The 56,277-nt window shown below is 70.6% G+C and carries 53 protein-coding genes and 5 tRNA genes (2 of these 58 only partly in view); 33 read left to right on the top strand and 25 right to left on the bottom strand.

Annotated features, from left to right (window positions below; translation table 11 throughout):
- The 4 genes from ureA to ACOKM3_RS14900 form a co-directional block, all read left to right on the top strand.
- Window positions 1-687, top strand: partial view of an urease subunit gamma gene (gene ureA / locus ACOKM3_RS14915; protein WP_426900688.1) — the 3' portion only. 9 nt of this gene lie to the left of the window's left edge; only the last 687 of its 696 coding nucleotides appear in the window; its start codon lies off the left edge, out of view; its stop codon occupies window positions 685-687.
- Window positions 684-2,396, top strand: a complete 1,713-nt coding sequence (locus ACOKM3_RS14910) for an urease subunit alpha (RefSeq protein ID WP_426900686.1) — start codon at window positions 684-686, stop codon at window positions 2,394-2,396. Before ureA ends, ACOKM3_RS14910 begins: the two co-directional genes overlap by 4 nt.
- A 12-nt stretch (window positions 2,397-2,408) precedes the next feature.
- On the top strand, window positions 2,409-3,434 hold the full coding sequence (locus tag ACOKM3_RS14905) for an agmatine deiminase family protein (protein ID WP_426900684.1): 1,026 nt from the start codon (window positions 2,409-2,411) through the stop codon (window positions 3,432-3,434).
- A 66-nt stretch (window positions 3,435-3,500) separates the two neighbouring features.
- Complete coding sequence (locus tag ACOKM3_RS14900; protein WP_426906791.1) at window positions 3,501-4,037, top strand: TetR/AcrR family transcriptional regulator; 537 nt, start codon at window positions 3,501-3,503, stop codon at window positions 4,035-4,037.
- Here the strand turns inward: ACOKM3_RS14900 and ACOKM3_RS14895 are convergent.
- From ACOKM3_RS14895 to ACOKM3_RS14885, 3 genes are read right to left on the bottom strand one after another with little or no spacing between them, the layout of a single operon-like run.
- Complete coding sequence (locus ACOKM3_RS14895; RefSeq protein ID WP_426900682.1) at window positions 4,034-4,891, bottom strand: 5-oxoprolinase subunit C family protein; 858 nt, start codon at window positions 4,889-4,891, stop codon at window positions 4,034-4,036. The two genes, ACOKM3_RS14900 and ACOKM3_RS14895, sit on opposite strands and share 4 nt — an antisense overlap.
- Window positions 4,888-5,613 (bottom strand): 5-oxoprolinase subunit B family protein, encoded by a 726-nt coding sequence (locus ACOKM3_RS14890; protein WP_426900680.1) that lies wholly within the window; start codon window positions 5,611-5,613, stop codon window positions 4,888-4,890. The genes ACOKM3_RS14895 and ACOKM3_RS14890 overlap by 4 nt, the downstream gene beginning before the upstream one ends.
- Window positions 5,610-6,374 carry a LamB/YcsF family protein gene (locus ACOKM3_RS14885; RefSeq protein WP_426900678.1) on the bottom strand — a complete coding sequence of 255 codons (765 nt, stop codon included), beginning with the start codon at window positions 6,372-6,374 and terminating at the stop codon, window positions 5,610-5,612. The genes ACOKM3_RS14890 and ACOKM3_RS14885 overlap by 4 nt, the downstream gene beginning before the upstream one ends.
- A gap of 170 nt (window positions 6,375-6,544) precedes the next feature.
- On the opposite strand from ACOKM3_RS14885, the gene ACOKM3_RS14880 reads away from it, so the two are divergent.
- The 7 genes from ACOKM3_RS14880 to ACOKM3_RS14850 all read left to right on the top strand — a co-directional run bounded on the left by ACOKM3_RS14880 (window position 6,545) and on the right by ACOKM3_RS14850 (window position 14,690).
- Window positions 6,545-7,264 carry a DUF969 domain-containing protein gene (locus ACOKM3_RS14880; RefSeq protein ID WP_426900677.1) on the top strand — a complete coding sequence of 240 codons (720 nt, stop codon included), beginning with the start codon at window positions 6,545-6,547 and terminating at the stop codon, window positions 7,262-7,264.
- Complete coding sequence (locus tag ACOKM3_RS14875) at window positions 7,261-8,220, top strand: DUF979 domain-containing protein (RefSeq protein WP_426900675.1); 960 nt, start codon at window positions 7,261-7,263, stop codon at window positions 8,218-8,220. Before ACOKM3_RS14880 ends, ACOKM3_RS14875 begins: the two co-directional genes overlap by 4 nt.
- 11 nt (window positions 8,221-8,231) lie before the next feature.
- Window positions 8,232-8,876 carry a pyroglutamyl-peptidase I gene (gene pcp, locus ACOKM3_RS14870; protein ID WP_426900673.1) on the top strand — a complete coding sequence of 215 codons (645 nt, stop codon included), beginning with the start codon at window positions 8,232-8,234 and terminating at the stop codon, window positions 8,874-8,876.
- A 143-nt stretch (window positions 8,877-9,019) separates the two neighbouring features.
- Window positions 9,020-9,991 (top strand): DUF2891 domain-containing protein, encoded by a 972-nt coding sequence (locus ACOKM3_RS14865; RefSeq protein WP_426900671.1) that lies wholly within the window; start codon window positions 9,020-9,022, stop codon window positions 9,989-9,991.
- Between the two features lie 80 nt (window positions 9,992-10,071).
- On the top strand, window positions 10,072-11,394 hold the full coding sequence (locus tag ACOKM3_RS14860; protein ID WP_426900669.1) for an MFS transporter: 1,323 nt from the start codon (window positions 10,072-10,074) through the stop codon (window positions 11,392-11,394).
- Between the two features lie 293 nt (window positions 11,395-11,687).
- Window positions 11,688-13,319 (top strand): citramalate synthase, encoded by a 1,632-nt coding sequence (gene cimA, locus ACOKM3_RS14855; protein ID WP_426900667.1) that lies wholly within the window; start codon window positions 11,688-11,690, stop codon window positions 13,317-13,319.
- A 39-nt stretch (window positions 13,320-13,358) separates the two neighbouring features.
- Window positions 13,359-14,690, top strand: a complete 1,332-nt coding sequence (locus ACOKM3_RS14850) for a hypothetical protein (RefSeq protein WP_426900665.1) — start codon at window positions 13,359-13,361, stop codon at window positions 14,688-14,690.
- On the opposite strand, the gene qcrB is transcribed toward ACOKM3_RS14850, so the two are convergent.
- From qcrB to ACOKM3_RS14835, 3 genes are all read right to left on the bottom strand, one after another.
- Window positions 14,687-16,336 carry a cytochrome bc1 complex cytochrome b subunit gene (gene qcrB / locus ACOKM3_RS14845; RefSeq protein ID WP_426900663.1) on the bottom strand — a complete coding sequence of 550 codons (1,650 nt, stop codon included), beginning with the start codon at window positions 16,334-16,336 and terminating at the stop codon, window positions 14,687-14,689. The genes ACOKM3_RS14850 and qcrB overlap by 4 nt on opposite strands.
- Before the next feature lie 72 nt (window positions 16,337-16,408).
- Complete coding sequence (locus tag ACOKM3_RS14840) at window positions 16,409-17,803, bottom strand: oxidoreductase (protein WP_426900661.1); 1,395 nt, start codon at window positions 17,801-17,803, stop codon at window positions 16,409-16,411.
- A gap of 177 nt (window positions 17,804-17,980) precedes the next feature.
- The gene (locus tag ACOKM3_RS14835; protein WP_426900659.1) at window positions 17,981-18,598 is read right to left on the bottom strand and encodes a YceI family protein; all 618 of its coding nucleotides are present in this window, start codon (window positions 18,596-18,598) and stop codon (window positions 17,981-17,983) included.
- A gap of 390 nt (window positions 18,599-18,988) precedes the next feature.
- Between ACOKM3_RS14835 and ACOKM3_RS14830 the strand changes: the two genes are divergently transcribed.
- Both ACOKM3_RS14830 and ACOKM3_RS14825 read left to right on the top strand, forming a co-directional pair.
- Window positions 18,989-20,584, top strand: a complete 1,596-nt coding sequence (locus ACOKM3_RS14830; RefSeq protein ID WP_426900657.1) for an acyl-CoA carboxylase subunit beta — start codon at window positions 18,989-18,991, stop codon at window positions 20,582-20,584.
- Between the two features lie 28 nt (window positions 20,585-20,612).
- Window positions 20,613-20,804 carry an acyl-CoA carboxylase subunit epsilon gene (locus ACOKM3_RS14825; RefSeq protein ID WP_426900655.1) on the top strand — a complete coding sequence of 64 codons (192 nt, stop codon included), beginning with the start codon at window positions 20,613-20,615 and terminating at the stop codon, window positions 20,802-20,804.
- A gap of 111 nt (window positions 20,805-20,915) precedes the next feature.
- Here the strand turns inward: ACOKM3_RS14825 and ACOKM3_RS14820 are convergent, their stop codons facing one another.
- The 8 genes from ACOKM3_RS14820 to ACOKM3_RS14785 all read right to left on the bottom strand — a co-directional run bounded on the left by ACOKM3_RS14820 (window position 20,916) and on the right by ACOKM3_RS14785 (window position 31,864).
- Entirely contained in the window at window positions 20,916-21,506 is a 591-nt protein-coding gene (locus ACOKM3_RS14820; protein WP_266714479.1) for a GTP-binding protein, read from the bottom strand.
- Complete coding sequence (locus tag ACOKM3_RS14815) at window positions 21,487-22,083, bottom strand: DUF742 domain-containing protein (protein ID WP_371591031.1); 597 nt, start codon at window positions 22,081-22,083, stop codon at window positions 21,487-21,489. Before ACOKM3_RS14815 ends, ACOKM3_RS14820 begins: the two co-directional genes overlap by 20 nt.
- A 94-nt stretch (window positions 22,084-22,177) precedes the next feature.
- Window positions 22,178-22,591 (bottom strand): roadblock/LC7 domain-containing protein, encoded by a 414-nt coding sequence (locus ACOKM3_RS14810; protein WP_266714481.1) that lies wholly within the window; start codon window positions 22,589-22,591, stop codon window positions 22,178-22,180.
- A 10-nt stretch (window positions 22,592-22,601) separates the two neighbouring features.
- Window positions 22,602-25,859: a nitrate- and nitrite sensing domain-containing protein gene (locus ACOKM3_RS14805; protein WP_426900653.1), complete on the bottom strand. Its 3,258-nt coding sequence runs from the start codon at window positions 25,857-25,859 to the stop codon at window positions 22,602-22,604.
- A gap of 381 nt (window positions 25,860-26,240) precedes the next feature.
- Window positions 26,241-26,828, bottom strand: a complete 588-nt coding sequence (locus ACOKM3_RS14800) for a GTP-binding protein (RefSeq protein WP_266714485.1) — start codon at window positions 26,826-26,828, stop codon at window positions 26,241-26,243.
- Window positions 26,809-27,219, bottom strand: a complete 411-nt coding sequence (locus ACOKM3_RS14795) for a DUF742 domain-containing protein (RefSeq protein ID WP_328632288.1) — start codon at window positions 27,217-27,219, stop codon at window positions 26,809-26,811. Before ACOKM3_RS14795 ends, ACOKM3_RS14800 begins: the two co-directional genes overlap by 20 nt.
- A gap of 172 nt (window positions 27,220-27,391) precedes the next feature.
- Window positions 27,392-27,805 (bottom strand): roadblock/LC7 domain-containing protein, encoded by a 414-nt coding sequence (locus tag ACOKM3_RS14790; protein WP_306318913.1) that lies wholly within the window; start codon window positions 27,803-27,805, stop codon window positions 27,392-27,394.
- Window positions 27,806-27,814: 9 nt separating this feature from the next.
- Window positions 27,815-31,864: a sensor histidine kinase gene (locus ACOKM3_RS14785; RefSeq protein WP_426900651.1), complete on the bottom strand. Its 4,050-nt coding sequence runs from the start codon at window positions 31,862-31,864 to the stop codon at window positions 27,815-27,817.
- A 573-nt stretch (window positions 31,865-32,437) separates the two neighbouring features.
- Between ACOKM3_RS14785 and ACOKM3_RS14780 the strand changes: the two genes are divergently transcribed.
- From ACOKM3_RS14780 to ACOKM3_RS14740, 9 genes are all read left to right on the top strand, one after another.
- Window positions 32,438-32,626, top strand: a complete 189-nt coding sequence (locus ACOKM3_RS14780) for a hypothetical protein (RefSeq protein WP_426900649.1) — start codon at window positions 32,438-32,440, stop codon at window positions 32,624-32,626.
- A gap of 94 nt (window positions 32,627-32,720) precedes the next feature.
- A complete protein-coding gene (locus tag ACOKM3_RS14775; RefSeq protein ID WP_426900648.1) occupies window positions 32,721-33,506 on the top strand; it encodes a fumarylacetoacetate hydrolase family protein in 786 nt (261 codons plus the stop codon).
- Entirely contained in the window at window positions 33,490-34,989 is a 1,500-nt protein-coding gene (gene gltX, locus ACOKM3_RS14770) for a glutamate--tRNA ligase (RefSeq protein ID WP_426900646.1), read from the top strand. Before ACOKM3_RS14775 ends, gltX begins: the two co-directional genes overlap by 17 nt.
- A gap of 87 nt (window positions 34,990-35,076) precedes the next feature.
- Window positions 35,077-35,829, top strand: a complete 753-nt coding sequence (locus ACOKM3_RS14765) for an HAD family hydrolase (protein WP_426900644.1) — start codon at window positions 35,077-35,079, stop codon at window positions 35,827-35,829.
- An 89-nt stretch (window positions 35,830-35,918) separates the two neighbouring features.
- A tRNA-Gln gene (locus tag ACOKM3_RS14760) sits at window positions 35,919-35,990 on the top strand.
- A gap of 42 nt (window positions 35,991-36,032) precedes the next feature.
- A tRNA-Glu gene (locus ACOKM3_RS14755) sits at window positions 36,033-36,105 on the top strand.
- 62 nt (window positions 36,106-36,167) lie between these two features.
- Window positions 36,168-36,240, top strand: a tRNA-Glu gene (locus ACOKM3_RS14750).
- A gap of 38 nt (window positions 36,241-36,278) precedes the next feature.
- A tRNA-Gln gene (locus tag ACOKM3_RS14745) sits at window positions 36,279-36,350 on the top strand.
- A gap of 21 nt (window positions 36,351-36,371) precedes the next feature.
- A tRNA-Glu gene (locus ACOKM3_RS14740) sits at window positions 36,372-36,444 on the top strand.
- Window positions 36,445-36,636: 192 nt separating this feature from the next.
- On the opposite strand, the gene ndgR is transcribed toward ACOKM3_RS14740, so the two are convergent.
- Entirely contained in the window at window positions 36,637-37,353 is a 717-nt protein-coding gene (gene ndgR / locus ACOKM3_RS14735; RefSeq protein WP_266714499.1) for an IclR family transcriptional regulator NdgR, read from the bottom strand.
- Between the two features lie 189 nt (window positions 37,354-37,542).
- Between ndgR and leuC the strand changes: the two genes are divergently transcribed.
- The 4 genes from leuC to ACOKM3_RS14715 all read left to right on the top strand — a co-directional run bounded on the left by leuC (window position 37,543) and on the right by ACOKM3_RS14715 (window position 40,940).
- Entirely contained in the window at window positions 37,543-38,967 is a 1,425-nt protein-coding gene (gene leuC / locus ACOKM3_RS14730; protein ID WP_426900642.1) for a 3-isopropylmalate dehydratase large subunit, read from the top strand.
- 5 nt (window positions 38,968-38,972) lie between these two features.
- Window positions 38,973-39,566, top strand: a complete 594-nt coding sequence (gene leuD, locus ACOKM3_RS14725; protein ID WP_426900640.1) for a 3-isopropylmalate dehydratase small subunit — start codon at window positions 38,973-38,975, stop codon at window positions 39,564-39,566.
- A 319-nt stretch (window positions 39,567-39,885) separates the two neighbouring features.
- Window positions 39,886-40,125, top strand: a complete 240-nt coding sequence (locus ACOKM3_RS14720; RefSeq protein ID WP_266714505.1) for an SCO5555 family protein — start codon at window positions 39,886-39,888, stop codon at window positions 40,123-40,125.
- Between the two features lie 131 nt (window positions 40,126-40,256).
- Window positions 40,257-40,940: an HU family DNA-binding protein gene (locus ACOKM3_RS14715; protein WP_425829104.1), complete on the top strand. Its 684-nt coding sequence runs from the start codon at window positions 40,257-40,259 to the stop codon at window positions 40,938-40,940.
- Between the two features lie 108 nt (window positions 40,941-41,048).
- Here ACOKM3_RS14715 and ACOKM3_RS14710 read toward each other — a convergent pair whose 3' ends face one another.
- Both ACOKM3_RS14710 and cofC read right to left on the bottom strand, forming a co-directional pair.
- The gene (locus tag ACOKM3_RS14710; protein ID WP_327671735.1) at window positions 41,049-41,261 is read right to left on the bottom strand and encodes a hypothetical protein; all 213 of its coding nucleotides are present in this window, start codon (window positions 41,259-41,261) and stop codon (window positions 41,049-41,051) included.
- Between the two features lie 13 nt (window positions 41,262-41,274).
- On the bottom strand, window positions 41,275-41,910 hold the full coding sequence (gene cofC / locus ACOKM3_RS14705; RefSeq protein WP_426900637.1) for a 2-phospho-L-lactate guanylyltransferase: 636 nt from the start codon (window positions 41,908-41,910) through the stop codon (window positions 41,275-41,277).
- A 121-nt stretch (window positions 41,911-42,031) separates the two neighbouring features.
- Between cofC and ACOKM3_RS14700 the strand changes: the two genes are divergently transcribed.
- The 3 genes from ACOKM3_RS14700 (at window position 42,032) to ACOKM3_RS14690 (ending at window position 45,086) form a co-directional block, all read left to right on the top strand.
- Window positions 42,032-42,823: a lysophospholipid acyltransferase family protein gene (locus ACOKM3_RS14700; RefSeq protein ID WP_426900635.1), complete on the top strand. Its 792-nt coding sequence runs from the start codon at window positions 42,032-42,034 to the stop codon at window positions 42,821-42,823.
- Complete coding sequence (locus tag ACOKM3_RS14695; RefSeq protein WP_327661425.1) at window positions 42,820-43,830, top strand: NAD(P)H-dependent glycerol-3-phosphate dehydrogenase; 1,011 nt, start codon at window positions 42,820-42,822, stop codon at window positions 43,828-43,830. The genes ACOKM3_RS14700 and ACOKM3_RS14695 overlap by 4 nt, the downstream gene beginning before the upstream one ends.
- Before the next feature lie 92 nt (window positions 43,831-43,922).
- Entirely contained in the window at window positions 43,923-45,086 is a 1,164-nt protein-coding gene (locus ACOKM3_RS14690; protein ID WP_426900633.1) for a D-alanine--D-alanine ligase family protein, read from the top strand.
- Window positions 45,087-45,121: 35 nt separating this feature from the next.
- Here ACOKM3_RS14690 and ACOKM3_RS14685 read toward each other — a convergent pair whose 3' ends face one another.
- Both ACOKM3_RS14685 and ACOKM3_RS14680 read right to left on the bottom strand, forming a co-directional pair.
- Complete coding sequence (locus ACOKM3_RS14685; RefSeq protein ID WP_426900631.1) at window positions 45,122-45,631, bottom strand: DUF3515 domain-containing protein; 510 nt, start codon at window positions 45,629-45,631, stop codon at window positions 45,122-45,124.
- 20 nt (window positions 45,632-45,651) lie between these two features.
- Complete coding sequence (locus tag ACOKM3_RS14680) at window positions 45,652-45,885, bottom strand: Lrp/AsnC family transcriptional regulator (RefSeq protein ID WP_016642988.1); 234 nt, start codon at window positions 45,883-45,885, stop codon at window positions 45,652-45,654.
- 242 nt (window positions 45,886-46,127) lie between these two features.
- Here ACOKM3_RS14680 and ACOKM3_RS14675 point away from each other — a divergent pair, with 242 nt between their 5' ends.
- Window positions 46,128-47,096 (top strand): thiamine-phosphate kinase, encoded by a 969-nt coding sequence (locus ACOKM3_RS14675; protein WP_426900629.1) that lies wholly within the window; start codon window positions 46,128-46,130, stop codon window positions 47,094-47,096.
- 129 nt (window positions 47,097-47,225) lie between these two features.
- On the opposite strand, the gene rpmB is transcribed toward ACOKM3_RS14675, so the two are convergent.
- Entirely contained in the window at window positions 47,226-47,411 is a 186-nt protein-coding gene (gene rpmB, locus ACOKM3_RS14670) for a 50S ribosomal protein L28 (RefSeq protein ID WP_266714523.1), read from the bottom strand.
- Window positions 47,412-47,667: 256 nt separating this feature from the next.
- On the opposite strand from rpmB, the gene ACOKM3_RS14665 reads away from it, so the two are divergent.
- Entirely contained in the window at window positions 47,668-49,380 is a 1,713-nt protein-coding gene (locus ACOKM3_RS14665; RefSeq protein ID WP_426900627.1) for a DAK2 domain-containing protein, read from the top strand.
- Between the two features lie 34 nt (window positions 49,381-49,414).
- On the opposite strand, the gene ACOKM3_RS14660 is transcribed toward ACOKM3_RS14665, so the two are convergent.
- Window positions 49,415-50,224 carry an IclR family transcriptional regulator gene (locus tag ACOKM3_RS14660; protein WP_426900625.1) on the bottom strand — a complete coding sequence of 270 codons (810 nt, stop codon included), beginning with the start codon at window positions 50,222-50,224 and terminating at the stop codon, window positions 49,415-49,417.
- A gap of 122 nt (window positions 50,225-50,346) precedes the next feature.
- Between ACOKM3_RS14660 and ACOKM3_RS14655 the strand changes: the two genes are divergently transcribed.
- Window positions 50,347-51,645: a glucarate dehydratase family protein gene (locus tag ACOKM3_RS14655; protein WP_426900623.1), complete on the top strand. Its 1,299-nt coding sequence runs from the start codon at window positions 50,347-50,349 to the stop codon at window positions 51,643-51,645.
- Window positions 51,642-52,640, top strand: a complete 999-nt coding sequence (locus tag ACOKM3_RS14650; protein ID WP_426900621.1) for a 2-hydroxyacid dehydrogenase — start codon at window positions 51,642-51,644, stop codon at window positions 52,638-52,640. The genes ACOKM3_RS14655 and ACOKM3_RS14650 overlap by 4 nt, the downstream gene beginning before the upstream one ends.
- A 3-nt stretch (window positions 52,641-52,643) precedes the next feature.
- On the opposite strand, the gene ACOKM3_RS14645 is transcribed toward ACOKM3_RS14650, so the two are convergent.
- The 4 genes in view from ACOKM3_RS14645 to ACOKM3_RS14630 are tightly spaced (each overlapping or abutting the next) and all read right to left on the bottom strand, a layout consistent with a single transcriptional unit that may run on beyond the window.
- On the bottom strand, window positions 52,644-53,360 hold the full coding sequence (locus tag ACOKM3_RS14645) for a sulfite exporter TauE/SafE family protein (protein ID WP_426900619.1): 717 nt from the start codon (window positions 53,358-53,360) through the stop codon (window positions 52,644-52,646).
- Window positions 53,357-54,373 carry an ABC transporter ATP-binding protein gene (locus ACOKM3_RS14640; protein ID WP_426900617.1) on the bottom strand — a complete coding sequence of 339 codons (1,017 nt, stop codon included), beginning with the start codon at window positions 54,371-54,373 and terminating at the stop codon, window positions 53,357-53,359. Before ACOKM3_RS14640 ends, ACOKM3_RS14645 begins: the two co-directional genes overlap by 4 nt.
- On the bottom strand, window positions 54,370-55,359 hold the full coding sequence (locus ACOKM3_RS14635) for an ABC transporter ATP-binding protein (RefSeq protein ID WP_426900615.1): 990 nt from the start codon (window positions 55,357-55,359) through the stop codon (window positions 54,370-54,372). Before ACOKM3_RS14635 ends, ACOKM3_RS14640 begins: the two co-directional genes overlap by 4 nt.
- On the bottom strand, window positions 55,356-56,277 hold the 3' portion of the coding sequence (locus ACOKM3_RS14630; RefSeq protein ID WP_426900613.1) for an ABC transporter permease. It continues 107 nt past the right edge of the window; the window shows 922 of its 1,029 coding nt (coding positions 108-1,029); the start codon falls outside the window, past its right edge — the gene reads right to left on this strand; it ends in the stop codon at window positions 55,356-55,358. Before ACOKM3_RS14630 ends, ACOKM3_RS14635 begins: the two co-directional genes overlap by 4 nt.

Here is a 56,277-nt window from a genome sequence, read left to right as displayed (position 1 = left end):
ACCCCCACGGAACGCGACCGGCTGCTGCTGTTCGGCGCCGCCGAGCTCGCCCGGGCCCGCAAGGCCCGCGGCCTGCGGCTCAACGTGCCGGAGGCGACCGCCCTGATCGCGGACACCGTCTGCGAGGCGGCCCGCGACGGGAAGCGGCTCGCCGAGGCGATCGAGGCGGCGCGCTCCGCGCTCGGGCCCGAGGACGTACTGCCGGGCGTCGCCGACGTGGTGACCGAGGTGCACGTGGAGGCGGTCTTCGACGACGGTTCGCGGCTCGCGGTCGTGAGTGACCCGATCGGCGGGGGCGAGGGGGACGCGGCGCCCGGCGCGCTGCTGCCCGGGCCCGAGCACGAGGACCCGCGGCCCGAGCTGACGCTCACCGTCACCAACACGGCGACCGTGCCCGTCTCCGTCACCTCCCACTTCCACTTCTTCGAGGCCAACCCGCGCCTGGACTTCGTACGGGACAAGGCCTACGGCATGCGGCTCGCGGTGCCCGCCGGGTCGTCGGTGCGGTTCGGGCCGGGGGAGACGCAGGACGTCGGGCTGCTGCCGATCGGCGGGGCCCGGATCGCCATCGGTTTCGCGGGCCTCGTCGACGGCCCGCTGGACGCGCCCGGCGCCCGCGAGGAGGCGCTGCGCCGCGCCGCCGCCTGCGGATATCTGGGCGTACCCACTGAGGAGGACAAGCGATGAGCCGCCCCGGAGGCCACCCCGCCGAAGCCCGCCGACTGACCCCGTACGAGTACGCGGGGACGCACGGCCCGCGCGCCGGTGACCGCGTCCGGCTCGGGGACTCGGGGCTGACCATCAAGGTCGAGTCCGACTCCCAGAGTTACGGGGACGAGTTCCTCGCCGGGTTCGGCAAGACCGCCCGCGACGGCCTGCACCTGAAGGCCGCCGCCGTCCGCGACACCTGCGACATCGTGATCAGCAACGTCGTGGTGATCGACGCCGCGCTCGGGATCAGGAAGGTCTCGATCGGGATCCGCGAGGGCCGGATCTCCGCCGTCGGGCGAGCGGGCAACCCGGACACGATGGACGGCGTCGACGTCGTGGTCGGCACGGGCACGACGATCGTGTCCGGCGAGGGCATGATCGCCACGGCCGGCGCCGTCGACACCCACGTGCACCTGCTGTCGCCGCGCATCATGGAGGCCTCGCTCGCCTCCGGCGTCACCACGATCATCGGCCAGGAGTTCGGCCCGGTCTGGGGCGTCGGCGTCAACTCCCCGTGGGCGCTCAAGCACGCGTTCTCCGCCTTCGACGCGTGGCCGGTCAACATCGGCTTCCTGGGCCGGGGTTCGTCCTCCGACGGCGCGCCTTTGGTGGAGGCCCTCGCCGAGGGCGGCGCCTGCGGGTTCAAGGTGCACGAGGACATGGGCGCGCACACCCGCGCCCTGGACACCGCGCTGCGCGTCGCCGAGGAGCACGACGTCCAAGTCGCCCTGCACAGCGACGGGTTGAACGAGTGCTTGTCGGTCGAGGACACCCTGAAGGTGCTCGAAGGCCGGACCATCCACGCCTTCCACATCGAGGGCTGCGGCGGCGGCCACGTGCCAAATGTATTGAAAATGGCGGGAGTTCCGAACGTCATCGGCTCCTCCACCAACCCCACCCTTCCCTTCGGCCGGGACGCCGTCGCCGAGCACTACGGCATGATCGTCTCCGTCCACGACCTGAAGACGGACCTGCCCGGCGACGCCGCGATGGCCCGCGACCGGATCCGCGCCGGGACGATGGGCGCCGAGGACGTGCTGCACGACCTGGGCGCGATCGGCATCACGTCGTCGGACGCGCAGGGCATGGGGCGCGCGGGCGAGACCGTGCGCCGGACGTTCGCGATGGCCGGGAAGATGAAGGGCGAGCTCGGCGACCCGGGCGTCGGCCACGACAACGAGCGCGTCCTGCGCTACATGGCGAAGCTGACCATCAACCCCGCCATCGCGCACGGCCTCTCGCACGAGATCGGCTCCCTCGAGCCCGGCAAGATGGCCGACATCGTGCTGTGGCGCCCCGAGTACTTCGGCGCGAAGCCGCAGCTCGTCCTGAAGTCCGGCTTCCCCGCGTACGGGGTGGTGGGCGACCCCAACGCCGCCACCGACACCTGCGAACCCCTCGTCCTCGGCCCGCAGTTCGGCGCGTACGGGGCGACGGCCGCCGAGCTGTCGGTCGCCTTCGTCGCGCAGGCCGCCGTCGACGACGGCCACGACACGATGCCCACCCGCAGGCGCCGCGTCGCCGTGCGCGGCACGCGCGGCATCGGCCCGGCCGATCTGCGCCTCAACTCCCGTACGGGAGCCGTCGATGTGGACCAGCGCACGGGCCTGGTCACCCTCGACGGCGACCCGCTCCGCTCCGAACCGGCCGAGTCCGTCTCCCTCAACCGCCTCTACTTCCTTTAAGGGATCAAGCCCATGACGTATGTGATGCCGCCCGAGTGGGCCCCGCACGAGCGCACGTGGATGGCGTGGCCGGGCCCCAACCCGACCTTCTCCGACGAGACCGAACTGGCCGGGGCGCGGGCCGCGTGGGCGAAGGTCGCCAACACGGTGCGCCGGCACGAGCCGCTGACCATGGTCGCCGGCACGGGCCAGGCGGAGTCCGCGAGGGCCCTCCTCGACCCGTCGATCGAACTGGTGGAACGGGAGCTGGACGACGCGTGGATGCGCGACATCGGCCCCACGTTCGTGAAGTCCCGCGAGAACGGTGAACTGGCCGCCGTGGACTGGACGTTCAACGGCTGGGGCGCGCAGAGCTGGGCCCGCTGGGAGCACGACTCGAAGATCGCGCGCCACGTCGGCGACCTCGCGGGCGTGCCCGTGCACTCGACGTCGCTCGTCAACGAGGGCGGCGGCATCCACGTCGACGGCGAGGGCACGGTCCTCCTGACGGAGACCGTGCAGCTCGACAAGGGCCGCAACCCGGACCGCTCCAAGGAGGACGTCGAGGCCGAGATCCACGCCCGGATCGGCACGTCCAAGGCGATCTGGCTGCCGCGCGGACTCACCGCGGACTACGGCGAGTTCGGCACGCGTGGACATGTCGACATCGTGGCGTCCTTCGCGGCGCCCGGCGTCGTCCTCGTCCACTCGCAGCGGGACCCGGCGCACCCGGACTTCGAGGTCAGCCGGGAGATCGTCGGCGTACTGTCCGGGCAGAGCGACGCGCAGGGCAGGCCCCTGGAGATCGTCGAGGTCCCGGCGCCGACCGTGCTGGAGGAGGACGGGGACTGGGTCGACTACTCGTATATCAACCACTACCTCTGCAATGACGGCGTGGTGCTGTGCGGCTTCGACGACCCGAACGACGAGGAGGCCGCGGCGATCTTCCGCAGGCTCTTCCCGTCCCGGACGGTCACCCTCGTCGACGCCCGCACGATCTTCGCGGCGGGCGGCGGCATCCACTGCATCACCCAGCAGCAGCCGCGCGCGGGAGCCTGACCGGTGACCGGGACACAGCGCAGGCGCACCCCGGCGCCGCCGCGCGAGGACGTGCTCGCCGCGACCATGGCGATGATCGCCGAACACGGCCTGGAGCGGCTGACCCTGGCCGCGCTCGGCCGCGAGGTCGGCATGAGCAGCGGGCACCTCGCGTACCACTTCGGCAGCAAGGACGAGCTGCTGCTGCGCACGCTGGAGTGGAGCGAGGGGCGCCTCGGCGCGCGGCGCCGGGAGTTGCTCGTCGCCGGCAGCAGTGCGCGGGAACGGCTCGACGCGTACGTCGATCTGTACGTCCCGGACGCGCCGCGCGACCCGCACTGGACGCTGTGGCTGGAGGTGTTCAACCGCTCGCGGAACGCCGACGACGACGCGCGCGCCCGCCAGGCCGCCATCGAGGGGGCCTGGCACCGCGACCTCGTGGCGCTGCTCGCGGAGGGCATCTCACGCGGAGAGTTCGGGGCGCTCGACCCGGACCGCTTCGCCACTCGCCTGCGGGCGCTGCTCGACGGCTTCTCCATCGCGGTGGCGATCGGCCTGCGCGGGGACCGGGAACCGGTCATGGACCACGTACGGGAATTCCTGGACGAAGGCCTCCGGCCCTAGCTGGTGAATCGCAGCGGCGTCCCCGGAGCGGCCTGGGCCGCCGCCGCGAGCGCGGGCTCCTCCACGACGGCGATCACCGGGTAGCCGCCGGTCGTCGGATGGTCGTGGAGGAACACCACGGGCCGCCCGTCCGGCGGCACCTGCACCGCGCCGAGCACCATGCCCTCGCTGGGCAGCTCACCGTCCAACTCCCGCTCCAGGGAAGGTCCTTCGGTACGCAGCCCGATCCGGTTGCTGTTGCCCGAGACGGTGTACGTGGCGGTGACGAACGTGCGCCGCGCAGCCTCGGTGAACCAGTCCGCGCGCGGCCCGAACCGCACCGGCAGCACGAGCTCGGCCGGGGGAGCGGGCCACGGCGCCGCCACCGGCAGCACGGGCCGCGCGGCGGGCGCCTCACCGACGGGCAGCACGTCCCCCGCACGGAGCGGCGCGGGCCCGAGCCCCGACAGCAGATCGGTGGCCCGGCTCCCGAGCACGGCCTCGACGGCGACCCCTCCGGCAACGGCGACGTACGACCGCACACCGCCACTGACGGCCCCCACGTCGAGGACCGCCCCTGCGGGTACGTACACGGGGACACCCCAGGCCGCGGGCGCACCATCGACGGTGACCGGGCAGGGTGCCCCACCGACGACAACCGTGACGCCACGGTCGGGCCGCAACGCACACCCGGTGAGCGTGGTCTCCAGGACGGCGGCGTCCTCGGGATTGCCGACCAGCCGGTTGCCGAGCCGCAGCGCACTTTCGTCCAGCGCACCCGACCGGGGGACGCCGAGGTGGGCATGCCCCCCTCGCCCGAGATCCTGCACGGTGGTGAGCGCCCCGGCCCGCGTGACGGTGAGCTTCCTGGTCATCGCCCGGACCTTTCCGATGCGGGGCGGGTGAGGCCCGGCAAATCAAGCCCCGCCGGCGTTTGAGGCGCGGGGTCCGGGGCGGAGCCCCGAGGCGTCGACCCCGTCGGAGCGAAACGAACCCGGGTCCCAGGAGCCAACAGCGCCGCCGGCTCCCGCAACGGATCCCACAACCCCGAAGGGTCCGGCATCGTTCCGATCAACTGCCACCCACCCGGCGTGGCCCGCGGATACACGGCCGAGTACCCCCCGGCCACCGCAACCGCCCCCGCAGGGACCCGCGTACGCGGGGTCGCCCGCCTCGGCACATGCAACTCCTCCGGCAACCCGGTCAGATACCCGAACCCGGGCGCGAACCCGCAGAACGCGACGCGGTACGTGTACGAGGCGTGCCGCGCGGCGGCGTCCTCCTCGGACATCCCCCACAGCCCCGCGACCTCCGCCAGATCCGGCCCGTCGTACACGACAGGGATCGTCACGACGTCCCCGTCCGTCACGGCGCCCAACGGCACGTCCCACTCGCCCAGTTGGCGCGCGAGCGCATCCCGCTCCGCCACCCCGTCGAGCAGCACCGTCCGCGCCCCCGGCACGATCTCCCGCACCGGCGGCAGCACCCCCGCACCCCGCCGGCGCAGCACCTCCGCGTGGAACGCCCCCGCCTGCTCGGCGTCGGCGAACTCCACCAGCAGCGCATGCCGCCCGGCGGTCCGTACGCGCAGGCTCACGTGAACGCCCCGACCTCGACCCCGGCGCCCTCGAGCGCCACCCGCACCCGCGCCGCGATCGCCGCCGCACCCGGGGTGTCACCGTGCACGCACAACGACCGTGCGGCGACGGCGACATGGGACCCGTCGACCGCCTCGACCCCGCCGTCCACCGCGAACGCGACGGACCGGCGCACCACGGCGTCCGCGTCCTCGACGACGGCATTCGGCTCGCGGCGCGGCACGAGCGTGCCCTCCGGGGTGTAGGCCCGATCGGCAAACGCCTCCCGCACCGCAGTGAGCCCCAACTCATCGGCAGCACAAAGCAATTGAGACCCCGGCAGCCCGAGCACCGGCAGCCCACCACCGGCGAGCCGCACCCCTTCGACGACCGCACGGGCCTGCTCCCCGTCACGCACGGTCCGGTTGTAGAGCGCCCCGTGCGGCTTCACGTACGAGACCTCGGCCCCGGCCGCCTCCGCGAACACCCTGAGCGCCCCGATCTGGTACGCCACTTCGGCCGCCAGCTCGTCCGGCGGCACGTCCATCGCGCGCCGCCCGAACCCGGCGAGGTCCCGGTACGAGACCTGCGCCCCGATCCGTACACCGCGCGCGGCGGCCAGATCGCAGACCCGGCGCATCACGGAGGGATCGCCGGCGTGGAAGCCGCAGGCGACGTTGGCACTGGTCACCACGGAGAGCAGGGCCTCGTCGTCGGTGAGGGTCCACCGTCCGAAGCCTTCGCCGAGGTCGGCATTGAGGTCGATGACGTCCTGGATCACACACTCAACGTAGAGGATTGTTGAACGATCCGACAAGGGTAAAGATTCCGCGCCCGGAGAACCCTGCCCCAAGTCCGAATTCCGGAACCTCTTGTTAGATCGTTGAACGATCCCCTAAGGTCCGTGCATCCCTCATCCATAAGTGCGTCCCTCATCGAAAAGGTCGCCGCATGATCGTTCTGCTCGGCGTGCTCGTGGTGATCCTCGGATTCGTCACGCGCCGCAATCCCGTCCTCGTGGTCGGCGTCGCCGGCATCGTCACCGGACTGCTCGGCAAGATGAACCCGCTGGAGATCCTCGCCGCCTTCGGCACCTCCTTCGCCGACAGCCGCTCCGTCACCGTCTTCGCCATCGTGCTGCCGGTGATCGGCCTCCTGGAGCGCTACGGCCTGCGCGAGCAGGCCCGCACCCTGATCGGGAAACTCGGCAAGCTCAGCGCCGGCCGCTTCCTCACCGCGTACCTCCTGGTCCGCCAGGTCACCGCCGCCTTCGGCCTCAACAACCTCGGCGGCCCCGCCCAGGCCGTCCGCCCGCTCGTCGCGCCGATGGCCGAGGCCGCGGCGGAACGCAGGTCCGGGGCCGTACTGCCGGAAAAGCTGCGCGAGAAGGTCCGCTCCTATTCGGCGTCCGCCGACACCGTCGGCGTCTTCTTCGGTGAGGACTGCTTCATCGCGATCGGCTCGATCCTGCTGATCACCGGCTTCGTGAACTCGACGTACCACGAGCACCTCGAGCCCACCCAGCTCGCGCTGTGGGCCATCCCGCTGGCCGTCTGCGCCTTCGTCATCCACGGTGCCCGGCTGCTCCTCCTCGACAAGCAGCTGGAGCGCGAGATGGCGCTCGCCGCCGCCGAACACGAGATCCCGCTGCCGAAGGAGCCCTCGAAGTGATCAAGGTCGAATGGCTCTACTGGCTGATCGGTCTCGTCTTCGTCGTCATGGCGGCGCAGATGGCGATGGACCGCAGCAACCCCAAGCGCTGGACCTCGGCCGCCTTCTGGGGCCTGCTCGGACTGACCTTCCCCTACGGCACCGGGGTCGCGGGCGGCTCGAAGGCGCTGCCCGCCGAACCCCTCGGCGTCGCGGTCCTCGCGCTGATCGCGCTGGCCGGGTTCAACTTCATCGGCAAGGGCGAACCCGTCACCACCACGCAGGAGCAGCGCGAGAAGTCGGCGGCCCGCCTCGGCAACAAGCTCTTCATCCCGGCGCTCACCATCCCGCTGGTCGCCATCGTCTGCGCCTCCTTCCTCGACGAATCGGGCCTCTTCGAGACCGGCCAGGCCACCCTCCTCGGGCTCGGCGTCGGCTGCCTCGTGGCGCTCGTCGTCGGGATGCTGGTCACCGGCGAGCGCAAGGTGTCGACGCCGATCCACTCCGGCCGCTCGATGCTGGAGGCGATGGGCTCGGCGCTGCTGCTGCCGCAGCTCCTCTCCGTCCTCGGCTCGATCTTCGCGGTCGCCGGCGTCGGCACCCAGGTCGGGAAGATCACCAACGCCGTGCTGCCGGACGACTCCAAGTACCTGGCCGTGATCGCGTACTGCGTCGGCATGTTCCTGTTCACCGTGATCATGGGCAACGCGTTCGCCGCGTTTCCCGTCATGACGGCGGCGATCGGCTGGCCGGTGCTCATCCAGCAGATGGGCGGCAACGAGGCGGCCGTCCTCGCGATCGGCATGCTCGCGGGCTTCAGCGGCACGCTCGTCACGCCCATGGCCGCCAACTTCAACATCGTCCCGGCGACACTCCTCGAACTTAAGGACCAGTACGGGCCGATCAAGGCCCAACTGCCGACGGGCTTCGCGCTCCTCGGCTGCAACATCGTGATCATGTCGCTCTTCGCGTTCTAGGAGGTCGAGCGATGGCTCGGATACTGCTCACCGGATTCGAACCGTTCGGCGGGGAAGCCGTGAACCCGTCGTGGCAGGCGGCGGAGCTGGTGGCCGCCACGCCACCGGACGGCCTCGCCGTCACGGCGGTTCAACTCCCGTGCGTCTTCGGCGATGCGCTGACGGCGCTGCGGGCCGCGGTCACCGATACGCGGCCGGACCTCGTCGTCTCCCTCGGCCAGGCGGGCGGCCGCCCCGGCGTCACCGTGGAACGCGTCGCCATCAACGTCGACGACGCCCGCATCCCCGACAACGCCGGGGCCCAGCCGATCGACGTACCGGTGGTGCCGGGCGGTCCCGCGGCCTACTTCTCCACGCTCCCGGTGAAGGCGTGCGTCGCGTCGATGCGGGAGGCGGGCGTCCCGGCGGCCCTGTCCAACACGGCCGGAACGTTCGTCTGCAACCACGTGGCATACGGCCTCGCCCACCTCCTCGCCACCGAACTCCCGCACATCCGGGGCGGCTTCATCCACGTCCCGTGGTCCCCGGCCCAGGTCACGGACGGCGCGTCCCCGTCCCTCCCGGTCGAAACGGTGGCCACGGGCATCCGGTCGATGCTGCTGACCGCAGCGACAACCCACGACGACCTGCACGTCACAGAGGGCGCAACCCACTGATCTTTTGGGGGCGCGGGGAACGGCGCAATCTTTTAGGGGCGCGGGGAACTGCGCAAACGCAACCAAAAGCAGCACCGCACCCGGCAACGACCACGCACGCCCACGGACACCCGCCCGCACCCCGCCCGACCGAAGGACACACCATGCTCACCCGGGAAGAAACCGCCCAACTGGCGGCAGCCAACGTCACACGCGAATACCCCAACTTCACGGCCCACCTCACCACCTCCCCGGCCGACAACCCCCGCCCGTCCGACCTCCACCCCGCCTTCTACGGCGCCTACGACTGGCACAGCTCCGTCCACATGCACTGGCTACTCCTCCGCACCCGGCCGGAGGCCCACGCCCACGCCCACGCCGACGTACTGGACCGCCACCTCACCCGCGAGAACCTCGCGAAGGAAGCCGAATACCTCCTCGCCCGCCCGAGCTTCGAGCGCCCCTACGGCTGGGCCTGGCTCGTCGCGCTCGCGGCCGAGTGCCACGGCACCCGCTGGTCCGACGCCTTCGCCCCCGCCGTGGACGCGGTCGACCGCCTCCTGACGGACTGGCTCCCGAAGGCCACGTATCCCGTACGCCACGGCAACCACCCCAACAGCGCCTTCGCCCTCGGCCTGATCCTCGACACGGGGGAGCGGGCCGGGCTGCCGACCCGCACGCTCGACGCCGTACGCGACCGCCTGCGCACCTGGTTCGCCGACGACCACGACGCGCCCGCCCACTGGGAGCCGTCCGGCCAGGACTTCCTGTCGCCGGCCCTGACGGAGGCCGACGCGATGCGCCGCGTGTTCGGCAACGCCGACGACTTCGCCACCTGGCTGGACCGCTTCCTCCCGGCCCTCGCCACCGGCGCCCCTTGCGCGCTGCTCGACGTACCCGTCGTCTCCGACCACAGCGACCCGCAGATCGGCCACCTCCTCGGACTCGCGCTCTCCCGCGCCGCCGCCCTGCGCACGATCGCGAACGCCCTGCCCCCGGGACTCGTATGCGACCGCCTCACGAAGGCCGCGCAGGAACACCTCGACGCCGGCCTCCCGGCCGTCGAGAGCGGCGACTTCACGACCGACCACTGGCTCGCGACGTTCGCCGAACTGGCCCGCGAAGCCCATGCGTGAACACTATGAACGCAAGTAAGCGCGATCGTTGTCAGGTACACCCTTGCCCTGAGCAGCAGCTTTCGCGCATCGTGCCGATCATGGGACGAGAACAATGGAAGAAGGTCCTGGTCGGATCGGCCGGGAACATGGTCGAGTGGTTCGACTGGTTCGTGTACGCGAGCTTCGCGACGTACTTCGCGGGATCCTTCTTCCCGAGCGGCAACCCGACCGCCCAGCTGATGAACACCGCCGGCATCTTCGCCGTCGGCTTCTTCATGCGCCCCGTGGGCGGCTGGCTGCTCGGCCGGGTCGGTGACCGCAAGGGCCGCAAGGCCGCGCTGACCCTCACGGTCACCCTGATGTCCGCGTCGGCGGTCCTCATCGCCGTCGCGCCGACGTACGGCGTGGCCGGCTACGGCGGCGCCGTGGTCCTGCTGATCGCCCGCCTGCTCCAGGGCCTCTCGGTCGGCGGCGAGTACGCGGCCAGCGCCACGTACCTCACCGAGGCGTCGTCGCCGGAGAAGCGCGGCTTCGCCTCCAGCTTCCAGTACGTGTCGATGACGGCGGGCCAGATCGTCGGCCTCGGCCTGCAGATCCTGCTCCAGCGCACGATGTCCGACGAGGCCCTGCACAGCTGGGGCTGGCGCATCCCGTTCATCATCGGCGCCCTCGGCGCGGCGATCATCTTCTACCTGCGCCGCAACATGCTGGAGACCGACGTCTACGAGGAGTCGGCCGACGCCGACGCCACCGTGGGCGGCGACGACAAGGGCACCATCAAGGCGCTGTGGGCGCACAAGCGCGAGGCGTTCCTGGTCATCGCGCTGACCATGGGCGGCACCGTCGCGTACTACACGTACACGACGTACCTGACCAAGTACCTGTCGAACTCCGCCGGGTTGAGCAAGGAGACGGCCACCCTCGTCTCGTTCTGCGCGCTCGTCGTCTTCGCCTGCCTCCAGCCGGTCGCGGGCGCGCTCTCCGACCGGATCGGCCGCCGCCCGCTCCTGATCACCTTCGCGATCGGCTCGACCTTCCTGACGGTCCCGATCATGACGCTGCTCCAGCACGCGGGTTCGTTCTGGCCGGCCCTCGGCCTCTCGCTGCTCGCCCTCGTCATCGTCACGGGCTACACGTCCATCAACGCCTGCGTGAAGGCCGAACTGTTCCCGACGGGCATCCGCGCCCTCGGCGTCGCCCTCCCGTACGCCATCGCCAACGCCCTGTTCGGCGGCACCGCCGAATACGTCGCGCTCTGGTTCAAGAACGCCGGCATCGAGTCCGGCTACTACTGGTACGTCGCCGGATGCGCGGCCGTCTCGCTGATCGTCTACCTGTCGATGCGCGAGACCCGCGACATCGACCTGAACCGGGTCAAGACGGAGGAAGCCGCCACGACCACGGCAAAGCAGGTCGCCTGACCGCATCGTGAGACCACGGCCCGGCCCACGGCCGGGCTGTGGCAAACTCGGGCCGTGCTCTCGTTCGCCACGATTATTGGCAGCAGGCGCGCCGGTCCGCAGTGACCATCTCGTACGACCCGGTACGGATGGACACCGTCGTCCTCGACCCGCGCGCAGACCTCTCGCACCCGCGAGAGGTTTTTCTGTTTCTGGCCCACCCGTAGCCAGGCGGAGAGCGCGAGGGATCATAGATGGACGGTGGAGCCGGTCATTCCGGTAGACCGAGAATCCCCATCAGGAGCCAGATCAGCATGAGCAGCAGCCTCAGTGAACGTCCCAGTGCACAGCCCACTGAACTCGACGATTCCTTCCACGTCTTCGACACCACGCTGCGCGACGGCGCGCAGCGCGAGGGCATCAACCTCACCGTCGCGGACAAGCTGACCATTGCCCGGCACCTGGACGACTTCGGCGTGGGCTTCATCGAGGGCGGCTGGCCCGGCGCCAACCCCCGTGACACCGAGTTCTTCGCCCGCGCGCAGGAAGAGATCGACTTCAAGCACGCGCAGCTCGTCGCCTTCGGCGCCACCCGCAGGGCGAACGCCAAGGCGAGCGAGGACCCGCAGGTGCGGGCTCTTCTGGAGTCCGGCGCCCCGGTGGTCTGCCTGGTCGCCAAGTCGCACGACCGGCACGTCGAACTGGCCCTGCGCACGACCCTCGAAGAGAACCTGGAGATGGTCCGCGACACGGTCTCGTACCTGGTCGCGCAGGGGCGCAGGGTCTTCGTCGACTGCGAGCACTTCTTCGACGGCTACCGGGCCAACGCCGAGTACGCGAAGTCCGTCGTCCGGGCCGCGCACGAGGCCGGCGCCTCCGTCGTCGTCCTGTGCGACACCAACGGCGGCTTCCTGCCCGCCCAGGTCCAGGCGGTCGTCTCCACCGTCCTCGCCGACACCGGCGCCCGGCTCGGCATCCACGCCCAGGACGACACGGGCTGCGCCGTCGCCAACACCCTCGCCGCGGTGGACGCGGGCGCGACCCACGTCCAGTGCACGGCGAACGGCTATGGCGAGCGCGTCGGCAACTCCAACCTCTTCCCGGTCGTCGCGGCCCTGGAGCTCAAGTACGGCAAGAAGGTCCTCCCCGAGGGCGCGCTGCGCGAGATGACCCGTATCTCGCACGCCATCGCCGAGGTCGTGAACCTCACCCCGTCCACGCACCAGCCGTACGTGGGTGTCTCGGCGTTCGCCCACAAGGCGGGCCTGCACGCCTCCGCGATCAAGGTCGACCCGGACCTGTACCAGCACATCGACCCGGACCTCGTCGGCAACCACATCCGGATGCTGGTCTCCGACATGGCGGGCCGCGCCTCCATCGAGCTCAAGGGCAAGGAGCTCGGCGTCGACCTCGGCGGCGACCGCGAGCTGGTCGGCCGGGTCGTCGAGCGCGTCAAGGAGCGCGAGCTCCAGGGCTACACGTACGAGGCCGCGGACGCGTCGTTCGAACTCCTGATGCGCGCCGAGGTCGAGGGCAAGGCGCGCTCGTACTTCCAGGTCGAGTCCTGGCGCGCGATCGTCGAGGACCGCCCCGACGGCTCCCACGCCAACGAGGCCACCGTGAAGCTGTGGGCCAAGGGCGAGCGCATCGTCGCCACGGCGGAGGGCAACGGCCCGGTCAACGCCCTCGACCGCGCGCTCCGCGTCGGCCTGGAGCGGATCTACCCGCAGCTCGCGAAGCTGGAGCTGGTCGACTACAAGGTCCGCATCCTGGAGGGCAAGCACGGCACGTCCTCCACGACCCGCGTCCTCATCTCGACCTCCGACGGCACCGGCGAGTGGTCCACGGTCGGCGTCGCGGAGAACGTGATCGCGGCGTCGTGGGGCGCGCTGGAGGACGCGTACACCTACGGTCTGCTGCGGGCGGGCGTGGAACCGGTCGAGTAAGCATCCGCGTTTGCGGGCGAAGCGAGTTAGCGTCGATACATGAGGCCCCTTATCGCCGTGCTCGCCGCCCCGCTCCTCGCTCTGGGCGCCACCTTCGCGGTGGCGCCACCAGCCTCGGCCGCCACGGACGTGTCCACGGTGGCCGACGCCCTGGAGAAGAGCCCTGTCTACGTCGCGCCCGGCGCGTCCGGCGGACTGACGTCGGACGACGTCGACGCGCTCGAGAACAAGATCAAGGACGCGGACAAGCCGGTGATGGTGGCGGTGCTGCCGGCCGACTTCCCGACGCAGAAGCTGTTCAGTGATCTGCGGGCGAAGACCGGGGTCGTGGGCGTGTACGGGGTCCGCCTCGGGGATCGGTTCGACGCGCGCGCGGACTCCCGGGTCATGTCGCAGCAGTCCGTCAAGAACGCGGTGGACAGCGTTCAGGGCCAGTCGGCCAAGAGCCAGCTCGACGACTTCGTGAGTACGTCGGTCCGTACGGCCAGGGGCTCGGCCCCGTCCGCCTGGGACGCGGGTGGCGACGACGGCGTCTCCGCCGGCCCCCTGATCGGGGTCGGCGCTGTCGTGGTGATCGGCGGAGCCGGTGTGTACGCCCTGAACAGGCGCAGCCGGCGCAAGCGCGAGGAGGAGCAGCGCGCGGCCCTCGACAAGCTGCGGGTCGTGGTGGACGAGGACATCACGGCGTTCGGCGAGGAACTCGACCGGCTCGACTTCCACCCGGCGGAGGCCGGCGCCGACGACGCGATGCGCGCGGACTTCGAGCGGGCCCTCGACGCGTACGAGAAGGCCAAGCAGTACATGAAGGACGCGCAGCGCCCGGACGACGTGCGCGGCGTGACGCAGGCCCTTGAGGACGGCCGGTTCTCCCTCGCGCAGCTCGCCGCGCGCCGCGAGGGCCGCCCGCTGCCCGAGCGCAGGGCGCCCTGCTTCTTCGACCCGCGCCACGGCCCCTCCACCGAGGACGCCCTGTGGACGCCGCCCGGCGGCTCGGCCCGCGAGGTCCCGGTCTGCGCGGCGGACGCGACGCGGCTGCGGGACGGCGAGGACCCGCATGTGCGCACGGTCGACGCGGGGGAGGGGGAGCGCCGCCCGTACTACGACGCGGGTCCGGCGTACGGCCCGTGGGCCGGGGGCTACTTCGGCGGCGGCATGCTGCCGGGGCTGCTGGTCGGCACGGTGCTCGGCTCCATGCTGGCGAGCCCCGCGTACGCCGCCGATTACGGCGGCGGTGACTTCGGCGGCGGATTCGACGGCGGCGACGTCTCCGGCTCCGACTTCGACCCGGGCGACTTCGGCGGGGGCTTCGGCGACGGCGGCGGTGGCGACTTCGGTGGTGGCGGGGGCGGTGACTTCGGGGGCGGGTTCTAGCGGTCCGACGTCTCGGGGCTCCGCTCCGGGCCCCGCCGGCTCTCGTCCAAGAGCGGAGCTTGATACGCCTTCGGTATCTGCGTGCCCTCACCGAACATCCACCGTGACAACGCCACCCGCAGCCGCTGCGTCGCCCGCACCCGCCGACGTATCCCGTGCTCGTCCTCGTCCGGCAGCGCCTCAAGCGCGACGGGCTGCTCGTGCTGCGTGAGGCGGTACGACTCGCCCTGTTCCAGCGGCTCGTGGACCTCCACGTACTCGCCGTGCGGGAGTCGCTTGACGCGTCCCGTCTCGCGTCCGTGCAGCACCTTCTCCCGGTCGCGCCGCTGAAGCCCCAGACACACCCGCTTGGTGACGACGAACGCGAGGACCGGCCCTGCGAACAGCGCCACCCGCGCGAACCAGGTGATGGCGTTCACGGAGAGGTGGAAGTGCGTGGCCCAGAGGTCGTTGCCGCCGGCCGCCATCGCGACGAGGAAGCCGGTCAGCCAGGCAGCGCCAAGTGCCGTACGGACAGGCCGATTCCGGGGACGGTCCAGCAGATGGTGCTCCCGCTTGTCGCCGGTGATCCACGCCTCCACGAACGGGTACACCCCGATCAGCACCAGCCACAGCGGGAACGCCAGGAACGGGATGAGGACGCCGAGCGCGAGGGTGTGGCCGCCCAGCACGATCTCCCAGCCCGGCATCACGCGCACGAGTCCCTCGGCGAACCCCAGGTACCAGTCCGGCTGGGCGCCGGTGGAGACATGGTCCGGGCGGTAGGGCCCGTACACCCAGACCGGGTTGATGGAAGCGACCGCCGAGACGAGCGTCACCACGCCGAACACGAGGAAGAAGAAGCCGCCCGCCTTGGCGACGTAGTTCGGGAAGAACGGCTCGCCGACGACGGTGCGTTCGGTCTTTCCGGGGCCCGGATACTGGGTGTGCTTGTGGTAGAAGACCAGGATCAGGTGGGTGACGACGAGCACCGCCATGATGCCCGGCAGCAGCAGGACGTGGATCGAGTAGAAGCGGGCCACGATGTCGTCGCCCGGGAACTCGCCGCCGAACAAGAAGAACGACAGATACGTGCCGACGACCGGGACGGCGAGCGTCATGCCCTCGATCAGCCGCATGCCCGCGCCGGAGAGCATGTCGTCGGGGAGCGAGTACCCCAGCAGTCCCTCGAACAGGGCGAGGAACAGCAGCAGCCAGCCGAACAGCCAGTTCAGCTCCCGCGGCTTGCGGAACGAGCCGGTGAAGAAGTGCCGCATCATGTGCACGAACATCGCCGCGACGAAGATCAGCGCCGACCAGTGGTGGATCTGCCGGATGAGCAGACCGCCGCGCACGTCGAAGCTGAGGTCGAGCGTCGAGGAGTACGCCTCCGACATCCGGATGCCCTTCAGCGGCACGTAACTGCCGTCGTACGTCACCTCGTTCATCGACGGATGGAAGAAGAGCGTCAGATAGACGCCGGTGAGGATCAGGATGAGGAAGGTGTAGAGGCAGATCTCGCCCAGCATGAACGACCAGTGGTCGGGAAACACCTTCCGCAGATACTTCCGGCCGAGGCCGTGGATCCCGAGCCGCCCGTCGGCCCAGTCGGCCAGGCGTTCTCCTGCGGCGGGGGTGGGTTCGCGGCGCTCCGTGCGGTGGTCCATCGGTCCGGCTCCTCCCGTGGCTTCTCAGAGAGGAGACGGAGCGGACGCCGGATCTGTGACATGCGGGCGGCCTCACCCCCGGCTCAGCGTCCGCGTCACCCCCGCCACCACCGTCGTCGTCAGGATCCAGCCGACCGCGATGAGCCCGTACGCGAGGCCCTGCACGCCCGCCTCGTCCCAGTGCCAGCCGCCGCGCTGGCCGAGCCCGCCGATCGGCACCATCAGGTCCAGGGCGTACGCGACCGGGTTGAACGGCGGGCCCTCGCCCTTCTTGTTCGGTACGGGGGTGTGCGCGGCGAAGACGGCGGTGCCGAGCAGGGTGAGCGCGGCGAGCCAGATCCCGGCGATCCACGGCCGGTAGCCGTACCCGACGGTGGCCTCCAGCAGCCACCCCCAGGCCCGCCCGGCCGGCCCGAGCGTGGCCCGGCGCCGCCGCTCCCGCACGAGGAGGACCCGGCGGGCTTCGTCCTCGTGTCCGCACCGCCGGTAGTGCGAGGCGAGTTGCTCGTACGGCTGCGGCGCGTAGACCGGCTGGCGGCGCAGCCAAGCGAGCCGGTTCGTGACGTCCTCGCGGCGGGTGCCTGCCGTCTCCCCGAGCCAGTCGTACGTCAGGCCGTCGAGGCCGAGGGTCGCGGGCCAGGTGCGGGGGTCGTCCTGGAGTCGGCTCGCCTGCGCGTTGCGCAGGTTCACGCTGCCTGCCGGGACGCGGGCGAAACGCAGGTCAACGGCTCCGGCCTGCATGGCCACGCACATCAACGACGCGCCAGGTCCCATGAGTTCGGCGTCCTGGAAGGAGACGAGATCCTCCACCTGGGCGCCGCGCAGCCGTACCTTGGCGTCGGTCCGCAGGCCCTGGCACCGTACGTTCGACGCTTTCACCGCATCGCCGACGAACGCGCATGTGTCCGCCACGCCCACCCGGATCCGGGCCCCGCGCATCCACAGCCCACCGGGCAACTCGGCGCCCAAGAAAGCGACTTCACCTTCGGCCACGAACTCGGGCTCGCAGAACACGCCGCCCCGCGCCATTAGTCCACCGGCTTCCAGGGCCGTCCGTCCCGGCGCCACCAGGCGTGCCCCGTCGAGCCGCACCCGGCCCGCTATCTCCGCTTGTGCAAGATCCACGGCTGCGGCGGCGCCGTCGCGCTCACCTATCGTCGACCACTGCAGGTCAACGCGCCCACCGATCCGCGCCGTCGACGCCGCGAGCCCCGGTAGCACGCAGCCCGTGAAGGCGATACCGAGTGTGCCGGCCCCTTCGAGGCTCACCGACTCGTCGAACCGGCACCCCTCGAACCGCACGGCCCGCCGGATCTCCGCTCCGTCGAGCCGCAACGCCCCCGTGACGCGCGCATCGCGCAACACGTACGGGTCCGGCCCCGCCTCCGCGTCGAGGATGTCCCGCCGCACCACAGCGGCGTCGACGCTCCGCTCAGGTGCAGGTGTCGACGGCACGGGCGGCGGCATCGGGCTCCTCGGGGTCCGTCCAGCAGGCGCGCGCTCCCGCCGAGGGGCGCGCGCGTGTGACCGCAGCATGCCCTACTCCGGCGGATGGATGCCGTTGGTTGCCCACCCCGCGGGAAAACACGAGTTGGCGGTCACGCAATTCGTGACCGCCTGAACTCGCTGACGCAGTGGGCCGGTTCAGGCCTCCTTGATCGCCGAGATGTCGAAGTTGAGCTTGATCTTGTCGGAGATGAGCACGCCACCGGTCTCGAGCGCGGCGTTCCAGCTCAGACCCCAGTCCGACCGGAGGATCTCGGACTTGCCCTCGAAGCCGACGCGCTCGTTGCCGAACGGGTCCTTCGCGACGCCGTTGAACTCCAGGTCGATGGTGATCGGCTTGGTGGTGCCGAGGATCGTCAGGTCACCCGTGATGCGGTAGTCGTCGCCGCCCAGGGATTCGGCGGAGGTCGACCGGAAGGTCATCGTCGGGAACTCGTCGATCTTGAAGAAGTCCGCGCTCTTCAGGTGGCCGTCACGGTCCTCGTTACCGGTCGAGATGCTCGCCATCTGCACGTCGAAGGAGGCCGTGGACTTCGCGGGGTCCGAGCCGTCCAGGTGCAGCGAGCCCGTGAAGTCGCTGAAGCTGCCCTTCACGTTGGTCACCATGGCGTGCCGGGCGACGAAGCCGAGCGTGGTGTGAGCGGGGTCGACGGTGTAGTCGCCGGTGACAGCGGCGAGGTCGGGGCCGGCCGGCGCGGCGGCAGCGGCGGTGGCGGGGGTGGTGGCGGACTCGTTCTTGCGGCCGAAGATGCCCATGACGTGCTCCTTGGGGACGGGCGGCACGGGTGGTGCCAGATGGAGTGATGCGCTTGATGTTGAACGTTGAACTATCAACTGATTCCGACTGTAGCGCGATGATGTTCAATGTTCAACATCAAACGATGTGTGTCTCCTCGATTACAGCTCGATATGGTTCGGGTCGCCCTTTCGGGCGTGCGCGCGGTGTGCGCTCACGGCGGTGACGGCGTCGGTGTGAGGCGGGTCTCAGGGGGCCGCTTTGTGTGACGTCTACAAGGCGGACCCGTGCTGAGCAGTCACTTCGGCCTCCTCGCGGCAAGGTTCTGTTCAGGGCTACCAGGAAAACGGGCCGGAGACTGTACGGAGTCGACGGACCGTTTTCATGGGTGCACTTCGTAAGGTCACTACATGACCGTTTTGGACGACAGCGCCTCGAACCCTGGGGACGAGCCCACCGACGCCCGTGGACGCGTGGCCGAGCTGCACGCGATCCGTGCGCAGGCACTGGCCGGACCCAGCGAGAAGGCGACCGCGGCCCAGCACGCGAAGGGGAAGCTGACGGCGCGCGAGCGCATCGAGCTCCTCCTCGACGAGGGTTCGTTCAACGAGGTCGAGCAGCTGCGCCGGCACCGGGCCACCGGCTTCGGCCTGGAGGCCAAGAAGCCCCACACCGACGGTGTCATCACCGGCTGGGGCACGGTCGAGGGCCGCACGGTCTTCGTCTACGCGCACGACTTCCGGATCTTCGGCGGGGCGCTGGGCGAGGCCCACGCCACGAAGATCCACAAGATCATGGACATGGCCATCGCGGCCGGTGCCCCGCTGGTCTCGCTCAACGACGGCGCGGGCGCCCGTATCCAGGAGGGCGTCTCGGCGCTCGCCGGCTACGGCGGCATCTTCCAGCGCAACACCAAGGCGTCCGGCGTCATCCCGCAGATCAGCGTGATGCTCGGCCCGTGCGCGGGCGGCGCGGCGTACAGCCCGGCGCTCACGGACTTCGTGTTCATGGTCCGCGACACCTCGCAGATGTTCATCACGGGCCCGGACGTCGTGAAGGCTGTGACGGGCGAGGAGATCACGCAGAACGGGCTCGGCGGCGCCGACGTGCACGCGGAGACCTCCGGCGTCTCGCACTTCGCGTACGACGACGAGGAGACCTGCCTCGCCGAGGTCCGCTACCTGCTCTCGATGCTCCCGCAGAACAACCGGGAGAACCCGCCGACCGTCGAGTCCGACGACCCGGCGGAGCGCCGCGGCGACGTCCTGCTCGACCTGGTCCCGGCCGACGGCAACCGCCCGTACGACATGACCAAGGTGATCGAGGAGCTCGTCGACGACGGCGACTACCTGGAGATCCACGAGCGCTGGGCGCGCAACATCATCTGTGCGCTGGCCCGCCTGGACGGCCAGGTCGTCGGCATCGTCGCCAACCAGCCGCAGGCCCTCGCGGGCGTCCTGGACATCGAGGCCTCGGAGAAGGCCGCCCGGTTCGTCCAGATGTGCGATGCTTTTAATATCCCCATCGTGACGCTGCTCGACGTGCCGGGCTTCCTGCCCGGCGTCGACCAGGAGCACGGCGGGATCATCCGGCACGGCGCCAAGCTGCTGTACGCGTACTGCAACGCCACCGTGCCCCGGATCTCGCTGATCCTGCGCAAGGCGTACGGAGGCGCGTACATCGTCATGGACTCCCAGTCCATCGGCGCGGACCTCACCTATGCCTGGCCGACCAACGAGATCGCGGTCATGGGCGCCGAGGGCGCGGCCAACGTGATCTTCCGCCGGCAGATCGCCGAGGCCGAGGACCCCGAGGCGATGCGCCAGAAGATGGTCAAGGAGTACAAGGCCGAGCTGATGCACCCGTACTACGCGGCGGAGCGCGGCCTGGTCGACGACGTGATCGACCCCGCCGAGACGCGTGAGGTGCTGATCAAGTCCCTGGCGATGCTGCGCACCAAGCACGCCGACCTGCCGTCCCGCAAGCACGGCAACCCGCCGCAGTAACCGGCACTAGTCGTAGGAGACCTGCCACATGTCTTTGCCTGACATCCGCGTCGAGAAGGGCCACGCCGAGCCGGAGGAGGTCGCGGCCATCACCGCGATCCTGCTGGCCCGCGCCAGCGCCACTCCCGAGGCCCCGGCGCACCGCGTCCGGCACAACCGCGCGGGGTGGCGCCGCCTGGAGCGCGAGCCCGGCTTCCGCGCACCGCACAGCTGGCGCTGAGCCTGTAACGTCCTGAGGCCCTCCTCCCGGATCGGGAGGAGGGCCTCAGCGTGTAGATCAAGCCCCGCCGGCGTTTGAGGCGCGGGGTCCGGGGCGGAGCCCCGAGGGGTCCTACCGCAGCCGCGCCATCAACGCGTGCTCCACGAGAGTGATCAGCGTCGACTTCGCGTCCGCGCGGTGGCGGGCGTCCGTCGTGATGATCGGGGTGTCGGGGCCGATCTGGAGGGCCTCGCGGACCTCGTCCGGGTTGTAGGGCTGCGCGCCGTCGAAGCCGTTGAGGGCGATGACGAAGGGCAGGCCGGAGTTCTCGAAGTAGTCGACCGCGGGGAAGCAGTCGGCGAGGCGGCGGGTGTCGACGAGGACGACGGCGCCGATCGCGCCGCGCACCAGGTCGTCCCACATGAACCAGAAGCGGTCCTGTCCGGGCGTACCGAAGAGGTACAGGATCAGGTCCTGGTCGAGCGTGATGCGGCCGAAGTCCATGGCGACCGTCGTGGTCGTCTTGTCCCCGGTGTGGGTCAGGTCGTCGATGCCCGCGGACGCGGACGTCATGACGGCCTCGGTGCGCAGCGGGTTGATCTCGGAGACGGCGCCCACGAACGTCGTCTTGCCGACGCCGAAACCACCTGCCACCACGATCTTCGCCGATGTGGTGGAACGGCTTGGAGCAGCCGGCCCTCCGCTAGAGCTTGCGAAGTCCACTGAGCACCCTTTCGAGCAATGTCACGTCTGGCTGGCCGCCGGCGGTCTCGTCGCCGCCGGGCTGATGGATGGCGACCAGTCCCGCCTCCGCGAGGTCGGCGACGAGAATCCTGGCCACACCGAGGGGGATCGTCAGGAGGGCCGAGATCTCGGCCACCGACTTGATCTCTCGGCAGAGGTTGCAGATCCGCTGGTGCTCGGGCAGTTGGCCCTGCAACTGGTGCGGCTGCGCGGTGGTGTGCACCAGCGCCTCGATGGCGAGCTGGTACCGCGGCCTCGTGCGGCCGCCCGTCATGGCGTACGGGCGCACCAGCGGGTTGTTCTTGGCGGCGGGTGCGGGATTCGCGTCGGGGCGCGGCTGCGGCTGCACGGGCTGGATGCGCGGCGCGGGCGGCTGGTCGTAGGGACCGGGCTGCCGGGTCGGCCGGGCGTGGTTCGCCGACGAGGGGGAAGACGGGAAGTTGTACCGGTTCTGGGATCCGTCGTCACCCATACCCGCCTGGCCGCGCCCCTGGCCGTGGCCGTAGGGCGGCCACTGGGCCGACGAACCGCTCGGGGGTGTTGCTGAACCAGACACGAACTTCCTCCTCCGACTGCGCTGGGCACCATCACTGTGGAGCCGCGTCCCGAAACCTTACGGCCCCGGGACACGAATACGCACTGCCTGTTTGTTAGTTGAGAAGGCTTCCCTGAAGCTCCGCCCGCAGGTCCGGTGTGAGAACCGTGCCCGCCCGGTCGACAAGAAGGGCCATCTCGTACCCAACGAGGCCAATGTCCGCCTCGGGGTGTGCAAGGACGGCGAGAGAAGAGCCGTCGGAGATGGACATGATGAAGAGGAATCCTCGCTCCATCTCCACAACTGTCTGGTTCACCGGGCCGCCTTCGAAGATGCGGGAGGCGCCCGCGGTCAACGAGGTCAGACCCGAGGCGACGGCCGCCAGCTGGTCGGCGCGGTCGCGGGGGAACCCTTCGGACATCGCCAGAAGGAGTCCGTCGGCGGAGACCACCACCGTGTGGGACACACCGGGGGTGTTGTCCACGAAGTTGGTGATCAACCAGTTCAGGTTCTGTGCCGCCTGGCTCATCGGGCTCACACTAACGCTCCTGGTTGTAGGTGCTGTCAGGGCCGAAGCCCTGGCCGTTCGTATCACTGCTGCCCTCGCTGCGTCCCCGCTGTACGCCGCGACGCAGGTTGCTGAGCCTGCCCCTGACGTCCTCGGGGGCGCGGGAGACCTGTGGGCCGCCCTGCGGCGTCGACTCCGCCGTGCCCTCGACCAGGTTGGCCTTGGGCACCCGGCGCGGCAGCCCGGACGCGGTGACCCCGCCCGCCTTCGGCTTCTTGAGCTGCTCCGCGCGCTCCCACCGGGCGTCGTTGGCCGAGCGCCAGGTGGTGTCGTCCTCGGAGCGGGTCTCGGGGGCCTGCTGGGGGTTCGGAGCGGGCTCCTGCGAGGCACCGCCACCGCGCCGCGGCAGACCGGCGTCGGTCAGCGCGTGGGGTGCGGAAGGGGCCGGTCCGGTCGAATCCGAGGGGGTGGCACCGTGTCCGTCGAAGCCTACGCGTTCCCGGTCCGCCGCGGCAGTGTCCTGAGCGGATTCCGCTTCGGGACCGAACGGGCCCTGGAAATCGGCCCGGTAGGGCTCCCGGAAGGCGTCCTGCGCCTGCCAGTCCGCCCGCGGCGAGGACGGCTCGAAGGGGTTGTACGGCTCCTGCGGCGCTTCCGCATAGCCGTCCTGATACCCGTCCTGCGGGGCGTACCCGGAGGCGAACCCGTCCGGCTGTCCGGTGTCGTGGGTGGGCTGTACGGGGACGAACCCGTCGAATCCGCCCTGCTGGCGGCCGTCGTAGCCGCCCTGGTGCTCGTCGTAGACGCCCTGCTGCGGATCGTCGTAGGCGAGCTGCTGACGATTGTCGTACGGGGCCTGCCGGGTGTCGTACGCGTTCTGCTCCGCGAAGGGCGGACGGTCCTGCTGCGGCTGCTGTGGCTGGAACTCGTCGCGGAAGAGCGGGCGTTCCTGTTGCGGCTGCTGCTGGTCCTGGACGGGGTCGTCCTGCTGCTGCGCCTCCAGGGCCGCGCGGCGCTCCTCACGCATGAGGGAGCGGCCGACCGGGTCCAACTCGCGGGCGTCGTCGGGGACGTCGTAGCGGCTGTCGTCGAAACCGAGCTCGGCGGCCGTGCGCAGCGGGGTGTGCTCGAACGCGGCCTGCTTCGGGATCATCGTCGAGACGGTGAACTCGGAGTCCTGCTGGATCCCGCCGCCACCACCGTGGGTGATGACCTCGGGCAGCATGACGAGCGACGTCGTGCCCGCCTGCTCGCCCGAGGGGCGCAACTGCACGCGGATGCCGTGCCGGTCCGACAGGCGGCCGACCACGAACAGGCCCATGCGCTGGGAGATCGCGGCGTCCACCGTCGGCGGGTTGGCCAGCTTGTGGTTGATGTCCGCGAAGTCCTCGGCGGTGAGGCCGATGCCCTTGTCGTGGATCTCGATCATGACGCGGCCGTCCGGGAGACGGGTCGCGGTGACGCGGACCTTGGTCTGCGGCGAGGAGAACGTCGTGGCGTTCTCCAGAAGCTCGGCGAGCAGGTGCACGAGGTCGGTGACCGCGCGGCCGTGGATCTCGGCCTCGGGGACGCCGGCCAGTTCGATGCGCTCGTACTGCTCCACCTCGGAGGTCGCGGCGCGCAGCACGTCGACCAGCGGGACCGGCTGGTCCCAGCGGCGGCCGGGCTCCTCGCCCGCGAGCACCAGGAGGTTCTCGCCGTTGCGGCGCATACGGGTCGCGAGGTGGTCCAGGCGGAAGAGGTTCTCCAGCTGGTCCGGGTCGGCCTCGTTGTTCTCCAGGTCGGTGATGAGGGTCAGCTGGCCCTCGATCAGCGACTGGTTGCGGCGCGACAGGTTGGTGAAGATCGCGTTGATGTTGCCCCGGAGCAGCGCCTGCTCGGCGGCGAGCCGGACGGCCTCGCGGTGCACCTGGTCGAAGGCGCGGGCGACCTCGCCGATCTCGTCCGTCGTGACGATCGGGATCGGCTGTACGCGGGTGTCCACCCGGCCCGGCTCGGTGCGCGAGAGCTGGTCGACGAGCATCGGCAGGCGCTGCTCGGCCACGTCGAAGGCGGCGCTGCGCAGCCTGCGCATCGAGCGGGACATCTGCCGGGCCATCTGGCCGGCGATCAGGACGGCGACGAGCAGGGCGACCACGACGGCGGCACCGATGATGATCGCTTCGCGCTTGGCGTCGGCGGCGATCCCGGAGGCCTCGGTCACGGCCTTGTCCGCCAGATCGGACTCGATCGTGCGATAGGCGTCGAACTTCGCCGTGTTGACCGCCCACCAGTTCTGGGGCGTGACGCCCTGCTGGGCGAGCGCGAGGCGGGCGCTCGGCTGGGTGCTGGGCAGCGCCACCACGGCGGCCACCATCTTGGTGTTCTCGGGCGGCGGGACGTACGAGGGGTCCTTGGCCTTGGCCGCGGCGGCCTGCTTGGCGCCGTCGGACTTCAGCTCCTTGATCGTGCCCTGGAGCTTCTTGAGGTCCTCGGCCGTGCCGCCGCCCTTGTACTCCTCGATGGCGATGTTCTCGAGGTAGGCGTAGCTGCCGAGCGCGGTGCGCTGACGGCTGAGGTTCGTGGCGCCGGGGCCCGGCTTCACCAGGAGGTGCATGCCGATGGACCGCTCCAGCGAGAGCGCCGCCTTGGTCAGCGAGATCGCGTAGACGGTGCGGCCGTAGCTGGTGATGTTGCCGGTGCCGAGGCCGAGCTCGTTGGCGAACTCCATCAGCGGGTGCTGGATGGCGACGTAGCCCTCTTCGGTCTGCACACCGGGCAGCTTGGAGGTGTACGCGGCGGCCCGCAGCTTCTTCAGCTGGGGCTCGACCTTGGTGAACTGCGCCATGCGGCGCTGGAGGCCTTCCTTCTGCGGCATGTTCTCGGCCGCGGCGTGGAACTTGTCGGCGGCCGCGTCCGTCGCCTGCCGGGCCTTGGCGACCTGGGGGTCGTCCGTCTTGCCCTGGAGAAGGGGTGCGGCGGTGCTGTCGCGCTCCTCGATGAGGCGGTTGCCGTACGTCAGCGAGGCCTGCACGAGACGCGCGGTGCTCTCGGCGTCCTCGGCCTCCTGCCAGGTGCTGATGGAGTTCGACACCTGGAAGCCACCCATGACGAGGCCCACGAGCACGGGTATCAGGAGGATGGCGTTCAGCTTGGTGGGTACACGCCAGTTTCGGGGCGACATGCGTCCGCCCGACGACGCCGGCGCCGTGGCCTCGGCCGCCGGCGCGGTCCGCGCCGCGTCGCGCGGGGGCGGGGTGAAGTTGCCCCGCGCCGAGACCGGCTCGGGACTGTTCTTGCTTCGCCTCACTCGACCAACAACCTCTCGGCGTCGGCACCTACGTTGTGCCGCGGTATGTCTCCAGGCCCATTCCTACTGGGCAGTTCAGCGCATTCCAGCACGTCAGGAGGCGCACTTCCAAACAGTCGGAAGCGGAAGCTCCGCGTGACGCACACCCCAGATAAAACGGTCATAAAGAGCGAGCCCCGCCAAAAGGCGGGGCTCTTGTGAGCGCAGTGGAACCGGCTGTGCGCGACGTGTGTCGGTGCCCTGGGAATTCTCTTTCGAAACGTTATGAACACCGGGGCCCGGCGTGTCAAAGGCCACAGGAGGCGCCGAATGGGCTACGACAACTGCCGTATGGATCCAGCCACTTGCTGACCGAGATCTGACCGTTTTTGACAGGCGTCGCTACTTCAGGCGGGCCATGAGGGCGTGCTCCACCAGCGTGATCAGGCCGCTCTTCGCGTCGGCGCGGTGCCGGGCGTCGGTGGTGATGATCGGGGTGTCGGGGCCGATCTGCAGAGCCTCGCGCACCTCTTCGGGGGCGTACGGCTGATGCCCGTCGAAGCCGTTGAGGGCGATGACGAAGGGCAGCCCGGAGTTCTCGAAGTAGTCCACGGCCGGGAAGCAGTCGGCGAGGCGGCGGGTGTCGACGAGGACGACGGCGCCGATCGCGCCGCGCACCAGGTCGTCCCACATGAACCAGAAGCGGTCCTGTCCGGGCGTACCGAAGAGGTACAGGATCAGGTCCTGGTCGAGCGTGATGCGGCCGAAGTCCATGGCGACGGTGGTCGTCGTCTTGTCCCCGGTGTGGGTCAGGTCGTCGATCCCGGCGCTCGCCGAGGTCATCACGGCCTCGGTGCGCAGCGGGTTGATCTCGGAGACCGCCCCGACGAACGTCGTCTTGCCGACGCCGAAGCCGCCCGCCACCACGATCTTCGCCGAGGTGGTGGCACGGGCGGTTCCCACGGAACCGTCAGAGCTTGCGAAGTCCACTGAGCACCCTTTCGAGCAGAGTCACGTCCGGCGCACCGCCGTTGGCCTCGTCGCCGCCCGGCTGGTGGATGGCGACGAGCCCGGCCTCGGCCAGGTCCGCGACGAGGATCCGGGCCACGCCGAGCGGCATCGACAGCAGCGCCGAGACCTCGGCCACCGACTTCACCTCGCGGCACAGGTGGCAGATGCGCTGGTGCTCAGGCAGCAGCGTCATCAGGGCCGCGGGGTCGGCCGTCGTGCTCACCAGCGCCTCGATGGCGAGCTGGTAGCGCGGGCGGGTCCGGCCACCGGTCATCGCGTAGGGGCGGACCAGGGGCTGGTCGCCCTCGAAGCCGTACCCGGCGTGGGCGGTGGCGCCGTACGGGTCGTGTGAGTCGGTGGGCGGGGTCATGGATCCTCCGGGCGGGACGACAAGTGCGGGGGCCTGCCGTCTGAGGGTGGGCCGGTGGGGGGATTGTGACGGCGGAATATCGGGGTGTGGGGATTGCGTGCGCTGACTGGATTCCGGGGCTGCCGATGAAGCAGACTGCGGGGGTGGCCGGGGTTACCGGCCGTTACGGGCCTCAGTGCAGCAGGCTGCCCTGGAGCTCGGCGCGCAGATCCGGCGTGAGCACCGAGCCCGCCCGGTCGACCATCAGCGCCATCTCGTAGCCGACGAGGCCGATGTCGCAGTCGGGGTGCGCGAGCACGGCGAGCGACGAGCCGTCCGAGATGGACATGATGAAGAGGAAGCCGCGCTCCATCTCCACGACCGTCTGGTTCACCGGGCCGCCCTCGAAGATCCGGGACGCGCCGGCCGTGAGCGAGGTGAGACCCGACGCCACGGCCGCCAGCTGGTCCGCGCGGTCGCGCGGGAACCCCTCGGACATCGCGAGCAGCAGCCCGTCCGCGGACACCACGACCGTGTGCGAGACACCCGGCGTGTTGTCCACGAAGTTCGTGATCAACCAGTTCAGGTTCTGTGCCGCCTGGCTCATCTGGCTCAACTAACGCTCCTGCTGGTGAGTGGGGCGGGGGTAGCTGCCGGTGTTGCCGGCCTGCCGCCCCTGCTGAATGCCCCGACGGAGATTGGTCAGCCGACCGCGCACCTCGTCGGGCGCGCGCGAGACCTGGGGACCGGTCTGAGTCTGCTGCTCCTGAGCGGTGCCCGCCACAAGGTTCGCCCTCGGCACACGGCGGGGCAGACCGGAGTGGGTGACGCCGCCCGCGGCGGGCTTGCGCACCCGCTCGGCCTGGCGCATCAGGTCGTCGTTCGGTGACTGCCGCCAGTTGGCCTCGGCCGGGTCCGGGGACGCGGCGGGGCGCGAGGGGGCGGCCGAGGGAGCCTGGGCCTGCGGCCGCTGCGGGAGACCCTGATCGGGGCGCCCGGCCGGCGACTGCATGCCCTGGCTGCGGCCCTGGCCGTTCTGGTTCCGACCGTTCTGGCTCTGACCCTGGCCCTGGCTCTGACCCTGGCCCTGGCTCGGGCCTTGGCCCTGGTTCTGACCCTGGCTCTGGCCGTTCTGGCCGTGGAACCAGTTCGTCTCCAGCGTGTCGTACAGCGGCGTACGGCCGTCCCCGCCCGAGTTGTCGCCCGGCGGCAGGAAGTCCTCCTGCGAGGGCTGCGCCGGGATGCCCTGGCCCTGAGCGCCGTTGCGCTGAGGCGGCTTCGGGGGCGTGAACTCGAACTGACCGGTGGCCGAGCGGCCCTGGGGCGCCTGGGGCGACTGGGGCTGCGCGTACTGGCCGGTGTTCGCCGGGTCGCTCGGCGGCCGGTTGTACTGGCCGGTGCCGGACGAGGGGTCCTGCGGGCGGGGGAAGCCGCCGCTGTCGGACGGGTCCTGCGGCTGGTTGAACCGGCCGGTGGCGGACGGGTCCTGGACGCGCGGGAACTGGGCGGTGCTCGACGGCTCCTGCGGGTTCTGGAACTGACCGGTGGCCGACGGGTCGCCCGGCGCCTGGTTGTACTGGCCGGTGCCGGCCGGGTCCTGCGAGCGCGGGAACTGGCCCGCGCCGGACGACGGACCCTGCGGCTGCGCGAACCGGCCGGTGGCCGACGGGCCGCCCTGCTGCTGGTCGTACTGACCGGTGGCGGACGGGTCCTGCACACGCGGGAACCGATCGGTGCCCGGGTCCTGCGGACGCTGGTGCCGGCCGGTGCCCGACGGGCCGCCCTGCGGCTGCTCGAACTGGCCGGTGGCGGACGGGTCCTGACGGCCGGTCAGGCCGCCGTCCCGGAAGCCGTTCGCCGCGTCGGGGCCGCCGGTGTTGCCGTCACGCGGGCCGAAGACGTCCGAGCGGACGAACTGGCCGGAGTCCTGCGCCGGGCCGCGGCCACCCTGCCGGGGCGGACCCTGGCGGTCGTCGCGGACGCGCGGGAACTGGGCCGTGGAGTCCGGCTCGTCGTGACCGCGCGGAGCGTCCAGGTTCGGCTGCGCGTTCTCGTCGCTCCAACTCGGCGTACGGGGCTGCGGGTTGCCACCCGGCAGCTCGGCACGCGGGCCACCGCGCGGGGGCAGCACCGGGCGCCGGCCACGCGGCTCGTTGGGGTCGCTGTGGGTGCGCTGCTGCGGCGGCACGGGACCGCCGGGCGCCTGCCCCTTGCTGAACGCGTCGGGAGCGGAGGGACCGGAAGGGTTGGAAGGACCGGACGGACCCGAAGGACCGCCGGCGGAACCGACCGGCGCCTGCGGGCCACCGCCGCGCCCGGGCAGCGCCGCACGCGGCCCACCCGTACCGGCACCGACCTGCGGCCGCCCGCCGGGGGCACCGGAGCCACCGCCGAGGAGACCGGCGGGACCACCGGCGTTGCCGGGAGCCTGGCCGCGCCGCGCGGCGGCGACACCGGCCGCGGCCTGCGCGGCGGCCGGACCACCGGAACCACCGGGGCCGCCCTTGCCGGAAGGCTTCTTGCCGCCCTGCGCGACATCCACGGGAAGCATGACCAGCGCGGTCGTACCACCGGAGTCGGAGGGGCGGAGCTGTATGCGGATGCCGTGGCGCTGCGACAGGCGGCCGACCACGAACAGACCCATGCGACGCGACACCGAGACGTCCACGGTGGGCGGCGACGCGAGCCGCTCGTTGATCGCGGCGAGGTCCTCGGGGGAGAGGCCGATGCCGGTGTCGTGGATCTCGATCAGCACACGCCCGTCGGGCAGCGCGTGACCGGTCACCTTCACCTTGGTCTGCGGCGAGGAGAACGAGGTCGCGTTCTCCAGCAGCTCGGCGAGCAGGTGCACGAGGTCGTTGACGACGCGACCGGCGACGTCCGTGGCGGGCACGGCGGCCAGCTCAATGCGTTCGTACTGCTCCACCTCGGACGCGGCGGCACGCAGCACGTCGACGAGCGGCACGGGCCGGGTCCAGCGACGACCGGGCTCCTCACCGGCGAGAACGAGGAGGTTCTCACCGTTACGGCGCATGCGGGTCGCGAGGTGGTCGAGCTTGAACAGCGACGACAGCTGGTCCGGGTCGGCCTCGCGGGACTCCAGCTCGGAGATGAGGGAGAGCTGACGCTGGATGAGGCCCTGCGAACGGCGCGAGAGGTTGGTGAACATCGCGTTGACGTTGCCCCGCAGGAGGGCCTGCTCGGCGGCGAGACGCACGGCCTCGCGGTGCACGTCGTCGAAGGCCGCGGCCACCTTGCCGATCTCGTCGCGCGAGTGCACGCCGACCGACTCCACGGACGTGTCGATGTCCTGCGGGTCGGACTCGGACAGCTCACGGACCAGCTCGGGCAGGCGGTCCTGGGCGACCTTGGTCGCGGTGTCCTGGAGCCGGCGCAGCGAGCGGATCATGGACCGGGCCACGACGAAGGCGCCGACGAGCGAGACGCCGAGCACGAGCAGGATCAGCGCACCGTTGATGATGGCCGAGCGCTCGGAGGCGTTGCGCAGCTCGCGGGCCTGCTGCTCCATCTGATTGAGCAGCGTCAGCTCGATCTTGGACATTTCCTGGATGCGCGTGGTGTCCGCGTCGACCCAGTCCTTGTACGAGCGCTTGTCCTGCGTCTTGATGCCGTCGGTCTTCTGCAGCACGCGGTTCGCGTAGGTGTCCGCGGCCGTGATCGTGGAGTTGTTCTCCTCGATCGGCTTCAGCAGCTCCTGCGCGGGCACGGCGCCGTAGACGGCCTTGAACGACTGGAGCTGCGACTTCTGGTTCTCGGCCGCGGCGAGCCCGTACTGGCGGTCGGTCTCGGAGAGCTTCCCGAACCGCGAGCTGTTGGGCGGGAGCGCGGCCGCGATGATGGCGCGCTGCTCCGACGCGTACTCCTTCGCGGAGGAGAACGCCGCCAGCGCACGCGTGCGCTGGATCATCTCGGGGCTGCTGGTCGCCTGCGCCATGTCCGTGGACAGGGAGAGCAGCTCGTCGATGATCCGGCTGTAGGAGTCGACGGTCTGCGAGGAGTTCGACCTGTCCTCGTACGCCCCCTGCCGGATCTTGCTGAGGGTGTTCAGCTCGCTGGCGATCTGCACCGCGTGCTCGCGCACACCGTTGAGGCTGCCGGTCTCGCCGTCGGCCTTGATGTCGGTGGTGCTCTGCAGGAACGTGGTCTGGGCGCGGTTGGTCTTCTCCCGCGTCGACTTGACGTTGAAGTCCCTCGTCGACGAGCCGTTCGACAGCGGGCCCGCGGCCTGGTCGCGCTCCTCCTGGAGCGCCGACGCCAGCTCGGTGGCCTGCTTCGTCATCTCGGTCAGCAGCTTCATGTTGTCGAGCTGCTGGATGTCGTTCAGGGACTCGGCGATGCGCAGCGCGCCCAGCGAGGTCGCCGCGACCACGGGGAGCGCGAGCAGCGAGACGAGGCGCGTCGAGATGCGCCAGTTGCGCAGCGCCATCCGCGAACCGGGCCCCGTGGGGCCCTTGGGCTTCGCCGATGACGGCGTGCCCGAGCCGGAGGCGCCGCTCCTGCCGTCGGCCTCCGAGGTGTCGACGGACGCGGTGCGTCCCGGGTTCTGGGCGTGCGGGGGCCGGGTGCCGCCGGCTGTCGGGCCGGTCCCGCCGCGCGGCTCCGGCTCCGCCGCAGCGCTGCCATCCCTGTTCTTACGTCCCTGCACTAGCGTCGCAACCTCTGGACCAGGCGCCCCGCCCGTAAGCACGGACAAGACGGTGTCGGCGTCGTTCGGGGGGCGACCTGAAACGTCCCCCTTGGTCGTGAGTGACCGGCGCTGGTTCCCCCTCTCCGCCGCTGCTCGGCGCTGCTTTGCGCCCGTGCGCGCCGGTTCTGTACCTGCGGCGGTCCACGCGATTCCAGCACAGTGCAGGATCTCCAACAAGGCCCGTGGGGCCTGCCGCACCCTGCGTGACGCGACGTAAGAGGAGAGTCACGGGGCGTGCGACTCGACCTGCTTCAACCCGGTCATTACGGGACTTTCCGCGTACGCCAGGGGGGTGTCCCGGTCGCCGTGATCGGGAGCGGAATAGTGGCTTCAGTCGCGTAATGTCCGTTTCGCGGACGGGAGTTGGTGGCCCGAAGTGTCCTATTTGCGAGGTACCCCGTGAGCAAACTCACATGCGGGTGATCGCAACTTCCCGGCTTTCGGCGGGAATCAGATGTTTAGCCTGACGTTGAAAAGGGATGGCCCACCAGACTGCACATCAGACTACGGAGAAGGTTCCCGAGCACAGTCATGACGAAGACGATGATGTTCCAGAACATTGCCAACCCGCGGCGCACGACGCTGGCGCACCTCGCGGACGCCGACGAGATCCAGGCCGCGCCGGCCGTCCCGGAACACGCGGCGACGCTCCCCACGAACACGGCCAACCCCAAGCGCACGATCCTGATGAAGGCGCCGGAGACCGCCCCGGCGGCGTAACAACCGGGCCGACGGCGCAGGCCCCACCGCGTTAGCCTGGCTCTGTCACATCCCACCCGGGCCAACGCCAGAAAATAAAGGGGCGCAGCAGACCGTGCGCATCGCCAGATTCTCCATCGACGGGAACGTCGCCTTCGGCGCGGTCGAGGGCGACAAGCCAGACGAGCTCGTCCTCGACATCATCAAGGGCATCCCGTTCGCGGACTTCGAACTCTCCGGTACGAAGGTCCCGGTCAGCAAGGTCCGGCTGCTGCCCCCCGTGCTCCCGAACAAGGTGATCGCCTTCGGCCGCAACTACGCGGAGCACGCGAAGGAACTGGGCAACGAGGTCCCGGACACCCCCTTCGCCTTCTTCAAGCCGTCGACGTCGGTGATCGGCCCGGACGCCGAGATCCAGTACCCCGGCTTCTCCGAGGAGCTGCACCACGAGGCGGAGCTCGCCGTCGTCATCGGCCGCATGTGCCGCGAGGTCCCGCGCGAGCGCGTCAAGGACGTCATCTTCGGCTACACGGCCGCCAACGACGTCACCGCACGCGACGTACAGAAGCGCGAGAAGCAGTGGGCGCGGGCGAAGGGCTTCGACACGTCCTGCCCGCTGGGTCCCTGGGTCGAGACCGACCTCTCCCTGGAGCAGGCCTCCGACCTCACCATCCAGTGCACGGTCAACGGCCAGCAGCGTCAGCTCGGCCGCACGTCGCAGATGATCACGTCCATCGAGGACCTGGTCGTCAACATCTCCGAGGCCATGACGCTGCTCCCCGGCGACGTCATCCTCACGGGCACCCCGGAAGGGGTCGGCCCGCTCAGCGTCGGCGACGAGGTCGCCGTCAGCATCGAAGGCATCGGCACTCTCACCAACAAGGTTGTCAAGCGTGGCTAGCGCACCCGTCCCCTCCTCCTCCGTACGTGTCCGTTTCTGCCCCTCGCCCACCGGTAACCCCCACGTGGGCCTGGTCCGCACCGCCCTGTTCAACTGGGCCTTCGCGCGCCACAACCAGGGCACCCTGGTCTTCCGCATCGAGGACACCGACGCGGCCCGCGACAGCGAGGAGTCGTACGAGCAGCTCCTCGACGCGATGCGCTGGCTCGGCTTCGACTGGGACGAGGGCCCCGAGGTCGGCGGCCCGCACGCGCCGTACCGCCAGTCCCAGCGGATGGACATCTACAAGGACGTCGCCGACAAGCTCGTCGAGGCCGGCAGGGCGTACCCCTGCTACTGCTCCACCGAGGAGCTGGACGAGCGCCGCGAGGCGGCCCGCGCCGCCGGCAAGCCCTCCGGCTACGACGGCCACTGCCGTGACCTCACCGCCGAGCAGAAGGCCGCGTACGAGGCCGAGGGCCGCAAGCCCATCGTCCGCTTCCGCATGCCCGACGAGCGGATCACGTTCAACGACCTGGTCCGCGGCGAGATCTCGTACGAGCCGGAGAACGTCCCGGACTACGGCATCGTCCGTGCCAACGGCGCTCCGCTGTACACGCTCGTCAACCCGGTCGACGACGCCCTGATGGAGATCACCCACGTCCTGCGCGGCGAGGACCTGCTCTCCTCCACCCCGCGCCAGATCGCCCTCTACTGGGCGCTCAAGGACCTCGGCATCGCCAAGCTGGTGCCCGAGTTCGGCCACCTCCCGTACGTCATGGGCGAGGGCAACAAGAAGCTGTCGAAGCGCGACCCGCAGAGCAGCCTCAACCTCTACCGCGAGCGCGGCTTCCTCCCGGAGGGCCTGCTCAACTACCTCTCCCTCCTCGGCTGGTCCCTCTCGGCGGACCGCGACATCTTCTCCATCGACGAGATGGTCGCGGCCTTCGACGTCAAGGACGTCCAGCCGAACCCGGCCCGCTTCGACCTCAAGAAGTGCGAGTCGATCAACGGCGACCACATCCGCCTGCTCGACCCGAAGGAGTTCGCGGAGCGCTGCGCCCCGTGGCTGAAGGCCCCCTTCGCGCCGTGGGCCCCGGAGGACTTCGACGAGGCGAAGTGGGCGGCGATCGCCCCCCACGCCCAGACCCGCCTCAAGGTCCTCTCCGAGATCACGGACAACGTGGACTTCCTCTTCCTCCCGGAGCCGGTCTTCGACGAGGCGAGCTGGACGAAGGCCATGAAGGAGGGCTCGGACGCCCTCCTCGCCACGGCCCGCGAGAAGCTGGACGCGGCCGACTGGAACTCGCCCGAGTCCCTCAAGGAGGCCGTCCTGGCCGCCGGCGAGGCCCACGGCCTCAAGCTGGGCAAGGCCCAGGCCCCGGTCCGCGTGGCCGTCACCGGCCGCACGATCGGCCTGCCCCTCTTCGAGTCCCTGGAGATCCTGGGCAAGGAGACGACCTTCGCCCGCATCGACGCAGCGCTGGCGAAGCTCACCGCGTGACCACGCGCGCGTAGCCGTCTGTGCGTGTAGCTCTTGAAAGACCCGGAAGCCGACCGCTTCCGGGTCTTTCGGCGTTACGGTCATGACATGCCGCACAGCACCGCGATCAAGGCCCTGGGCACTGGCATCAAGGCCATCGTCTGGGACATCGATGACACGATCTTCGACTACGCGACGGCCGACACCGTCGGCATGCGGGCCCACCTCGACGCGGAGGGGCTGCTCGACGGCTTCGGGAGCGTCGAGGAGGCGCTCGTGCGGTGGCGGGCCGCCACGCGCGAGCACTGGGCCCGGTTCGAGGCGGGGGAGGCCGACTGGGAGGGGCAGCGCAGGGACCGCGTGCGCAGCTTCGTGGGGCGCGTCATGGAGGACGAGGAGGCCGACGGCTGGTTCGCCCGCTACCTCGGCCACTACGAGGCCGCGTGGAGCCTCTTCCCCGACACCGTCCCGGCCCTCGACACCCTCGCCGACGGCTACCGGCACGCGGTGCTGTCCAACTCCTCGCTGCACAACCAGGACCGCAAGCTCCGCGTACTCGGCGTGCGCGACCGCTTCGAGGCCGTCCTGTGCGCCGCCGAACTCGGCGTCGCCAAGCCCGAAGCGGCCGCCTTCCACGCCGTCTGCGAGGAGCTCTCCCTGGAACCTCACGAGATCGCGTACATCGGTGATCAGCCCGACACGGACGCCCGTGGAGCCGTCGACGCGGGCCTGAGCGGAATCTGGCTCGACCGCGCTGAACTGGGCGGCAGGCCCGAACTCGTACGCATCACAGGGCTCGGGCAACTGCCTGCGCTGTTGGCCGGGGATACCCGTTTTGGAGCGCAGTCCACCTTCGGGTAATGTTCTTTCTGCGCCAAGGGGAGCGGGCCGAAAAGCCCGGGTCCCGGAAGCGCAAGCCAAGCAAGATCCCCTCGGGGGTGGCGCTTCGGTGGCCTATGGTGTAATTGGCAGCACGACGGTTTCTGGTTCCGTTAGTCTAGGTTCGAGTCCTGGTAGGCCAGCTCGCAGAGCTCATCTGCAACCGTGGATATGGCGTCCACAAAGCCCCCGTTGTGTAGCGGCCTAGCACGCCGCCCTCTCAAGGCGGTAGCGCCGGTTCGAATCCGGTCGGGGGTACAGATCCTTCCCGTGAGGACAGTTCGGGTCGCACCCACTGACTTCAATGCAGGATCGCTAGGGCCCCCGTTGTGTAGCGGCCTAGCACGCCGCCCTCTCAAGGCGGTAGCGCCGGTTCGAATCCGGTCGGGGGTACGCACTGAGTTCGCAGGCCGCAAGGCCTTGAACTTCTGTGGTCTATGGTGTAATTGGCAACACTACGGTTTCTGGTACCGTCATTCTAGGTTCGAGTCCTGGTAGACCAGCTGATCACGTAAGTGGTCAAGGCCCCCGTTGTGTAGCGGCCTAGCACGCCGCCCTCTCAAGGCGGTAGCGCCGGTTCGAATCCGGTCGGGGGTACTCGCGAACGATCAAGGCCCTTCCCGAAGTCGGGAAGGGCCTTTTCGTATGCCGTGACATGTGCGGCCACACGTACGGGAGTTGAAGCACGGAAATTGAAGCCAGGAGTGGACAACTCCGGCCGGTCGCTGCGGCGTTGGAGCGACCGGCCGGGAACGGGCGGGGAATGTAAGGGCAGTTGGGGCAACCCGATCAACCGGTGCGGCGCAGGGCCTCGGAGAGGCGGCCCGCGGCGTCGATGATCGCCTGGGCGTGCATCCGGCCCGGGTGGCGCGTGAGGCGCTCGATCGGCCCGGAGACCGAGACCGCGGCCACCACGCGGTTGGAGGGGCCGCGTACGGGCGCGGAGACGGACGCGACGCCCGGCTCCCGCTCGCCGATCGACTGGGCCCAGCCGCGGCGCCTGACGCCCGACAGGGCCGTCGCCGTGAAGCGGGCGCCCTGGAGGCCCCGGTGCAGGCGCTCCGGCTCCTCCCAGGCCATCAGGATCTGCGCGGACGAGCCCGCCTTCATCGTGAGGGTGGAGCCCACCGGAACCGTGTCCCGCAGTCCGGAGAGCCGCTCCGCCGCGGCGACGCAGATGCGCATGTCGCCCTGGCGGCGGTAGAGCTGGGCGCTCTCGCCCGTGACGTCCCGCAGGTGCGTGAGCACCGGGCCCGCCGTCGCGAGGAGGCGGTCCTCGCCGGCCGCCGCCGAGAGTTCCGCGAGGCGCGGGCCGAGAATGAAACGGCCCTGCATGTCACGCGCCACCATGCGGTGGTGCTCAAGGGCCACCGCCAGGCGGTGGGCTGTGGGTCTTGCCAGTCCGGTGGCCGCGACAAGGCCTGCGAGGGTCGCGGGTCCGGACTCCAGAGCGCCCAGGACAAGGGCTGCCTTGTCCAGAACGCCGACGCCGCTACTGTTGTCCATGCGTCGATACTCCCGTCTCACTCTGTGAAACGCAAGTTCAATTTTCCGTGGAACTTGCCACCCTGTACGTCACACCGGCCCGCCGACCAACGGGCCCGGCCGTTGACGTCCGGTACGAGGGGTACGGGCGACGGCGATCCGAAATCTCTAGTTGGGCCGGCGCACCTCAAGCCGGCCGGAGGGAAAGCGATGGGTAGGACACTCGCGGAGAAGGTCTGGGACGACCACGTCGTCCGGCGCGCCGAGGGCGAGCCCGACCTCCTCTTCATCGATCTGCACCTGCTGCACGAGGTGACCAGCCCGCAGGCCTTCGACGGCCTCCGCCAGGCGGGCCGGAAGGTGCGGCGCACCGACCTCACCATCGCCACCGAGGATCACAACACCCCGACCCTCGACATCGACAAGCCGATCGCCGACCCGGTCTCGCGCGTGCAGCTGGAGACGCTGCGCAAGAACGCCGCCGACTTCGGGGTCCGCCTGCACTCGCTGGGCGACGTCGAGCAGGGCGTCGTGCACGTCGTGGGCCCGCAGCTGGGCCTGACGCAGCCGGGCACCACCGTCGTCTGTGGCGACTCCCACACCTCGACGCACGGCGCCTTCGGCGGCCTGGCGTTCGGCATCGGCACCTCGCAGGTCGAGCACGTGCTGGCCACGCAGACGCTGCCGATGTGGCGCCCGAAGACGATGGCGATCACCGTCGACGGCGAACTGCCCGAGGGTGTCACCGCCAAGGACCTGATCCTCGCCATCATCGCGAAGATCGGCACCGGCGGCGGCCAGGGCTACATCCTGGAGTACCGCGGCTCGGCCATCGAGAAGCTGTCGATGGAAGCGCGGATGACCATCTGCAACATGTCCATCGAGGCCGGTGCCCGCGCGGGCATGGTCGCCCCCGACGAGACCACCTTCGCGTACCTGGAAGGCCGTCCGCACGCCCCGCAGGGCGCCGACTGGGACGCCGCCGTCGAGTACTGGAAGACGCTGAAGACGGACGACGACGCGGTCTTCGACGCCGAGGTCTTCATCAAGGCCGACGAGCTGTCGCCGTTCGTGACCTGGGGCACCAACCCCGGTCAGGGAGCGCCCCTTTCGGCGAACATCCCCGACCCGTCTTCGTACGAAGACGCTTCGGAGCGGTACGCCGCCGAAAAGGCCCTGGAGTACATGGGGTTGGAGGCCGGGCAGGCGCTGCGCGACGTCAAGGTCGACACCGTCTTCGTAGGCTCGTGCACCAACGGCCGCATGGAGGACCTGCGCGCCGTCGCCGACATCCTCAAGGGCCGCAAAATCGCCGACGGCGTACGGATGCTGGTCGTTCCCGGCTCCGCGCGGGTGGGCCTGCAGGCCGTCGAGGAGGGCCTGGACAAGGTCTTCAAGGAGGCCGGCGCCGAGTGGCGCTACGCGGGCTGCTCCATGTGCCTGGGCATGAACCCGGACCAACTCGCTCCCGGCGAGCGCTCCGCGTCCACCTCCAACCGCAACTTCGAGGGCCGGCAGGGCAAGGGCGGCCGTACGCACCTGGTCTCGCCCCAGGTCGCCGCGGCCACCGCCGTTCTGGGCCACCTGGCCTCGCCGGCCGACCTGTCCGACACCCCTGTCGCCGCTGGAGTCTGAGAGTCATGGAAGCATTCACCACGCACACCGGCCGGGCCGTCCCGCTGCGCCGCAGCAACGTCGACACCGACCAGATCATCCCCGCCCACTGGCTCAAGAAGGTGACGCGGGACGGGTTCGAGGACGGGCTGTTCGAGGCCTGGCGCAAGGACTCCGAGTTCGTGCTCAACAAGCCCGAGCGCGAGGGCGCCACCGTCCTGGTGGCCGGTCCCGACTTCGGCACCGGCTCCTCCCGTGAGCACGCCGTCTGGGCCCTGCAGAACTACGGCTTCAAGGCCGTCATCTCCTCCCGCTTCGCGGACATCTTCCGCGGCAACTCCCTCAAGAACGGTCTGCTGACCGTGGTTCTCGACCAGAAGGTCGTGGACGCGCTGTGGGAGCTGGTGGAGAACGACCCGCAGGCCGAGATCACGGTCGACCTCCAGGAGCGCGAAGTTCGGGCCGAGGGCGTCACCGCGTCCTTCGAGCTGGACGAGAACTCCCGCTGGCGGCTGCTGAACGGGCTCGACGACATCAGCATCACGCTGCGCAACGAGGAGGACATCGCCGCCTACGAGGCGAAGCGTCCGGCCTTCAAGCCGCAGACGGTCCAGGTCTGAGCCGACCGGACTCCGACGGTTCCTCTCACGGATCCGTAGACCGGCAAGGCTTATTCAGGCCACATCCACAGGGCCCCGTACCCCCAATCGTGCACCGGTTGGGGGTACTTCTGTGTCCGGCCCCAAAGCCCCTCGAGGGCCCTGCGGGAGGGGGTGCCTGGACCTCCCAACTCCCTTGAATACCAGGGGTGTTCCAGGGGTACGCGTGTCTCGGAGGCACGCTGGGCGAGCACATCGTGCGAGGCTCCAGAAGGGCCTTCTGGGGCGGGAGTTGCACCCTGCGGAGGCGACAACTCGCCCCAGATGGCACAATCTGTGCATGGAACACGACGGCCAACTCCAGCTGTACGCGGCGGTCGCGGACCAACTCAAGGAAGCGCACGCCAGAGTGCGCACACTGCAAGTCCCGGAGGGCGTACGGATGGCGCTGACCCGGAAGCTGCTGGCCGTCACGGCCGCGGCCAAACACGATCTCGCCGGTGCGGCAAGGCGTCTGGAGCGATTCATGGCGGACCTCGACGACTTCGAAGAGGGCTCGATCACTGAAGAGGAACTCTGAGACTGTCCAGTTCGTTGCGGCACAAGGGTGATTAGCCCGTTTCGCGTTTGATTTGCGGTATATATCTGCCTAACGTGCGAAAAGCCGGTGCGAAAAAGATTCGCTCCGGCAATGTCTCCGAAGGGGAAGACGTGAACAAGGCGCAGCTCGTAGAAGCCATTGCCGACAAGGTTGGTGGCCGTCAGCAGGCCGCTGACGCCGTCGACGCCGTACTCGACGCCATCGTCCGTTCCGTGGTCAGCGGTGACCGCGTCTCGGTCACGGGCTTCGGTTCGTTCGAGAAGGTCGACCGCCCGGCCCGTTACGCCCGCAACCCGCAGACCGGGGAGCGCGTCCGGGTCAAGAAGACCTCGGTGCCGCGTTTCCGCGCCGGCCAGGGCTTCAAGGACCTCGTCGCGGGTTCGAAGAAGCTCCCGAAGAACGACGTCGCGGTCAAGAAGGCGCCCAAGGGCAGCCTGAGCGGCGGCGCTTCGGCGACGGTCAAGAAGGCGGCCGCCAAGAAGGCGACCACCGCCAAGAAGGCCACGGCCAAGAAGACGACGGCGAAGAAGGCGGCTCCGGCGAAGAAGGCCGCCACCGCCAAGAAGGCCACCGCGAAGAAGACGACGGCGAAGAAGGCGGCTCCGGCGAAGAAGGCCGCCACCGCCAAGAAGGCCACGGCCAAGAAGACCACCGCCAAGAAGGCGGCCCCGGCGAAGAAGGCCACCGCCAAGAAGACGGCGCCCGCCACGAAGGCCACGGCCAAGAAGGCGCCCGCCAAGAAGTCCACGGCGCGCAAGACCACCGCCAAGAAGGCCACCGCCCGCAAGAAGTAAGTCGCTTCTCGGGCGTACGCCACAAGGTTGCTCACGCGTCGGGCCGGGCTCCCTTCGGGGAGACCGGCCCGCGGTGTGTCCAGGGCCCTACGGGGCCCTGCCGGGTTTTCAGAAGGTCTGCAGGGTCACCAGCGTGATCCGCCGCGCGTCGGCCGCGCCCTCGGTGTCCTGCATCTCGATGCGCACCCGCTGCCCGGGGCGCAGCAGCCGCAGCCCGCCCGCGTCGAAGGCGGCGGCGTCGAAGGAGACGGGTGTGCCGTCGTCCAGGAGGACGCTGCCGGCACGGGTTTCGGAGTCGTACGTGTACGCGGTGGCCTGCATACGGGCAGCGTACTCAGTCCGGGATCAGGAGCCCCGCCGCGGCCCTCGCGGTGTGCGGGCCCACGCCGAGGGCGAGCGCAGCGCGCAGGTCCTCGCCGGTGTCGACGTCCTGGCGTACGGAGTGGACGCCTTCGAGGGGGAGTTCCGCGGCGCCGGACGCCGTGTGGCGGGCGCGCGACGCCCCGCCGAATGCGGGCAGCAATTCCGTGCCGGGGGCCGCGGACAAGAGCGTTGTGCCGATTCCGGCGGCATCGGGCAGAAATGCGCGGGGAAATGCGGCGGCCGTCGCGAGAACGCAGGCCAATTCGGAGGGGCGCAGAGCCGGCAGGTCGGCGTTCAGGGCGGCTATGGCGGCGGTCCGGCGTTCGGAGCGTACGAGCGCCTCCCCGTGCGCGAGAGCGGCGTTGAGGCCCGCCTGTGGGCTGTCCGGGACCACGTGGGCGCCCAGGGCCGCCAGTTCGCGCTCCGCGCGGGAATCGTCCGTGACGACCACCACATCCCGCACCGCGGTACAGGCCCGCGCGGCGGCCACGGTGTCCTGGGCGAACGCCAGGGCGAGGCTTGGGCGCAGGGCGTCTCCCGCTGTCGGGGCCAGTCTGCTCTTGGCCCGCACCAGCGGTTTCAGCGGTATCACCAGGGTCCACTGCACGCGCCTATTGTGACCTGTGCATGAGGTGCGGCTGTCCGTGCGGGCGTACGGTGTTCTCGACAGACCGGTGGGCCGGGCCGACACTTGTGCGGCCCAGGCCCCCCTAGAGGAAGGTGTCCGAGTGTCCCGCCGCAGAATCGGCTTCTGGTACCGCTTCGCCGCGGTCCTCTGCAAACCACCGCTGGTGGTTCTGTTCAAGCGGGACTGGCGTGGAATGGAGAACATTCCGGCCGACGGAGGCTTTATCACCGCGGTCAACCACAATTCGCATCTGGACCCGTTCCTCTACGCCCACTTTCAGTACAACACGGGACGGGTGCCGCGTTTCCTCGCCAAGCACGGCCTCTTCCGGAAGGGGTTCGTGGGCGCCGCGATGCGCGGCACCGGACAGATTCCCGTCTATCGCGAGTCCACGAACGCGCTGAGCGCCTTCCGTGCCGCGATCGACGCGGTGGAGCGTGGTGAGTGCGTGGCCTTCTATCCGGAAGGAACGCTCACCCGCGATCCCCAACTGTGGCCGATGACCGGAAAGACGGGCGTCGCGCGCGTGGCGCTGCAGACGAAGTGCCCGGTGATTCCGGTCGGCCAATGGGGCGCCACCGACGCGCTCGCGCCGTACTCCAAGAAGCCGAACTTCTTCCCGCGCAAAACGCACCATGTGCTCGCCGGTGAGCCCGTCGACCTCTCTCCGTTCTACGACAGGGAGATCACGCCCGATCTTCTGAAGGAGGTGACCGAGGTCATCATGACCGCGATCACCGCCGAGGTGGCGGAGCTGCGCGGCGAGAAGGCACCGGAGAAGCGCTACGACCCGCGTGAGGCGCGCATCCAGCAGCGCCGCAAGTTGCAAGGGGACAAGGGGAGTTCGGCCAGCCCGGCCGCGAGCGGTACGACCGAGGAGAGCAGCAAGTGACTCGACCCGTGAAGGCCGCCGTCTTCGGCACCGGCTCCTGGGGCACCGCCTTCGCGATGGTGCTCGCCGACGCGGGCTGCGACGTCACCCTCTGGGCCCGCCGCGCCGAACTCGCCGAGGCCGTCAACTCCACGCGTACGAACCCGGATTACCTGCCCGGCGTGGAACTCCCGGAGAACGTGCGGGCCACCACCGACCCGGCCGAGGCCGCTGCGGACGCCGACTTCACGGTGCTCGCCGTGCCCTCGCAGACGCTGCGCCAGAACCTGGGGGAGTGGGCGCCGCTGCTCGCCCCCGACACCGTCCTCGTCTCGCTCATGAAGGGCGTCGAGCTCGGTTCGGCGATGCGGATGAGCGAGGTCATCGAGGACGTCACGAAGGTCGGCGAGGACCGCATCGCGATCGTCACCGGACCCAACCTCGCGCGCGAGATCGCCGCCCGGCAGCCCGCCGCCGCGGTCGTCGCCTGCCGCGACGAGGCCGTGGCCCAGCGGCTCCAAGTCGCCAGCCACACCCCGTACTTCAGGCCGTACACGAACACCGACGTGATCGGCTGCGAGCTCGGCGGCGCGGTCAAGAACGTGATCGGGCTCGCCGTCGGCATCGCGGACGGCATGGGGCTCGGCGACAACACGAAGGGCTCGCTCATCACGCGCGGGCTCGCGGAGACGACCCGGCTCGGGCTCGCCATGGGCGCGGACCCGCTGACGTTCTCCGGGCTCGCGGGCCTCGGCGACCTGGTGGCCACCTGCTCCTCGCCGCTGTCGCGCAACCACACCTTCGGCACGAACCTCGGCAAGGGCATGACCCTTCAGGAGACCATCGCGGTCACCAAGCAGACCGCCGAGGGCGTCAAGTCCTGCGAGTCGGTGCTCGATCTGGCGCGCCGGCACGGCGTCGACATGCCGATCACGGAGACCGTCGTCGCGATCGTCCACGAGGGCAAGTCCCCGGTCGTCGCGGTGAAGGAGCTCATGTCGCGCTCCGCCAAGCCGGAACGACGCTGAGCGACGAGTCGGCACCAGGCCTACGACAACTGTGCGACCGGGGCTCTGCGGGCGCTGACTCTCGTACTACCAGCAGGTACGCTCAACGCGATATGAGCAGCGAGAACCTCCCCCAGAGCCCTGCGTCCACCGCAGGTGGGCCCAAGCCGCGTGTGGCCGTCGTCTTCGGTGGCCGCAGCTCCGAGCACGGCGTCTCCGTGGTCACGGCGGGCGCCGTGCTGCGCGCCATCGACCGCTCCAAGTACGACGTGCTGCCGATCGGCATCACGCGCGAGGGGCGTTGGGCGCTGACGGCGGACGATCCCGAGCGGATGGCCATCACCGACCGCCAGGTGCCGGACGTCGCCGATCTCGCCGAGTCGCCCGAGGGCGGCGTGGTCCTCCCGGTCGACCCGGGCACCCGCGAAGTCGTCTACAACGAGCCGGGATCGGTCCCCAAGGCCCTCGGCGAGGTCGACGTGGTCTTCCCCGTGCTGCACGGCCCGTACGGCGAGGACGGCACGATCCAGGGCCTCCTCGACCTCTCCGGAACCCCGTACGTCGGCTGCGGTGTGCTCTCCTCGGCCGTCGGCCAGGACAAGGAGTACATGAAGCGCATCTTCACGTCCTTCGGGCTGAAGGTGGGGCCCTACCTGGTCGTGCGTCCGCGTGAGTGGGAGCGGGATCAGGAGGGCGCCCGCCGCCGCGTCGCCGACTTCGTCGGGGACCACGGCTGGCCGCTGTTCATCAAGCCCGCGCGCGCGGGTTCGTCGATCGGCATCACGAAGGTCGACTCCTTCGAGGGGCTCGACGAGGCGATCGAGACGGCCCGTGAGCACGACCCGAAGGTGATCATCGAGGCCGGCATCGTCGGGCGCGAGATCGAGTGCGGGGTCCTGGAGTTCGAGGACGGGCCGCGCGCCTCCGTCCCGGCCGAGATCCCGCCTGCCGACTCCCACGCGTTCTACGACTTCGAGGCGAAGTACATCGACTCCGCGGCCGGCATCGTGCCCGCGCCGCTGAGCGAGGAGCAGACCGCCGAGGTCCGCAGGCTCGCCGTCGACGCCTTCGAGGCCATGTCCTGCGAGGGGATCGTGCGGGCGGACTTCTTCCTCGACGAGGACGGGGAGTTCGTCATCAACGAGATCAACACGCTGCCGGGCTTCACGCCGATCTCCATGTACCCGCGGATGTGGCAGGAGAGCGGAGTGAGCTACCCGGAGCTGGTGGACCGCCTCATCCAGGCGGCACTGCGCCGGTCGACCGGACTGCGGTAACCACAGCGGCAACCACAGCTTCCATGACAGGTGTTCTAGTCGGCGATCCCCTTGGGGATCGCCTTCTTGATGGGGGCTGCCAGGTCGACCAGGGAGCCCGCGCCGTTCTTGGTGACCTCGTCCTTGGGGATCGTCACCTCCACGAAGGCGAGGCGGCCGCCCGTCGTCATCCGCTGCGCGCCGTCGTCGAGTTCGTCCGCGACCCAGCCGACGCCGTCGATCGTCGCGGTGTTGCTGCTCGTCTTCAACGCCGCGTCGGGCCACGGCACGCCGCAGCGCAGTATGATCGCGGGGCTTCCCCACGCCGCGGTGAGCTCCGAGCCCGGTTCGGGATCGTTGCGCTCGAGTCCGTCGACCTTCTCCGGCAGGACCTCGTCCAGGTTCCGGCACAGCTTGGCGGCCTTCGCGTCCGGAGTGGGAACCGCCGCCTTTGGCGCCTCGTCCGAAGCGCAGCCCGCGGTGGCGATCAGCAAGGAGAGCGAGGGCACCGCGATGGACAGGCGGCTCAGCCGGCCGTGCCGGATCCGGTGACGATATGACTTCACCGGCACAGCGTAGACGGGGGCTACAGGTGGACGACCGGGCAGGTCAGAGTGCGCGTGATGCCGTCCACCTGCTGGACCTTGGCGACCACCATGCGACCCAGCTCGTCGACCGTGTCGGCCTGCGCGCGCACGATCACGTCGTAGGGGCCGGTGACGTCCTCGGCCTGGATCACTCCTGGAATCTTCCCGATCAGCTCGGCGACGGTCGACGCCTTGCCTACTTCGGTCTGGATCAGGATGTACGCCTGTACCACGGAACCTCCAGGGCGGCCACGAGGATCATCACGAGGATCATGTGGGGAGAAGGGACGCCACGTTATCGCGTCACCGCTCGCCGCGGGGAGACCCGGTGGCGGCTGTGGCGCCCCACGGACGTGGAAGGCAGGCCCGTGACACAAACCGTACCCATGACAGAGACGGCCCGCGACCGCAAGCGGGCCGGGGCATTCGGCCCTGGCGGCCGGCAGCGGACCGGGGCAGAAAGGGCAGCACGCGCATGAAGGGCACCGTCGGCGAGTTGGGGGAGTTCGGCCTCATCCGAGAGCTGACCTCTCGGCTCACCACCACCCCGGCCGTACGCATCGGTCCCGGCGACGACGCCGCCGTGATCGCGGCACCGGACCGCAGGGTCGTCGCCAGCACGGACGTCCTGCTGGAGAACCGGCACTTCAGGCGCGACTGGTCCACCGCGTACGACGTCGGGCGCAAGGCCGCCGCGCAGAACCTCGCCGACATCGCGGCCATGGGCGCCGTGCCGACGGCGCTGCTGCTCGGCCTCGTCGTGCCCGCCGAACTGCCCGCGTCCTGGCCCTCGGAGCTGATGGACGGGCTGCGCGACGAGTGCCAGGTGGCGGGCGCCGCCGTCGTCGGCGGCGATGTCGTACGCGGCGACACGATCACCGTGGCGATCACCGCGCTCGGCGACATGCAGGGCCACGAGCCGGTGACCCGGTCCGGCGCGCAGCCCGGCGACGTCGTGGCCGTTACCGGCTGGCTGGGCTGGTCCGCCGCCGGGTACGCGGTGCTCTCGCGCGGCTTCCGCTCGCCCCGCGCCTTCGTGGAGGCGCACCGCCGTCCCGAGCCCCCGTACGAGGCGGGTCCCGCCGCGGCCGGGCTCGGCGCGACCGCCATGTGTGACGTGAGCGACGGGCTGATCGCCGATCTGGGCCACATCGCCGAGTCGAGCAAGGTCCGCATCGACATCAAGTCGGGGCAGGTGGATGTGCCCACGCAGATGAGCGACATCGGCCAGGCCGTCGGCGTCGATCCGCTGCAATGGGTGCTGAGCGGTGGCGAGGACCACGCGATCGTGGCCACCTTCCCGCCGTCGGTGAAGCTGCCCGCCCGCTGGAAGGTGATCGGCGAGGTGCTCGGCCCCTCGGCGCTTTCCCAGGTGACCGTGGACGGGGCGCCCTGGACGAACCAGAGCGGCTGGGACCACTTCGGAGGCGAGATCGAGTCGTGAGCCCCGCCCCGGGGCCTGATCCACACGGCACGACAGGCCCCAGGGCACAAAAGGGCACAAAAAAGAGCCGGTCCCCGAGGGGACCGGCTCTTTAAAGCAACCAGCTAGGTGGCCGCGCTACGCGAAACGTCAGCGCGAGACCTTGCCGGCCTTGATGCACGAGGTGCAGGCGTTGAGGCGCTTCGGCGTCCCACTGATCACGGCACGCACACGCTGGATGTTCGGGTTCCAGCGACGGGGCGTACGGCGGTGCGAGTGGGAGATGCTGTTGCCGAAGCCCGGCCCCTTGCCACAGACGTCGCAGTTGGCAGCCACGGGTCACTCCAAAGACTTCAGATGCTCTTACGGTTGATCCCGGCATGCCGGGATCAGGATCGGAGGACTCTGAGTGGCGGTGCCAGGGGATGGCCCGACGAATATCGGGCAACCCGAGCAGCATACAACGGCTGCGTCGGTACAACGAAACTACCATGGCTGGTCGGGCGGCCCGCCCGGGCTCCGGACCAGGTCGGGACCGGCTCGTGGGCCGGGCCCTCTTTCCGGACGCTCACCTTCCGCGGTCTACTCTGCGGTGCCAGTCCAGCTGCTCGAGGAGGCGCAGGTGCCGCAGGTGCTCGACGTGATCGCGGTGCGCGCCTGGTGCTCACTCGCCCTGGAGGCGCTCGGCCGCGACCGTGCGGAGATAGACGCGATCAACGTCTATCCGGTCGCCGACGGGGACACCGGCACCAATCTCTATCTGACCCTCGAGTCCGCGCACCAGGCGGTCGAGGCGGTCTTCGCCGGTCTTGAGGCGGGGCCCGAGCCGGCCGCTCCCGCGCTCCCCGAAGTGATGCGCGCCATGGCGCACGGCGCCCTCATCGGCGCCCGGGGCAACTCCGGGACGATCCTCGCGCAGCTGCTGCGGGGCATGGCACAGGTCCTCGCCGGGGGCATGGGCGGTGAGGGAGATCACGTCACGGGGGCCGACGCCGACGCCCTGCGGCTCGCGCTGGGCCGGGCCGCCGAGTCCGCGCGCGAGGCGGTCGCCCACCCCGTGGAGGGCACCGTCCTGACCGTGGCGACGGCGGCCGCGGCGGCCGCCTCCGGGGTCGAAGGGGACTGCCGGGACGTCGTCCGTGCCGCCTATGAAGGGGCGTGCTTGGCGCTCGACGCGACGCCGGGGCAGCTCGCCGTACTCGGCAGCGCCGGGGTCGTGGACGCGGGTGGGCGGGGGCTCGTGGCCGTCCTGGGGGCGCTGAGCGAGGCGGTCTCGGGGGAGGCGGCGGCGCCGGTGCGCCGGGGTGCAGCGGGCGCCCACGCGCGCGTGGATGCCGTCCCCGACGGCGTAGTGCTCGAATGCCCCGAGGACGAGGGCGCCGCGGGCCCCGCCTTCGAGGTCATCTACCTGCTCGAAGCGGACGACGCGGCGGTGGCCCGGCTGCGGACGCGGCTGGACGCCCTCGGGGACTCGCTGGTCGTCGTCGGCGGGGACGGCCTGTGGAACGTCCACGTACATGTGGACGACGCGGGCGCGGCCGTGGAGGCGGGCGTCGAGGCCGGGCGCCCGTACCGCATCCGCATCACGCACTTCGGGCTCGGCGATGTGCACGCGACGCACGATTCGGCGCCGCGGGAGCGTGCGCAGCGGGCCGTGGTGGCGGTCGTGCCGGGCGACGGGCTCGCCGGGCTCTACCGGGAGGCGGGCGCCACGACCGTGCCAGACCGGCCCGGTGAACCGCCCGCGAGCGGGGAGCTGGTCGACGCGATACGGCGGGCCCATGCGCGCGAGGTGGTGCTGCTGCCGAACGACCCGGAGCTGCGGCACACCGCGGCGGCGGCGGCCGAGCAGGCCCGCTCCGAGGGGCTGCGGATCGCGCTCATCCCGACCCGCTCGGCGGTCCAGGGCATCGCCGCGCTCGCCGTCCACGAGCCCGACCGGCGCTTCGACGAGGACGTCGTGGCGATGACCTCGGCCGCGGGCGCGACCCGGTACGGCGAACTGGCCGTCGCCGAGCGGCAGTCGTGGACCATGGCGGGCATCTGCCAGGCAGGGGACGTCCTCGGTCTGATCGACGGAGACGTGGCGGTCATCGGCGGCGAGGTCCCCGTGACGGCCCGCACGGTCCTCGACCGGATGCTGGCGGCGGGCGGCGAAATCGTCACGCTCGTCCTCGGCGAGGAGGTCTCGGACGAGGTCGCGGCCGGGCTCGAACAGCATGTGCGCGAGACCTACCTGGCCGTGGACACGGTCGTGTACCGCGGCGGGCGGCAGTCGGCGCTGATGCTGATCGGCGTCGAGTAGGCCGCTGCGTACCCACGCACGGCCGGCCCGGACGCTAGCGGATGCCCTTGCGGCGCAGGGTTCCCGCCAGTTCGTCCGCGTGCCGGCGCAGCGCCTCCGTGACGCGGGCGAGCTCCCTGTCCGAGGCGCGGGACAGCGGCATCGAGCAGCTGATCGCGTCGGTCGCCGGGATGCGGTAGCCGACGCAGGCCGCCACGCAGCACAGCCCCGCCGTGTTCTGCTCCCGCTCGATCGACCAGCCGCGCACCCGGCTCGCCTCCAGCTCGTCGTGGAGCGCCGCACGCGTGGCCACCGTGTGCTCGGTCAACTGCCGCAGCCCGTCCTCCGGCAGGATCGCGTCGACCTCGGCCGAGGTCCGCTCGGCGAGCAGGGCCTTGCCCAATGAGGTTGCGTGTGCGGGCAGTTGACGGCCCACGCGGGACACGAGGCGCTTGGGCTCCGTGACCTCGCGGCTGGCCAGGTAGATGACGTTGGGGGCGTCCAGGCGCGCGTAGTGCACGGTGTAGCCGGTCTCGGCCCGCAGGCTCTCCAGCTGCTGGACGGCGAAGGGCAGTGCCGGGTCGCGGTCGAGGTAGGCGGTGCCCGCGAGCAGCGCGCGCGGTCCGATGCCGTACGTCTGCTCGCCGTCGGAGGTCTCGATCCACTTCAGCGTCGTCAGCGTGCGCAGCAGGGCGTACAGGCTGGAGCGGGGGTAGCCGGTCCGCTCCTGAAGTCCGCTGAGGCTGAGGCCGTCCGCGGACTCGGCGAGCGTCTCCATGATCCGTGCGGTGCGCTCGGCGGACTTGACCAGGCCGCGGCCCGGCTCGGTGTCCGCCGCGCCCAACGAGGCGTTCTTCGCTGCCACTTCTACCCCCTGAACGTCCGGCACATCGTAGGGGACGGGGAGACGGAGACAGCCGGCCCGGACCTCCGAAATCACATACGCAAGCCTTGTCTACGTACGTAGACGCGTGTCAGGATCCGGTCATGTCTGACACTGAGAAGCACCGGACCGCTGAGAAGCACCGGATCTCCGAGGTGCGCGTGACGCCCGTGGCCTTCCGCGACCTTCCGCTGCTCAACTCCGTAGGCGTGCACGAGCCGTTCGCGCTGCGCTCGGTCGTCGAGGTCGTGACCGACAGCGGCCTGTGCGGGCTCGGTGAGTCCTACGGGGACCTGCCGCATCTGGGCCGCCTCGAGCGGGCCGGGCAGCACCTGGTCGGCACCGACATCTTCGACCTCAACGGCGTCTGGCGCGCGGTCAACGAGTCGCTGGCCGCCGACAGCGGCGTGGGCGGGCACGGGATGAGCGGGATGGTGACCGACAGCTCCCTCGCCGACCGGGTCGTCTCGCCCTTCGAGGTCGCCGCGCTCGACCTTCAGGGCAAGGTCGTCGGCCGCCCGGTGAGCGACCTGCTCGGCGGCGCCGTGCGCGACCGCGTCGCCTACAGCGCGTACCTCTTCTACAAGTGGGCCGGCCACCCCGGACAGGACGACGACGAGTGGGGCGCCGCCCTCGACCCGGAGGGCCTGGTCCGGCAGGCCCACCGCATCATCGACGCGTACGGTTTCGGCGCGATCAAGCTGAAGGGCGGCGTCTTCGCGCCCGAGGAGGAGATCGAGGCGGTCCGGGCGCTGCGTGCCGCCTTCCCCGAGCTGCCGCTCCGGCTCGACCCCAACGGGGCCTGGAACGTGGCCAGTTCCATCAAGGTCGGGCAGGAGCTCGACGGCGTCGTCGAATACCTGGAGGACCCGACGCCCGGCATCGAGGGCATGGCCCGCGTCGCGCGCGAGGTGTCGATGCCGCTCGCCACCAACATGTGCGTCGTCGCCTTCAAGCACCTGCCGCCCGCCGTGCGCCAGGACGCCGTCCAAGTGGTGCTGTCCGACCACCACTTCTGGGGCGGGCTGCGGCGGTCCCAGCGGCTCGGTGCGATCTGCGAGACGTTCGGCATGGGCCTGTCCATGCACTCCAACTCGCATCTGGGCATCAGCCTCGCGGCCATGACCCACCTCGCCTCCGCCACCCCGAACCTCGACTACGCCTGCGACACGCACTGGCCGTGGAAGGACCCCGCCGAGGACGTCGTCGTGCCGGGCGCGCTCACGTTCGAGGACGGCGCCGTCGCCGTTCCCACGGCCCCAGGACTCGGCGTCGAACTCGACCGTGACGCGCTCGCCCGGCTGCACGAGCAGTACCTCGCCTGCGGCATCCGCGAGCGCGACGACACCACCTACATGCGCCGCTTCCGGCCGGAGTTCGACCCGACGGTGCCGCGGTGGTGAGCGGGGGAGCGGTGCGGCCGCTGGAGGTCCTGGTCACCGAACCGGTCATGGGGCGGTTCAGGGACGTACTCACCGAAGGCGGCGCGCATCGGTGGACCTTCGCGTACGGGGACGATCCCGGGGCCCTGACCGCCGCCGCGGCCACCGCCGACGTACTCGTGTGCTCTGCCGCCGACCGCGAACTGCTGGCAGGGATGGAGCGGCTGCGGCTGCTGCACGTCACCGGGGCCGGCTACGACAAGATCCCGCTGGACGCGCTGCGGCCCGGGGTGAGGGTGGCGAACACCTTCCACCACGGCCGCTCCATCGCCGAGCACGTGGTGATGGTGTCGATGATGCTGCTGCGCGACGTCGCGCGCGGCGAGCGGGACGTGCGGGCCGGTATCTGGCGCAACGCGGTCGTCGACCCGTCCTACGCCTTCGGCGGCGTCCTCGCCGGACGTACGCTCGGCGTGCTCGGCATGGGCGAGATCGGTGGCGAAGTGGCCCGGCTGGCGGGCGCGTTGGGCATGCGGGTACGCGCCGTGCGCCGCGACCCGGGTGCGCCACCGCCCGCCGGGGTGGACCTGGAGTGGGTGGGCGGGCAGGACCGGCTGCACGAGATGCTCGCCGCCTGTGACGTGGTCGTGGTGACGGTGCCGCTGAGCGAGGAGACGCGCGGGCTCGTGGACGCCGCCGCGCTCGCCGCGATGAAACCGTCCGCCGTGCTCGTCAACGTGGCCCGGGGCGCGGTCGTCGACGAGAAGGCGCTGCACTCCGCGCTGGGCGACGGCACCATCGCGGGGGCGGGCATCGACGTCTGGTGGCGCAACCCGCGCGAGCCCGCGGCGCCGCCGCCCTCGCACCTGGACTTCACCGGGTTCGACAACGTGGTGCTCACGCCGCACCAGTCGGGCCACACCGAGGAGACCTTCCGCGGCCGGGCCGAGGACATCAGGGCGAACGTCGAGGCGCTCGCGGAGGGACGGCCGCTGCGCAACCTCGTGGTCGGGTGAGGGTCACACCAACTGCTCGCCGATCAGCAGCACCGCCCCCAGCGCCGACACCCCGATCGCGGCCCAGCGCAGCCGGCGGGCGTCCATGAAGCGGTTCACGTAACGCGAGAGCGCGTAGCCGACGACCGGCGCGGGGGCGAGCACGGCCGACATGAGGAGCGTGTGCGCCCCGATGGCGCCCGTCGACGCGAGCGTCGCGAGGGAGAGCACCGAGCCGATGAGGAAGAACCCGCTCATGGTGCCGCGCAGCACGGGCGCGTCCTTGCCCTGCCAGACCAGGGCCATCGGCGGACCGCCGATCGAGGTCGCGGTGCCGAGCAGCCCCGACGCGGACCCGGCGAGGACCAGGACAGGACGGTGCGGCTGCGGGGCCCAGCCGAAGCAGGTCAGTACGACGCCCAGGAGCACCACGCCGGACAGCATCAGGGCGAGTCCCTGCGGCGGCAGCGCGGCCACGAGCAGCGCTCCCGCGACGGTGCCGGGCACCCGGCCGACCAGCGCCCAGCCGGTGCCCCGCAGATCGATGTGCTGCCGCTCGGCCACCGTCACGAGGAGGGTGAGCACGCCCGCCTGAATGATCAGCGTTCCCGGTACGAGGGTCGGGTCGACGACGGCGACCACCGGCGCGGCGAGCATCCCCATGCCGAAGCCGATGGACGCCTGGAGACAGGAGGCGATCACCACCGCGACCGCGACGACCAGATAGCCGGTGAGTGTCACAGCCCTTCCCCACCCGCGGCCACCAGGCCTGAGGTGTCCTCCAGCGGATGGAAGCAGGCAGCCGTGTGCCCCGGATCCCGTAGGTCGACGGCCGGGTCGGGCGCGGCCGAGGCGCACGCGTCGGTCGCCTTCCAGCAGCGGGTGCGGAAGCGGCAGCCGGACGGCGGCGAGAGCGGGGAAGGCAACTCGCCCTGGAGGACGATCTGTTCGCGGCGCCCGTCGGCGTCGAGCGACGGCGCGGCCGACATCAGCGCCGAACTGTACGGGTGCAGGGCGCGGCCGAAGACGGACTCCGTGTCGCCCTGTTCCACGATGCCGCCCAGGTACATCACCAGCACGCGGTCCGCGACGTGCCGGACCACCGACAGGTCGTGGGAGATGAAGAGATAGCTGACGCCGAGCTGTCGTTGCAGGTCGTTGAGGAGGTTGAGCACCTGGGCCTGCACGGACAGGTCGAGCGCGGAGACCGGCTCGTCGCAGATGATCACGTCGGGGGAGAGGGCGAGCGCGCGGGCGATGCCGATGCGCTGGCGCTGGCCGCCGGAGAACTCCTGCGGATAGCGGTGCTCGTCGCCCTTGCGCAGCCCGACGAGATCGAGCAACTCCCGTATGCGGGCTGCGCGTTCACCGGTCGTGCGGTGCAGGGTCTTGTGGGTGCGCCACGGTTCGCCGATGATCTCGCCGGCCGTCATCCGGGCGTTGAGCGAGGCGAACGGGTCCTGGAAGACCATCTGCACCCGGCGCCGCCACGCCAGCAGCTCCGCCCCCTTGAGCGCGAACGGGTCCACGCCGTCGAAGCGGACCTCGCCGCCGTCGGGCCGCTCCAGCATGAGCAGCGTCCGGGCGAGCGTGGACTTGCCGCAGCCCGACTCCCCGACGAGGCCGAGGGTCTCGCCGCGCCGCAGATCGAAGGAGATGCCGTTCAGGGCGCGCAGCCGGCGCCCCTTGCCGGCGCCCTGGACCTGGAACGTCTTGGTGAGCTCGCGTACCTGGAGAAGCGGGTTGTCGTTCATCGGGTCACCTCGTCGGAGAAGTGGCAGGCGGCCGTGCGGCCCGGCGCGACCTCGGCCGGTTCGGGGCGCCGCGCGCGGCACAGGTCGCGCACCAGCGGGCAGCGGTCCTGGTAGACGCAGCCGGACGGGATCGAGTGCAGATCCGGCGGGGCGCCGCCGATGGACCGCAGCTCCTCACCGCGCGCGGCGTGCACCGGCACCGAGTCCAACAGGCCCTTGGTGTACGGGTGTCGGGGCTCCCCGAACACCTCGCGTACGGGGCCCGACTCGACGACGGTGCCCGCGTACATCACCACGACCTCGTCGGCCTGCTCGGAGACCAGGGCCAGGTCGTGCGTGATCAGTACGACGCTCATGTCGCGCTCCGCGCGCAGGTCCCGCAGCAGCTGCATGATCTGCGCCTGCACGGTCACGTCGAGCGCGGTCGTCGGCTCGTCGGCGAGGAGCACGGACGGGGAGAGCGCGACCGCGATGGCGATCAGGAGACGCTGGCGCATACCGCCGGAGAACTGGTGCGGATAGGCGTCCACCCGGCTCTCCGGCTCCGGGATGCCGACCCGCGCCATCAGCTCGACCGCTTCCTTGCGGGCCTGCTTGCGGGACATCCCGCGGTGGATCCGGAACGGCTCGGCGAGCTGGGTGCCCACCGTGTAGACCGGGTTGAGGGCGGTGAGCGCGTCCTGGAAGACGATGGCGAGTTCGGGGCCCGCGAGCGCGCGCCGGGTCCGCTCGTCGGCCGCGACCAGATCGGTGCCGTCGAGCAGCACCCGGCCCGCGCTCACCTCGGCGGCCGGGTCGAGCAGCGACACGATGGCCTGCGCGGTCATCGACTTGCCGCAGCCGGACTCGCCGAGCAGGGCGAGCGTCCGGCCGCGCCGGGCGCTGAAGGTGACCTTGTCGACGGCGCGTACGGTGCCGGTCGGGGTGCGGATGTCGACGCTGAGGCCGTCCACTTCGAGGGCGGTACGCGTAGCGGTGGCGGTCACGACTGGGCCTCCTGGGGAGCCGGGACGGTGCGGGCGGCGCGGCCCGCGCGGCGCCGCGCCTTGCGGGGGAGCGTGAGGCGCCAGCGCTGCGCGGGGTCGGTGGCGAGCCGCGCCCAGGAGGCGAGCACGGTCGCGGAGACCGTCGTGATGACGATGGCGAGGCCGGGGAAGAAGGTCAGCCACCACGCGCTCTGCAGATACGTCCGGCCCTGCGAGACCATCAACCCCCAGCTCACATCGGGGGGTTGGATGCCGATTCCGAGGAAGCTCAGCGAGGACTCCGCGAGCATCACGTAGCAGAATTCGAGCGTGGCGAGGGTCAGCAGCGTCGGCAGCACGATCGGGAACACGTGCCGGCGGATGATCGCGCCGCTCGATGTGCCGAAGGTCCGCGCCGCGTCCACGAACAGCCGGCTCTGGAGCTCGGAGGATTCCGACCGGGCGGTGCGCAGATAGACCGGGAGCCGGGTGACGGTCAGCACCAGGACAAGGTTGGCGATGCTCGGCGAGAAGACGTACAGCACGACGACTGCCATGAGCAGCGAAGGGAAGCTCATGATGACGTCGGCGACGCGCATCGCGACCGTCTCCCTGCGGCCGCGGTGGTAGCCGGCCCACATGCCGATCAGCGAGCCGAAGGCCAGCGCGAGCAGCACCGCGGGCACGGCCACGCTGAACGTGGTGCGCGCGGCGACGACCAGCCGGGCCAGCACGCTCTGGCCGAGCGGATCGGTGCCGAGGACGCCCAGCCAGCCGTGGTCGAGGGAGAACGGCGCCTGGTTGGCGTTCTTCAGGTCCTGCTCGGTGGCGGAGCCGCCGAGCAGCGGCGGACCGAGGAGCGCGGTGAGCGCGATCAGGACGAGCAGCACGGCCGCCACGGTGGCGACGCGGTCGCGCAACAGCATGCGCCACAAGGGG

It is taken from the genome of Streptomyces nidicola (genome assembly GCF_050106155.1).
GTDB lineage: Bacteria > Actinomycetota > Actinomycetes > Streptomycetales > Streptomycetaceae > Streptomyces.
This window is presented reverse-complemented; position numbering and strand designations above follow the sequence as displayed.

Excerpts from the sequence above, each read along its gene's own strand:
- leuD (WP_426900640.1), top strand. The coding sequence starts at position 38,973 with ATGGAAGCATTCACCACGCACACCGGCCGGGCCGTCCCGCTGCGCCGC.
- ACOKM3_RS14765 (WP_426900644.1), top strand. The coding sequence starts at position 35,077 with ATGCCGCACAGCACCGCGATCAAGGCCCTGGGCACTGGCATCAAGGCC.
- qcrB (WP_426900663.1), bottom strand. The coding sequence starts at position 16,336 with ATGGACCACCGCACGGAGCGCCGCGAACCCACCCCCGCCGCAGGAGAA.
- ACOKM3_RS14790 (WP_306318913.1), bottom strand. The coding sequence starts at position 27,805 with ATGAGCCAGGCGGCACAGAACCTGAACTGGTTGATCACGAACTTCGTG.
- ACOKM3_RS14850 (WP_426900665.1), top strand. The coding sequence starts at position 13,359 with ATGAGGCCCCTTATCGCCGTGCTCGCCGCCCCGCTCCTCGCTCTGGGC.
- ACOKM3_RS14810 (WP_266714481.1), bottom strand. The coding sequence starts at position 22,591 with ATGAGCCAGGCGGCACAGAACCTGAACTGGTTGATCACCAACTTCGTG.
- ACOKM3_RS14825 (WP_426900655.1), top strand. The coding sequence starts at position 20,613 with ATGTCTTTGCCTGACATCCGCGTCGAGAAGGGCCACGCCGAGCCGGAG.
- ACOKM3_RS14655 (WP_426900623.1), top strand. The coding sequence starts at position 50,347 with ATGTCTGACACTGAGAAGCACCGGACCGCTGAGAAGCACCGGATCTCC.
- ACOKM3_RS14905 (WP_426900684.1), top strand. The coding sequence starts at position 2,409 with ATGACGTATGTGATGCCGCCCGAGTGGGCCCCGCACGAGCGCACGTGG.
- ACOKM3_RS14675 (WP_426900629.1), top strand. The coding sequence starts at position 46,128 with ATGAAGGGCACCGTCGGCGAGTTGGGGGAGTTCGGCCTCATCCGAGAG.
- ACOKM3_RS14835 (WP_426900659.1), bottom strand. The coding sequence starts at position 18,598 with ATGGGCATCTTCGGCCGCAAGAACGAGTCCGCCACCACCCCCGCCACC.
- ACOKM3_RS14860 (WP_426900669.1), top strand. The coding sequence starts at position 10,072 with ATGGGACGAGAACAATGGAAGAAGGTCCTGGTCGGATCGGCCGGGAAC.
- ACOKM3_RS14880 (WP_426900677.1), top strand. The coding sequence starts at position 6,545 with ATGATCGTTCTGCTCGGCGTGCTCGTGGTGATCCTCGGATTCGTCACG.
- ACOKM3_RS14690 (WP_426900633.1), top strand. The coding sequence starts at position 43,923 with ATGAGCAGCGAGAACCTCCCCCAGAGCCCTGCGTCCACCGCAGGTGGG.
- ACOKM3_RS14640 (WP_426900617.1), bottom strand. The coding sequence starts at position 54,373 with ATGAACGACAACCCGCTTCTCCAGGTACGCGAGCTCACCAAGACGTTC.
- ACOKM3_RS14780 (WP_426900649.1), top strand. The coding sequence starts at position 32,438 with ATGACGAAGACGATGATGTTCCAGAACATTGCCAACCCGCGGCGCACG.
- ACOKM3_RS14795 (WP_328632288.1), bottom strand. The coding sequence starts at position 27,219 with ATGACCCCGCCCACCGACTCACACGACCCGTACGGCGCCACCGCCCAC.
- ACOKM3_RS14865 (WP_426900671.1), top strand. The coding sequence starts at position 9,020 with ATGCTCACCCGGGAAGAAACCGCCCAACTGGCGGCAGCCAACGTCACA.
- ndgR (WP_266714499.1), bottom strand. The coding sequence starts at position 37,353 with ATGGACAACAGTAGCGGCGTCGGCGTTCTGGACAAGGCAGCCCTTGTC.
- ACOKM3_RS14840 (WP_426900661.1), bottom strand. The coding sequence starts at position 17,803 with ATGCCGCCGCCCGTGCCGTCGACACCTGCACCTGAGCGGAGCGTCGAC.
- ACOKM3_RS14895 (WP_426900682.1), bottom strand. The coding sequence starts at position 4,891 with ATGACCAGGAAGCTCACCGTCACGCGGGCCGGGGCGCTCACCACCGTG.
- ACOKM3_RS14900 (WP_426906791.1), top strand. The coding sequence starts at position 3,501 with ATGGCGATGATCGCCGAACACGGCCTGGAGCGGCTGACCCTGGCCGCG.
- ACOKM3_RS14830 (WP_426900657.1), top strand. The coding sequence starts at position 18,989 with ATGACCGTTTTGGACGACAGCGCCTCGAACCCTGGGGACGAGCCCACC.
- pcp (WP_426900673.1), top strand. The coding sequence starts at position 8,232 with ATGGCTCGGATACTGCTCACCGGATTCGAACCGTTCGGCGGGGAAGCC.
- ACOKM3_RS14710 (WP_327671735.1), bottom strand. The coding sequence starts at position 41,261 with ATGCAGGCCACCGCGTACACGTACGACTCCGAAACCCGTGCCGGCAGC.
- ACOKM3_RS14720 (WP_266714505.1), top strand. The coding sequence starts at position 39,886 with ATGGAACACGACGGCCAACTCCAGCTGTACGCGGCGGTCGCGGACCAA.
- leuC (WP_426900642.1), top strand. The coding sequence starts at position 37,543 with ATGGGTAGGACACTCGCGGAGAAGGTCTGGGACGACCACGTCGTCCGG.
- ACOKM3_RS14910 (WP_426900686.1), top strand. The coding sequence starts at position 684 with ATGAGCCGCCCCGGAGGCCACCCCGCCGAAGCCCGCCGACTGACCCCG.
- cimA (WP_426900667.1), top strand. The coding sequence starts at position 11,688 with ATGAGCAGCAGCCTCAGTGAACGTCCCAGTGCACAGCCCACTGAACTC.